The following is a 55976-nucleotide window of genomic DNA, read 5'->3' on the forward strand; positions in this document are numbered from 1 at the left end:
GCATTAAGGGCAGCATCAAGTTGTGGCTCACCTTAGCAGTACGGCTGTTGGACAATTTACTCCTGCGGGCAGAACAGGTGGCCTGTGCGATGCAGGTGCGGGGCTTTCAAGAACCGGGAACCTACGATAATCCCTGGCACCATCTGCGACTGCAGCGGCGAGATTGGTTGGCTCTGGGGGGCATGGGGTTATTTTGGTTGGTTCGTTTGGGTTGGTTGGGGGTGACACACCATTGATGTTCCCCTGTCAGCCGTGGCTATGGTGCTGTTTGCCGCTGCGGCGTCGCACGGGTCGCGCCGTTTTTCAGCAGTTATTTTTGGCGGAGCCGATTGCCGTCCTCCTCGAAAGTCCAGCCCAAGCCCCCACCTCCCAAGCGCGCTACTCCATTTGTGCGGGTTCCCCCCGCGGCGATCGCCAGTGGCCACTCTCCTTGGGTCAAGTCCTGCCGACGCTACAAAGCTTTCCCCAATGTGAAGCGGTTCCTGAAGCGGTGCGCCATCTGCCCTTTACTGGTGGCTGGTTGGGATGGCTGGGGTATGAGTTGGCGTGGGAAATTGAAGCCCTCCCCCCTCTAAAACCTGATCCTCTCCCTTTTCCAGTGGCCTTTTGGTATGAACCCGCAGCCTTTGCCGTCTTGGATCATCAGGAAGATCTGCTCTACTTGGCGGCTTCGACCCCTAGCCAACTGGCAGCGCTGCAAGAAGCGCTTGCGGAAACACCCCCTGAGCCATCTCTCTGGGTGCCCGATCGCCCCGGCAGCATTGAACTAGCCGCTGGCTGGCAACCCGATACCTACCAAGCAGCGGTGCGGCAGATTCTCCGCCATATTCGTGCTGGCGATATTTTTCAAGCCAATCTGTCGGCCCGCTTTTGCCATTACGGGCGCGTTGATCCTTGGCAACAATACCTGCGGCTGCAGCAGATTAACCCCTCTCCCTTTGCCAGTTTTTGGCAAACCCCTTGGGGCTACATTGTCAGTTGCTCACCGGAACGCTTGGTGCAAGTGCAGGGAGATAGGGTGCAAACCCGACCCATTGCTGGTACCCGTCCGCGCGGCCAAACCCCAGCGGGCGATCGCGCCCAGGCCGAGGAACTTCTCAGCAATACCAAGGAACAGGCAGAACACATGATGCTCGTGGATTTAGAGCGCAATGACTTGGGGCGAGTGTGCCAGTGGGGCAGTGTGGTGGTGGATGAACTCCTAACGCTGGAGTACTACAGCCATGTGATTCACTTGGTGAGCAATGTTCGCGGCACGTTGCAGCCGGGGCTGTCTCCTGTGGATGTGATCCGTGCCCTCTTTCCCGGCGGCACGATTACTGGCTGTCCCAAGGTGCGCTGCATGGCGATTTTGGCGGCTCTGGAACCCTTTCCCCGCAATTTGTTCTACGGTTCCTGTGGCTACTGGGATCAGCGGGGGCATTTGGACTTGAATATCCTCATCCGTACCTTGTTGGTGGCAGGCGATCGCCAGACGACCTGGGGACAGGTGGGCGCCGGTATTGTGGCCGACAGTGATCCACAGCGGGAATGGCAAGAATCCCTGAGCAAAGCCCAAGCCCTGCTCCTTGCCCTCGGAACACCTATGCCCATCAGCCCCCGTTCCTAGGCTCCCTCCATCAGAGCGTGCCATTCAATTACCACAGCCGCAGGCACAGCAATCTCAATCCCCTGCTCCTCTAGGGGCGGACGCAGTACCAAAGGTTCACTCTTGGGCAATTGCGAGGCGAGGGGCAACAGGTCAAACTGTCCCACATTGGCAACGGAGTCTGCCTTGGGAAAGTCATCTACGGCTGTGAGGGTTTGACCGCTCGATGTGATCAGCACCAAGGGATCGGGATGGCGAAAGTGGTACTGCTCGGGAAACCCCACCAAGCGTAATTGCAACTGGTCACGACGGGAAAAGAGAATCACCTGCCACGTGAAGCCACGATTATCGCGCAACTGATGCCGCGACTGCACCACCACTTGATTGGGAGCCTCTTCAATGGTGCGCATCATGGCAGGGCTACTGGGGGACACCGCTAGCCACAGGGGAATGACGAGCAGGATCACAAGTAACAAACGCTGCCAACGTTTCATTGAAGTTCCTCCCTAGGGTGAGGTTTGGAGTGCCTGTTGAATTTGCGGAATCGTCACAGCGTACATGCCCCGCAGATCACCAACACGGAAGCCATAGGCGCGATCGCTGGGATATTTTTCTTGAATAAAGGCAGGCCGCCGATTTTTCGCCCCATGACAGGCAAGGCAACTGGCTTGGACATCAATGCGACGGAAGTAGTGCACCCCTTCAGCATCCGTTTGCCAAAAGGCTTGGAGTTGACGATTGTTATCAAAGCGATTGAGGGCTTGCACTTCCAGCGCTGTGCGCGGGGCATGGTTGGGGTTGCGGTACTTGAGGGCTACCTGACGCAGTTGCCAGCCATTGGCAGCAGCAATTTCCTTCGCTTTCTTGCCCACGGGGGCACAAACAGCCTTAAAGGTGTCAAGGGTGGGTTCCGTGGGACTTCCTTCTAAAGTAGAGGCAAGGCCAATGCGCATTTGATCCAACTGTTCAATGGCGGTTACGGCTTTCCCCAGTTCATCGGGATTCACACTGGCCAATGTGGCTGAGGAACTGTTGAGCCATAGACAAACCATCAACAGACCCATGAGAAAGAGGCGCGCCATAAAAATTACTCCTTGTCAGTGTTGTTAACGGTTGCATATCAAACTTTTGCGAACGGTTGCTGCTCGGAAACTAGGGGGGGGTGAAGGGGACGCACAAGGGAGAGGCCAAAGAAGAGCCGCAGTCCCCACTGTTCAAACCAAGGAACACTTAGCCCCCATCGCATTTTCAGCAGGAAGTAGCGCTCAAAGACAGCCTTGACCCAACTCACCCACAATCCTTGAATAGCGTAGGCCAAGCGGCGCTTCTGCCCGAGGGTCTCAGGAATCACAGGAGCGGCAATATAGGCAATACCCGTGTCACCAAAGTCGGCAAAACAGAGGGCATCGAGGGTCGGCACTACAGGGTCAGCGGCTAATTCCCCAAGGGCAACAGCAATATTGTGGCTGACGGCGATCGCCATCTCCTCGGTCATTTGACCCGTCTTGGGCAAGCCCATAGGCACAGGGGTGACTTCTATCGGCGGCAGGTGAACACTAATACCGACCCCATAGATTTCAGGATAGTCGGGGTGCTGAAGGGTGGGCAGCAGGGGCAAAAATCCCTTTTCATTGCCAAGACCCGAGGCACGCACAAAGGCTGGCCCGCGAAAAGGTGGCAAAATCATGCTGTAGCCAAAGGGGATTACCCGTCCATCCCGCAACAAAATCCGATGCGGCTCAATGGCCGTGATCTCGGCATTCGTGATGGTTTCAATGCCCCGCTGTGCAATCAGGTCTAGGGTGAGTTGATCACTGTTAGCCAAGCCGCCAATCCCCAGATGGCCAATGTAGGGTTCAGGAGTAATGAATGTAATCTTGACGCGATCGCGCAACCGATGACGCCGCAGGGCATACTCCGCCAAAAACAGAAATTCATAGGCAGGCCCAAAGCAACTGGCTCCCGGCGCCGCACCCACAACTAAATCCTTGGGGTCTTTGAGGAATGCTTGCCATGCTCGATGGGCGGCAACTGCGTGGGCGGGGGTACACACGGAATAACTGTGAACGCCAAGGCCGGGAATCAAATCGAGGGCGAGTTCTGCCCCTGTGGCAATCACTAAATAGTCGTAGTCAAGGGTTTGCTCAGGCAAATAGACTTTCTTAGCTTTAGGGTCAATCTGCTGAACTTTGCCTTGCACCCATTGCAACCCATGGCGACGGCTCACGATCCCTAGGGGCACTTGCAGGCGTTCGAGGGAATGGTGTCCAAGGGCAACTGCCACTAGTCCCGGAATAAATGTAAAGCGATTCACATCGGAGACCAAGACCACTTGATGGCGATCGCCCAAACGGTGCCTTAATTCGTAGGCTGTGGACAACCCGCCGATGCCTGCCCCAAGGACAACCACCCGTGCCATAACCGTATCCTCTGTAAATTTATCTAATTAACTATATGATAGTATAAGAAGATACAATTGGCTACAGCCGTCTGTGCTAGAGAGAACCCCAGAGTCGCGCTGTATTGATCCTGTGGCCTTGTCGCGGCAGCCGTTGGGACTATACTGGAAAGAACACGACCTGTTGGAAGCCGATCGGATGAACAGTTGCGTCCTCTTTGCAGAAGTGATTCAAGCGCCAGAACTGCGCTACACCCAAGAAAATCAGATGGCGGTGGCCACAATGGTGGTGCAGTTTGCTAGCCTGCGCAGTGAAGAGCCACCCATGAGTTTGCGAACAGTGGCTTGGGGCAATTTGGGGCAAAAAATGCAGGCAGAATGCAAAGTGGGCGATCGCCTGATCCTCGAAGGCCGGCTAAAAATGGACACCATTGACCGCCCCGAAGGTTTCAAAGAAAAACGTGCCGAGTTGGTAGTGAGCCGCTTCTACACCGTTGACGGCAACATTGTGGATCATCCCGCCCAGCCCGCAGCAACCCCAATGGCCACACCCGCAGCCACGGCACCTATGACACCGAAAGTGGCGCCCCCACCCCCCGAACCCGAAGATATTAACCTAGATGAGGTGCCCTTCTAGGGATTGACGCTGATTCGGCTAGCGTTTAGCACGAACACATCATCTCACCCACGTCAGTTTGGGATGAGGAGAACTAGAGAGCCATGGGAGGCTTCTTAGTTTGATGGGCAGAGGTCACAAATGAGATTCACGCAGCAATTCACAGGGCAAGGATTCCCTTCGCATCCCTGTCCGTAGTCAGCCCAACTCAGACCCACCCCTAATCCCTCCCTAGAGGGGGAGTTTTGGGAGCGTTGTCCTTAATCTAGGTTGCGATCGCCTCAAGGACTGCCTCAACATTGTGGCGCACCTCTTCATCTCGAAACCGCAAGAATCGAACCCCTAAGGCTTCAAGCCTTTGCTGACGGTAGCGGTCTTGCTCTTGAGCTTCTTCGCTATCGTGGGATGAGCCATCAACTTCGATCGCTAGCTTCAGCTTTTTGCAGTAGAAGTCAACAACGTATTCATCGATAGGACGTTGGCGATCGAAATCATAGCTATTCATCTGCTTGCCCTTGAGATGCTGCCAGAGAATCACCTCCGATCGCGTCATTCTTTTTCGTATAGCCATTTCGAAAGGAGATGAGATATTTTCAAGAGGGATAGGCTATACTCAAAGCGTCATGAATGTTACTCAAGAATATGAGCTATAGCTTGGACTGACGAGAGCGGGTTGTCTCCTACATCAAGCAAGGTGGCAAAATCAGTGAAGCGACTCAAATCTTTCAGGTGAGCCGCGCCACCATCCATCGCTGGCTAAAGCGAGACGACTTAGCGCCCACGGTTGTCCCCCGTCGTCCTTGGAAGCTGGATTGAGCGGCCTTAGCAGCCGATGTTGCTGCCCATCCCGATGACCGTTTATCGACCGTGCCCAGCGATCGAGTGGAGTCTGAGTATGGGTGGTCAGCGCGAGGCCAACGAATTGATGGAGAGTGAGTGGGGAGGCGTCAGAAAAGAGAGAGTTGAGTCGCAGGACGGTATAGATACCAGAAAGACTTCATCGCCCCAATGCTGTTTTCAGGATATTTGAATGCGTTAGGGTTTGTGAGTTGGTTGAGTCAGTACTGTTTGCCGACGTTAAAGAGACCGTCGTTGTTGATGATGGATAATGCACCGATTCATCCCCAAGGGGGGATGCAGGCAGTGGTGAAAGCGGCGGGTGACGAGGTGTTATTTTTACCGAAATACTCTCTTGATTTGAATGTGATTGAGCACGACTTCAGTGCGCTGAAGCGAGCGCGGATGTATGCAGGGTTAAACTGTTCTATGGATGAGGTGATTCGCAAGTATTGTGCTAGATGATATCTCATTCTCTATTGGAATAGCTATAAAAGTCGGTTTCATACAGCGTACTCATGGCTGGTGCGCCTCCATCTAGAAATGCAGGCAGGTTATCGCGTTTTTAGGGTGTGCAGAACCTGCTCAATATCAACGATAAAGATCGGGGGTAGCTCCTGATCTTCTTGACTACTGACCATGAGGGAACTGACGTTGTGAATGCTCCCCCAGTGGAGATAGTTGCTGGGAATGGGATGAATGGCATCCCGTGGAATGCGCTCAATCACGGGGGGGTCTGTGAGGGGCAGGCCAAGCCATTCCCCTTCTAAGCGAGGCTGGAGAATGAGCAAAAATTTCAGCTTCTGGGTTTCTGAGGTTGAGAGGGGATCATCAAAGAGACAGCAGCCAATATCAATGACTAGAATTTCGTGATTCTCATAGGTGACAAGGCCAATCCCCCGCTGGTGGGGGTCGCCATGAATGGGAGGTAAAGGAATGACCCGATAGGCCTGTGCCATGGGCACGGCAAACTGCTCTTGACGCACGATAAAGGTCAGGAACTGCTCTAAAACAACGGGTTGGCTTTGGCGGCGACGGCGGCTTTTAAGCATGGCGGATCAACTGATCAAGGGTGGCCAAGAGGTCACTTTCGCGGAAGGGTTTGCTAAAGTAGGCGGCTGCCCCTAGGCGTTCTGCAAGCTGGCGATGTTTTTGACCCGTGCGGGAGGTCAGCATCATGACGGGGGTGTTTTGGCACTGGGGAATGCGGCGAATTTGAGTGAGGACGCCAAATCCATCGAGGCGGGGCATTTCAATGTCGCAGATAACAGCGTTGACGTGTAGCCCCCCTTGGAGTTTATCAATGGCTTCCTGACCATCTTTGGCCTGCTCAACCCGATAGCCGGCTTTTTCGAGGGTACTGGCGAGAAAACGCCGCACGTTCACTGAATCATCAACCACAAGGACGGTGTCTTGGCTAGGGGCAACGGGGCTAGCCACAGGGGCATGAGAACTCTCTTGTTCTGACCAATCAAAGAGGGCAAGGGGATCGAGTAGGGGGACAATGCGGCCATTCCCTAAAATTGTGCAGCCACTAAAGCCTTGGGGGAGGGCTAATTCGCCTTCGACTTGGCGAATGGTGACTTCCTGCTCGCTCCAATAGCGATCGACCCGCAGGGCAAGGGCACTGTCCCCTTGACTGATAATCATCAGGGTTGGCTCGTTAATTGTGGGTGCGCCCTCCATTTCCACGGGACGATAGGGGCGCTGAAAGTGGAAAATCTGGGTGAGGTCAATTAAAGGAATGAGATAGCCTTCCCAGTCAATTAGGGTTGAGCCAAGGGTTTCGATGGGCGGGTAGCGATCGGCCAGCACCATTTCCTCGATTTCTTCGGTGGGTACCGCCAAGAGCATGCCAGCGGCCTCCACCAAGAGCACCCGTACCACTGAGAGGGTGTAGGGAATTGTAATTATAAATCGCGTGCCTTGGCCGGGGGTACTGTGGATCTGGATGTCCCCACGAATTTGCCGCAGATTGGTGCGCACTACATCCATGCCAACACCGCGCCCGGAGAGGCTGGTCACCTGTGAGGCCGTTGAAAAGCCCGGCTCAAAAATCAGTTGCCAAAGGTCGCGATCGCTCGCGGTTTCCAACCAGTCCCGGGCTAAGCCCAATCGCCGTGCCGTTTGCCGAATTTTCTCTGGATTTAGGCCTCGGCCATCATCCGCCACAGTAATGACGGTTTGGTTGCCGCGATAGGCCGCCTTTAGGGTAATGGTTCCCGCTGCGGGCTTACCAAGGGCTTGGCGTTCCTCTGCGGGTTCTATTCCGTGATCAAAGGCATTGCGGACAAGGTGCAAGAGGGGATCCGCCAACACACTCAACACCGTGCGGTCAATGAGAACGTGGCTGCCCTCAATCTCTAAGTTGACATTTTTACCATGCTCGCGACTCAATTCGCGGATTAGGCGAGGATAGCGGTTGGCCAGATCCGCAAAGGGGCGCATCCGCACTTGGGTAAACCGAGCTTGAAGTTGCTTGGCGGTGCGGTTGAGATCACGGCCAGTGCGTTCAGTGTCCTCTAGGCTCAATTCCAAATCGCTGGTGATTTCCTGTACTTGGACAATGGTTTCCATCACCTCTTGGGAGAGCAGATGCACATCGGTATAGCGATCGAACTCGAGAACATCGAAGCCATGCTGATTTTGGGGATTAAAGTGATGGGGGGCACTGACACGGTCATACTCTGCGCGCAGACGAAAGTTGGCACGCTCAAGGGCACGCACTTTTTGCTTGAGACCCACTAGCAGATCATGGAGGCGCTCCCGTTGTAAATCCAGACCATTACACTCAATGAGCAATTCCCCCATCAGATCACTCAGTTGATCCAACTGATGCCCCGGCACCCGCACGGTCATTTCCTTGGGTTCTTGGGGCTGGGGAGTTACTGGGGTGGTCTCAGCCTCTGGCGCAGGGGAAGGGGCTGCTGTAGGGGTGGGTGGGGGGGACAATAAATCACCCAAGGAGAAGGCCCCCACTTCAGCACTGGCAAAGTCCTCGACCCCTAATTCTTGATTGAGGTTGGCCAGCGATAAATCAATAATGGTTTGATCCTCGTCATCGGTTTCCGGGATTTCCAAGCGGGTGGGCAGAGCCTCCAGTTGACCAGTAATCACGAGGGCTTGACAGCGGCGCCATTGCTGCACAATGTGGGCACCCGCTTCGCTGACATCACAGTTGGGTTGCTCCAGATAGGCACTGACGGAGGCACAAAACTCAGCAAATTGAGGCAGTTCGAGCATTTGTCCGAGGCCTTCCAGTTCTTGGGCGGCGATCGCCAGCTCCTCCTTGAGGCAGGGTTGGCCGGAGGTTTGCAGAACAGTTTCCAAGCGTTGTAGGCAGGCTTCCACCTCGGTTTCAAAGAGCACCACCCGCATCTGCTGGCCATCATCACCACTGAGGAGCGCCAGATCATCCTCCGCCGTGGGATCTCCCAGCCGTCCCTGCAACTCATCCAAAATTGGCTCGACTTGGGTGCGCCACCAGCCCTCATTGGGTTCAACTCCTTGGCGATGGAGGGTAATGACTGCTTGCAGTTGATCCACTGCTTTGAGCAGGAGGTGTTGCACTTCAACATCGTCGCAGGGGCGCGATTTCAAGACCTTGAAGAAATCCTCAAGGCGATGCGCCAGTTCACTGAGGGACATAAAGCCCATCATCGCTGCCCCCCCTTTAATGGAGTGAGCTGCCCGCAGTACAGCATCAATCACCCCCGGCTGGTGGGAGAGTTCCAGTATCCCTGCTTCAATGGTTTGCAGGTAGTCCTGAGCCTCCTCGAGGAACTGGAGACGAATCGTTTCCTCAACGCCGGGTTCGGGCATGGTTATCCCTCAGCAGTCACCTTAAAGATGTTGACGGAGTTTTGGAGTTCCTGAGCAATGTCCACGGTGGCTTGCAAAGACTCAGAAATCTGCTTGGACGTAGCAGACATCCCCTCAGAGACCTTAGCAAAGTCTTTCATGAGGGTATTGACGGTGTTGGAGGTGCGGGCTTGGGAGACAGTAGCTTGGGAAATGGACTGCACCAGTTCGTCAATGTGCTGCGACACCTGCACAATTTCTTGGAGATTTTGCTTGGCCACCTCCACAAGGCGGGTGCCTTCAACCACCTGAGCCGTACCTGTTTCCATGGCACTCACCACCTCGTGGGTTTCCATCTGAATCGTTTCTACGATTTGCTCAATTTCGCGGGTGGCCGCTGCCGATCGCGCCGCTAGTTCACCCACCTCTTCGGCAACCACAGCAAAGCCGCGGCCTTCTTCACCGGCACGGGCAGCCTCAATACTGGCATTGATGGCCAAGAGGTTGGTTTGTAGAGCAATCTGGTTAATCAGCGAAATCACCTTGGAAATCTGTTGCGAGGATTCGCCCAAGCGTTTCACCTTTTTGGCGGTTTCGGCCACGGTTTCCCGCAGGTGGAGAATGCTATCAACGGTGGCATCCATGGTTTCACCACCGGTCACGGCTCGCTCTGAAGCTTTGCGAGCCACTTCTGCCGCTTCGTTGGCGCTGTTGGCCACGGATTCAATGGAGGTGGACATCGCCTCAACCGCTTCCAGCATCCGCTTCACCTTCTTGGCTTGCCGCAGCGATTCTTCTGCTAACTCTGTCATGGCTGTCTCATCCGCCAAGAGGGCGGTGTTCACTTTTTCCGTGGTGGCTTTCACTTGGACAACCACGTCCCGCAGACTCTCAATGAGGGAGTTGAAGATGTCGGCAACGGTACCAATTTCATCGGCGGTGATGTCGGCCCGTACCGTCAGATCCCCTTGGGAGGCCGCCTCGACTTCGGTGAGCAGGTTAATCAACTGCATTTGAATGCGTTCCGTACGCTGCTGTTGCTCTTGGGCAAGGCGTTCTGCTTCTTTTTGGGCAGCGGTGGTCTGCTCAAGGAATTTGCTGCGCTCAAGCACCAGTCCGGCTTGGTTGGCCAACTGGAGGAAAGCATCAATTTCGGGCTGCTGCCACTGACGCGGCTCACTGCACTGGTGGGCAATTAAAAGCGCGACCAGTTTTTTCTCCACCAACACGGGAACGACTAAGTTGGCTCGCACCTTCAGGGGAGCAAGTTGTTTGAGGTGGCACTCCGTCAGACCAGCATTGAGAATGTCTGCTGTGGCTTGCACGCGCCCTTTGGTGTAGGCATCAACCCAATTTTGACGGAAGCAGGGATCGTCAATCACCTGTTCGAGGGCTTGGGGCCAGCCGACGGCTACAGACTCGGCAACGACTTTGCCGACATAGTTCTCGTCAAATTCATAGAAGATCACGCGATCGCACCCCAAAAGATGGCGCCCCTCATTGACCAGATTATCGAGAATTTGCTGGCGATCGCTCTGCTGGGTCAAACGAAAGACACTATCACGTAACTGTTGGGCGCGTTGGGCAGCCAGTCGAGCTTCTATCAGGGATTGTTCCAACTGTTCTGCCATCTGGTTAATCGTGCGGCTGAGGGTTGCCAGTTCATCATCCCCCTCCACCGGCAGACGGGTTTGGAGATCCCCTTCACCAATTTTCGTCACCGCCTTGGTGGCTCGCAGCAGGGGTTGAATCCCGCGATCGCTGAGGTAGATGGCGACCGCCCCCGCCACAATTGCCGTCACCACCACCCCCGAAAGGAGTGTCCATGTCAGGTTTCGTAGGGGTTTAAGGGCATAGTCTTGGTCGGTGCCGAGGACAATGGAGGCAAAGGGTTGGGAAACAGTAGTGTAGCTGAGAATTTGGGACTCGCCATCAGAGCGGCGCCGTTCTGTCAGCGTACTTGCTGAGGTATTGTCCCTAGACTGAGCCAGTTTGGGAAAGACTTCCTCTAGGGGTTTACCCTGCAATGCTGGAATAGAGGCAGCAAAGATCGTTCCCCCCGGCTCTACGAGGTAAAAACTCTGCTGCTGAGTGCGATCATAGGTTTTCAGAAATTGCTGAATACTGCTTTTGGGTACCCGCAACCGCAGCACCGCTATAATTTGCTGGTTTTGAGGATTAATCAGCGGTACCGCTAAAAACATCCCCAAGGGGCGTTCTGGCAGTGACAGCGTTGGCTCAACGGTTAAAACCGCGCCCCGCGTTTGGATCGCGAGCTTAAAGTACTCTTGATTTTGGAGAATATTGTTGGCGAGACGATTTCCCGCTGAGGATTGAGCAATAACCGTTCCTTGGCCATTGTTGGCAATGATCGCGGCGCTGTCGTAGGCCACGTAAGCATCAAGGAACTGATCGAGAACGGCTTGCAGTTGGGCGCGATCGCGCTGCTGAATTTCACTGCTATAACGATTATTCAAAACCGAAGCCAAGACGCGCGCATCCCCTCGGCGATCGCGCAGATAGTTATCAAATTGGAGCGCAGCGCTACTGGCTTCCTGCTGCTGGAGCTGCAAGACCTGCTCCATCAGTTGTTGACGCGCCACTTCATTTGCCGCCAAGCCCACACCAATCATCGGCAGTGTTGCAAGGGCAACGGCACTGGTAATCAGTTTCGGACGTAAGCCCCAAAATTTGCGGGGTGGGGGGGGTGGGGATGCAGGTTGCTCAGGGGATTTGCCGTTGGTTGTGGCTTTTTTCTCCTCTAGGGGAGGGAGTTGGTAGTTCAATACCGACGGTGGCAAAGGAGGAATATCAAGGGAGGGTTTGGCAGTGGTCATTGTTGGCACATCCTAACAGCATTAACAGCAGTGCTATCCGACATCAACAGCAAGAACACTTGAGCAAGACCTTTCGGCGATCGCTGCCCCATCAAGGATAAAGAACAACTCCTCTCCTAAGCGACAACAGCCTTTGAGGTAGGGAACCAGCGCCGCGCTCACTGTACCCACAGGCGATTGAATGGCTCCCTCGGGAAGACGGACGATCCCCCGTACCTCCTTGAGCGCCAATCCTAGGTATCCCTTGGGGGTGTGCAGCAACGCGATCGTCAACACCGAAATATCCGCATCCAGTGGCTCCAAGTTGAGCAAGTGGGCTAAATCCAGTACCCAAACAATGCGGTTCCGAAAGTTCAGCAGTCCCATCACCACGGCGGCCATATTGGGAATCACCGTGAGCTGTTGTGGTGGGATCACCAACACCTGCTGAATCTCAGTCATCGGCAGCAATGCCGTGAATTGGTCGTGGATAACCAAACGCAAATAGGGCGCCCCTTGGGGGCGATCGCGTAGCGTACCCTTTGGGGAATCGCCCCGCCCTTCACCATGATTCAACCAAGGTGCTGCCCCAAGCATCGCTACACCACCACCGACTTCAGTGCCCGCAGGAGATCCTCACGGCTGAAGGGCTTCGTGACATAGGCATCTGCCCCCTGCTTCATTGCCCAAAGGCGGTCTAGCTCTTGGTTTTTCGACGTGCAGACAACAATGGGGAGCTTTTCGGTTTCCGGATTTTTCTTGAGACTGCGGCAGAGTTCAAAGCCGCTCATCCCCGGCATCACCACATCCGTCACCACCACATCGGGCTTGTACTGCGTGACTTTTTCTAGAGCCTCCTTGGCATCGGTGGCCGCAATGACGGTATAGCCAGAGTCCTTAAGAAACGAGGTAATCAGTGCCATTTCCGAGGGGGTATCTTCCACCACTAAAACCGTCGTCATGTCATCTCCCAAATGTCAATTCAAATAATCGATTACTGTCAATATACTGCCCACAGGTTGCCTGTACTACGTCAAGTACTGAAACACCATTTTGAGAAGTTCCGCCTGAGTAAAGGGCTTGGTCATATAGTCCGTCGCTCCCACGAGGCGGGCTTTGGCGCGGTCAATGAGACCCGTGTTACCCGTCACCATAATGATCGGCACTGACTTAAAGCGTTCATGGTTGCGAACGACTTTACAAAACTTATAACCATCAATGTTGGGCATCCCCACGTCCAGCAGGATCAGATCTGGATTGAGGCGCATCACCTCCATCAGGGCTTTTACAGAATCATTGAGGGCAATGACTTCAAAGGCATCATCCGCCAAAAACCGCTTAATTTCATTGAGCATGGTCGGACTATCGTCAATGCAGATGATCCGATAGGTACGGTTTGGCACTTTTGAGGTAAAAAAGCCACTGCCCAAATCGCCACTCTCCTCTGTAACGGTAGGCGTGGTTTCCTGCCACAAACTGGCATCAAAACTGGGCAGCAAATCAAAGGGGTGTTGCGGCTCACGAACGACTACGGCTCCTTTATCAATCAAGGGTAAGAGGCTACGCACCAAGGCAATTTCATTTTGGTTCATGAGCACGGCCAAGTGGCGGAAGCTAAACCCCCGCAACATCGACCCCAAGCGTTGCTGCTGCTCTGGGGTTAAATTGACTTGCGCACCACTAAAGAAGTAGGGGCGCTGAAAAGGCGAGACAATTTTGTGGCCAAGGCTGAGCCACTGCTGAATTCGGGATTTGCACTGCTGAATCAGTCGGGTGGCGTCAAAGCGGCTGACAATTGGCACTTCAACATAGGGCACAAGTTGATGGTGACCGCTCTTGAGATATAAAAACGACTCTAGGACTTCAACGATTAGCCCCTCGACTAGGCGGCTGAAGTGCTCTGGGGTAATGATGTCTTGAGTAAGCAACCAGCGCAGACTCTCATATTCATAGATCGGGGTGGGGGTGTTGGCCTGTTCCCATTGCTGTCGGACTTGGGCACGTAACTCGCGATCGAGGGCAGGAACACTTTGGCTGAGTTGCCGCAAATGGCGCTCAAAGCGATCGCCCGGTTCAATCGTGTGGGTAGCATAGACAATACTTCCCTGATCAAAGTAGAGAAACCACTGCTGCCCTTGAACGCTCACCCTGAAGCAACCTGTGCCTCCTGAAGTGCTGAGTTGCTGGAGTAATCGTTCCGGCTGAAGCGTTTCTGTAAACTGTGGTGTTCCCCCGCCACTAAAACCGCGATCTGATGTCATCATATTTAGCCTCCGAGCTGCTACCCCCACCGAAGTTTCGTCCTACTCCGGCAGCAACCAGCGATATTTGACAATAAAACCAATTGAGATATGGAGCTATCCTTAAGTAAGAGGTGTGCTTAAGAATACCGATGTGTTGATTATATTAAGCAGTGTTGGGGAAAAGATGAAAGAAAACTTCAGAAAAGTTAATGACTTTTACAAAGGATAGTAAAGCAGACCCGTTGTCTCAAAAATAATGATGCCTCTCCTCTCTGAACCATAATTATCTATGACCTCTGCACTTGAAGAAAAGCTACGGACGGCATTCTCACCAGAACAAGCGCACCTACTGGCGGAAGTGATCCGTGAGGCCTATGACGACTTGGTGAAGGCCAAAGACTTTAACGAACTAAAGGCGATTGTCGCGGATCTGGCGCAAGCCCAGAAGCGCACGGAAGAACGGGTGGATCAACTGACTCTCACTGTTGCAGAACTCGCTCAAGCGCAGAAGCGGACGGAAGAACGGGTAGAAGAACTGGCGGCAGCTCAGAAACGAACAGAGGAACGAGTGGATCAACTGGCGGCAGCCCAAGAGCGCACCGAGAGAGCGGTCAAACAACTCGCACGCCAAGTCGGCGGCCTTAGTGAAGCCTTGGGTGGGTCGCTGGAAGACCTCGCCCTTGAGGTGGTGCCCGAGATTCTGGAATATCGCTGGGGCATGGAAATTGAGTTCTGTGACCGCGACACCCTCCCCCTGCGCAATGGGGAGTATGAATTTGATTTAGTGATTCGGGGTCAGGTGGCAGGGCGACCAATCTTGGTACTCGGGGAAGTGAAAAGCAACATCACCGAATCAGAGGTGGAGCGATTTTTGAATCTTGTCGCTCAGGTGGAAGCGCCCGAGGAGATTCGCCCCCTCTTTTTTGGCTATCGCGTTGAGCGTGCAGCTAAAGCGTTGATTCGCGATCGCGACGCGGTAATGGTCACCACACGCGGCAAGTACTTTCCCTAGAATGGGAATATGGCTAATCAGCACTAGCAATGACCTCTGCACTCGAAGAAAAACTACGGACAGCGTTCTCGCCAGAACAAGCGCACCTACTGGCGGAAGTGATCCGTGAGGCCTATGACGACTTGGTGAAGGCCAAAGACTTTAACGAACTAAAGGCGATTGTCGCGGATCTGGCGCAAGCCCAGAAGCGGACGGAAGAACGGGTGGATCAACTGACTGTCACTGTTGCAGAACTGGCCGAAGCCCAGAAGCGCACGGAAGAACGGGTGGATCAACTGACTGTCACTGTTGCAGAACTCGCTGAAGCACAAAAGCGCACCGAAGAACGAGTAGATCAACTGGCGGCAGCCCAAGAGCGCACCGAGAGAGCAGTGAAACAACTTGCACGCCAAGTCGGCGGCCTTAGTGAAGCCCTGGGTGGGTCGCTGGAAGACCTTGCCCTTGAGGTGGTGCCCGAGATTCTGGAATATCGCTGGGGCATGGAAATTGAGTTCTGTGACCGCGACACCCTCCCCCTGCGCAATGGGGAGTATGAATTTGATTTAGTGATTCGGGGTCAGGTGGCAGGGCGACCAATCTTGGTCCTCGGGGAAGTGAAAAGTAACATCACCGAATCAGAGGTGGAGCGATTTTTGAATCTTGTCGCTCAGGTGGAAGCGCCTGAGGAGATTCGTCCCCTCTTTTTTGGCTATCGCGTTGAGCGGGCAGCTAAAGCGTTGATTCGCGATCGCGACGCGGTAATGGTCACCACCCGCGGTAAATACTTCCCGTAAAAAAATCCCCCTCCACAGGGGAGAGGGATCTAGGGTGAGGGCAAATTCACCCGCTCTAGAACGTGAAGGTGGTACGAATCACGCCTTGCAGAATCGGCTGACCAGAAATAACCCCACCACCATTAGTATTGTTGGGGTTGATAATCGCTGTGAAGATAGGCGTGATGCTGATGTTGTCACTGATGGGGAATTTGTAAAAGGCCTCAATGTTGACCTGATTGGCATTGTTAATGAAACCAAAACTAGGTGCACTGTTGATAAACGGCGCACCCGCCGCTGCCGCCAGTACTGAACCTGGCACCAGCAAGTCCTTGTAGCCAATACCCGCCATAAAGTTATAGGCCATCATGCCAGCGGCAGGGGCACCAAGAACTGAAAATGGCAGTGGCGAAACATTGGGGAAGTAGCCATTGGGAATCCCTGCTACCCCTGCACGGCCAAAGATGCCCAAGCGACCCAGATTGAGCTCAAAGTTGATGCCCCCCGCTTGCGCCTCAATGCCATAGGTTTTGGAGTAGGTACCTTGAAGCTTCACCGCATAACTGTTGCGACCATTGCCAAAGGTGTTGGCATACTCCAACTCCAAGGAAGCTTGGTAGGGATCACCCGCAAACCCACCCCCCGGACTTGGAGGGACAATGACAGAATTAGCTCGTCCTGGCTCTGCCGCAAGATACAATGCCCGCACAGTAAAAGGACCTTCATTGGGGTTCCACTGAATAGCAACCCCTGCACCCCCTAGGTAGTTCATGGCGTAGGGCACAATGAAGGGGTTGTTGAGGAAGAAGTAAGTGCCAAAGTCACTAGCAGGAGAGTTCGCCCAGCTATTGGTGTCAATGATATCGCTCGGATAGAACCGTGTCCCTGCAGTAATGGTGATATCTTGGGTGGGCTTAAACGTATAGGCTAGGCGGTATAGCTCCACATTCGGACCAAAGTTCGACCAGTAGTACTGGCTGGGGCTAGCATAAGGAAAAGGTGCTGTGAAAATATCAGTTGTACCCGCTGGATCTAAAGTTGAACTAGTTTGTAACCCAATACCGTAAGTACTAATGGCATCGCGACCGCCATTGCCCGTAGACAGCGTGGTTTGCAGCAAGTCAGTGCCGGTAAAGCTGGTATTCAGGTTCAGCAGAACGGCAGAAATAACGGTGGGATTCGTGCGACCAGGGGCAAGGCCAAATGGACTAGGTGTAACCGAAGGATTTGGACTACTGGGGCGACCACCGTACTGCACCGACATCACCGCCGTACCCGTGAGCTTGGTCGTTGTCGAGAACTGAGTGGCTTCAAGGGCAGCGGTGCGGGCTTCGAGGTTGTCCACGCGACCGCGCAGGGTGGCGAGTTCAGCAGCGAACTCATCCATGAGTCTCTGAAGCGTAGCGAGGTCTTCTTTGGTGGCAAAGCGATCGCTAATCACATCGAGGCAGGCGTTCAATGCTGCTGCCATTTCATAACGGGTGGCGGCACGGTTGCCCCGGAAGGTGCCATCAGGATAACCCGCGATACAGCCATACTTTTCAACCAAGGAGGCGAGGGCTTGGTAGGCCCAGTCGGTGGGACGCACGTCAGACAGCTGCGAGACAGAGGTCACCTGCCCCATGGATTCTTCGTTGGCCAGAAGCTGATTAACAGAGGTAATGGTGCTAGAAGCGTCTGCAATGGTGTTGGGAGCAAGTGCTTCAGAAACTGCGAGATTTTGTGGTTCAGCAGCAATTAGGTTTTCGAAGTTGGCGGGTTCATTGGCGGTAGCAATGTTAGCCCCTGCAACCACACCCAGTAGGCTTAAGCTACCTGCTAACAGGTACGTCTTTTTCACGATGTTACTCCTCACTCACGAGCGTCTAGGTCCGGCAGAGCGATCAATTCATTCTGCTGTCCCCTAGTACTTAGCTTACACAATATGGCTTAAATGTGTTGCAAGCTGATTATGCAAGTTCTGATAGATTCTAAGTGCTTTCCCTTGGATTTGTCAAATAGGTTGTTGTGATTTGTTGACACTGGAATTTCATCCGTCTGGCTGGCGTGGTACGAGCTGCACACAAGGAGCCTTCCTGATAGAGGTCGCGGCAACTAGAGAAGTTCTGTCCGGTCGGTACAATAGAAAGTACAGCCAAGATTTCATAGATGCAATGACCTCTGTCCTTGAAGAAAAGCTGCGGGCGGCGTTTCCCCCCGAACAAGCGCATCTGCTTGCAGAAGTAATCCATGAAGCCTACAACGATTTGGTGAAAGCAAGAGACTTCAATGAGCTGAAGTCCATCGTAGGCGAATTAGCTCAAGCCCAAAAACGCACTGAGGAGCAAGTTGAAGAACTCGCCCAAGCCCAAAAACGCACTGAAGAACGAGTTGAAGAACTCGCCCAAGCCCAAAAACGCACTGAAGAACGAGTTGAAGAACTCGCCCAAGCTCAAAAACGCACTGAAGAACGAGTTGAAGAACTCGCCCAAGCCCAAAAACGCACTGAAGAACGAGTTGAAGAACTCGCCCAAGCTCAAAAACGCACTGAAGAACGAGTTGAAGAACTCGCCCAAGCCCAAAAACGCACTGAAGAACGAGTGGATCAGCTAGCTGTTGCTGTTGCAGAACTGGCGGAAGCGCAAAAGCACACCGAACGAGCCGTCAAACAACTTGCACGCCAAGTGGGCGGCCTCAGTGAAGCCCTGGGTGGGTCGCTGGAAGACCTCGCCCTTGAGGTGGTGCCCGAGATTCTGGAATATCGCTGGGGCATGGAAATCGAATTTTGTGAGCGGGATACCCTACCCCTACGCAACGGCAGTTATGAGTTTGACTTGGTCATCCGGGGTCAAGTTCATGGAGAGCCGATTCTAGTGCTGGGGGAAGTCAAAAGCAATATCACCGAATCTGAGGTGGAGCGGTTTTTGAATCTGGTCGCTCAAGTGGAAGCGACTGAGGAAATTCGCCCTCTGTTTTTTGGCTATCGCGTTGAGCGGGCAGCCAAGGCGTTGATTCGCGATCGCGGTGCGGTAATGGTCACCACAAGGGGCAAATACTTTCCTGAGTGAATGAAGTACCCATCACGCTTCTTGGGTTGGCGCGGCATCTGCGGCATGGTAGGAGCTACGTACAAGAGGCCCCGATCGCACGTGGGAAAAGCCGAGTTCGCGGGCAATCTTGCCCAGGGTGTTAAATTCTTCAGGTGTCCAATACTTGACCACAGGTAAATGATTCAACGAGGGGGGCAGATATTGTCCCAAGGTCAGGCGATCGCACCCCACGGCTCGCAAATCTTTTAGAGTTTGAATCACCTCTGCCTCGGTTTCTCCCAAGCCCAACATCAAGCCCGACTTGGTGGGAAGGTGGGGATTCAGTTCTTTGACCGTCGCTAAGACCCGCAGGGAACTCTCATAGGTGGCTCCGCGGCGCACCGGGCCTTGCAAGCGGCGCACAGTTTCAAGGTTGTGGTTGTAGCAGGCAGGCTGTGCCGCCACAATTTGGGCAATGCAGTCCCGTTGGGAGACTCGACCCCGATCCATGCGAAAGTCGGGGGTGAGGACTTCAATTTCCGTGCCGGGGCAACGTTGGCGAATCGCCTGCATGGTGACCACAAATTGACCCGCCCCTTGATCGGGTAAGTCATCGCGAGCCACAGAGGTTAAAACCACATAGCGCAATCCTAAGCTGGCAACAGCGGCGGCAATTTTTGCTGGTTCCTCTGGATCAACCGCAGCAGGAGCGTGGCCTTTCTCCACTTGGCAAAAGGCGCAGGCACGGGTACAGGTGGCACCCAAGAGTAAAAAAGTGGCGGTTTTTTGGGCATAGCATTCACCGCGATTGGGACAGCGCCCCTCTTCACAGATGGTGTGGATGCCATAGTGGCGCACGAGGCGTTGAACGGTGGAGAGTTCACTGGCTTTGCCAAGAGGTTTGCGCAGCCACGGCGGCAGAGGTTGGCAGATGGTCATAGAGTGGGGTTAATCCTGAAAATAGGGGAGAGGCGAGCTAGATACAAAACTTGATTAACTATCGAGTCTATTTATTAAGTAACTGTAAATCATCGCTGGGGGTGTGCCTAGGGGGCGATCGCTTCTATGGCAGGATCAATAGCGACGTTACCGCAGGTATGCCACAGAACCTATGAGTGATCAGCCACGCCCAACGGTCATTATTACGGGTGCATCCTCTGGAGTCGGATTGTATGCCACCAAAGCCTTAGCCAATCGGGGCTGGCACGTTGTTATGGCCTGCCGCAATCTTGAAAAAGCAGAGCAAGCCGCCAAAGACTTGCAGATTCCGCCGCAGGCCTACACGATTTTGCATTTGGACTTGTCCTCGTTGGCCAGTGTGCGCGGCTTTGTGGAGTCATTTCGGGCATTGAATCGCCCCTTGCGTGCCCTTGTCTGCAATGCTGCTGTCTATTATCCCCTGCTCAAGGAACCGATCTACAGTGTGGATGGCTATGAAATCAGTGTGGCCACCAATCATTTGGGGCACTTTCTTTTGGCCAACCTCCTCCTCGATGATTTGAAGAAGTCTCCCGAAAGCGATAAGCGCTTGGTGATTCTCGGCACGGTGACGGCCAACCGCAAAGAACTCGGCGGTAAAATTCCCATTCCTGCTCCCCCCGATTTGGGCAACCTCGAAGGCTTTGAAAAGGGCTTCAAGAAACCCATTGCCATGATTAACGGCAAGCCCTTCAAGTCGGGCAAGGCCTACAAAGACAGCAAGCTCTGCAATATGCTGACAACACGGGAACTGCATCGCCGCTTCCATGATTCGACGGGGATTGTCTTTAGCTCCTTGTATCCGGGCTGTGTGGCGGATACCCCCCTGTTTCGCCACCACTTTCCCCTCTTCCAGAAGCTCTTCCCCCTCTTCCAGAAAAACATCACTGGGGGCTATGTCAGTCAAGAACTAGCGGGTGAGCGCGTCGCAATGGTGGTGGCCGATCCAGAGTTTCGCCAGTCGGGGGTGCACTGGAGCTGGGGTAACCGCCAAAAAGAGGGCCGCAAAGCCTTTGTCCAAGAACTCTCGGCAGAGGGTAGTGATGAGCAAAAAGCCCGCCGTCTTTGGGAGTTAAGTGAAAAACTCGTCGGTTTGGCCTAACTGATGCAGCGGTGGTTGCCCCTCGGCGTTAGTCTTGCCCTTGTCATCGAAACGGGGGCGATCGCTCGCCCAGCACCAGAAACAGTGGTGAGCCAGTTTTATCAGTGGTGGGTGCGAAACCAAGATCAAGGCCGCCAACGGCTTAGTCAGCAGCGAGCAGTGTTTACACCCGATCTATACCAGCAGTTGATGCAAGCCTTTCGCAGACAGCCACGGGATGGCGTTTGGCTAGACTTTGATCCCTTTTCCTTTACCCAAGTGAGTACTCAAGGGGTGCAAGTGCGCAATGTCCGGCGATCGCCCAATAATCCCCAAGTGGCGGAAGTGGATATTGAGGTTATGGCAGGTCTGCGGGGGCGATCGGGAACGCCTGTGCCGATTAAAGTACTCCTTCGCCAAGGGAGCGATCGCTGGCAAATTGATAACCTGATCTACTTGAACACGTGGGATAACCTGCGCTGTCTGCTGCGGGACATCAATCGCTAGCGAACCTTAACGTCTTCTTCCATTCCTCTGGCTGAGCTTGCCGCTATGGTGGAAGTGATCCTTGCCATTGCAGGACGGATGTATGTCACAGCAAGATTTTGGCGTCATTGGCCTCGCTGTCATGGGGGAAAACCTTGCCCTCAATGTGGAGCGAAATGGATTCTCCGTGGCGGTTTATAATCGCACCCCCGCCCGCACTGAAGCTTTCATGGCCGAACGAGCCACCGGCCGTCGCTTCAAGGCCACCTATAGTCTTGAGGAGTTTGTTGCTTCCCTGTCGCGTCCCCGCCGCATTTTGGCGATGGTCAAAGCCGGCAAACCCGTGGATGACCTGATCCAGCAACTCAAGCCACTCCTTGAACCGGGAGACATCCTCATTGATGGTGGCAACTCCCTCTACACGGATACCGAACGCCGCGTTGCTGAAATGGAGGCAGCAGGACTCTGCTTCTTTGGTATGGGGGTCAGCGGTGGTGAAGAAGGTGCCCTCAATGGCCCAAGTCTCATGCCCGGCGGTAGTCGTGAGGCCTACCAAGCCCTCGAACCCATTCTCACTAAAATTGCAGCCCAAGTGGATGATGGCCCCTGTGTCACCTACATTGGGCCGGGGGGGTCGGGGCACTTTGTCAAGATGGTGCACAATGGCATTGAGTATGGTGATATGCAACTCATTGCCGAAGCCTATGACCTGCTGAAAAATCTCCTCGGCCTCAATCACCAGCAACTTCATGAGGTCTTCAAACGCTGGAATGAGACCCCCGAACTCAACTCATTTTTGATTGAAATTACTAGCCAGATTTTCACCTATATTGACCCAGAAACCCATTTGCCCCTTGTGGATGTGATTGTGGATGCGGCAGGTCAAAAGGGAACCGGTCGCTGGACGGTGGAAAGTGCCCTTGAAATGGGGGTGGCCATTCCAACGATTACCGCTGCCGTGAATGCCCGCATCATGTCCTCCATCAAAGCCGAACGGATGGCGGCTGCCCAAGTCCTCCCCGGCCCTGTGGCTCACTTTAGCGGCAATACTGAAGAATTCATCGGCAAAATCCGCGATGCCCTCTACTGCTCGAAAATCTGCTCCTATGCCCAAGGGATGGCGCTGATTGCCAAAGGCTCCCAAGAACTCTTTGATAATCAACTAAACCTTGGCGAAATTGCCCGCATCTGGAAGGGGGGCTGCATTATTCGCGCTGGCTTCCTGAATAAGATCAAGCAGGCCTACAGCGAAAATCCCCAACTGGCCAATTTGCTGCTGGCGCCGGAGTTTCGGCAAACCATCCTCGATAAACAGGCGGCGTGGCGGGAGGTATTGGTGGAGGCGACCCGTGCTGGGATTGCTGTGCCCGCCTTTGGCGCGTCCTTGGAGTACTTCGATAGCTATCGGCGCGATCGCCTGCCGCAAAATCTCACCCAAGCACAGCGGGATTTCTTTGGTGCCCATACCTACGAGCGGATCGATAAACCGGGAACCTTCCATACGGAGTGGGTACCGATTCAGGAGGCAGGAAAAGCATCCGTTTAAGAGGTAGGCAGTAGCGTTGGAGGCGTTGTTCCCCAAGGGGGCAATTCTTTAGCCTATCTTAAGAATTAGGCGAGTGATTTGCTTGCCCGCGATCATCCTGCACTTTGGGGAGGCCAAGAAGCCTTGCATCCGTTTTTACGACTGCTGCACCACAGCCAACGCTACCAACGCCAAGTGGGGCTTGCCTCCCTCTACTCTATCCTCAATAAAATTTTTGATCTCGCTCCCCCCGTTCTGATTGGGATTGCTGTGGATCTGGTGGTGAAGCGGCAGGATTCCCTCTTCGCCCGCTGGGGGCTGGTGACCTTTGAGCAGCAACTGTTGGCCTTGGCCGGCCTATCATTTGTGATCTGGAGCTTGGAGTCCCTCTTTGAGTATGCCTATGCCCGCAGTTGGCGAAACTTAGCGCAGCAGATTCAACACGACCTGCGCCTTGAGACCTATGCCCATGTCCAAGAGATGGATTTGGCGTTTTTTGAAGAACGCAGCAGTGGGGTGTTGCTCTCGATTCTCAATGATGACATTAACCAACTAGAGCGCTTTTTGGATGGTGGTGCCAATGAGGTGTTGCAAGTCACAACCACTGTCTTAGTCATTGGTGGGATTTTCTTTTATTTGGCGCCCAATGTGGCGATCTGGGGGATGCTGCCGATGCCCTTTATTCTCTGGGGATCCGTCATCTTTCAGCGGCGACTCGCCCCTCGCTATGCCGATGTGCGGGAAAAGGCGGGACGCCTCAATGAACGCTTGGCTAACAATATCTCAGGTATTCAAACGATTAAGAGCTTTACTGCCGAGGCTTACGAATTGGAGCGCCTGCGCTGGGATAGTGAAGCCTACCAACAGAGTAATCGCCGCGCCATTCGCCTCAGTGCGGCCTATATTCCCCTGATTCGCTTTGTGATCCTCTTTGGCTTTACGGGAACGTTGGTGCTGGGGGGCTTTGCCGCTTTTCAGGGGCGCTTGGATGTGGGCGCCTACAGCACGATGGTCTATCTGATTCAACGGTTGCTCTGGCCCTTGACCCGTTTGGGGGAAACACTGGATCAGTATCAGCGAGCCATGGCCTCAACGCAGCGGGTGCTGAATTTGCTGGAAACGCCGATCGCGATTTGTACGGGCGATCGCCCCCTTGATCCGCGCCATGTCAAAGGGGAAGTGCGCTTTGAATCCGTCAGCTTTGCCTATGCTGGGCGTGCCCCCGTGCTGAAAAATGTTAGTTTACACGTCCCTGCGGGTCAGACGATCGCCATTGTCGGCTCCACGGGATCCGGCAAAAGTACCCTTGTGAAATTGTTACTGCGGTTCTATGAGATGCAAGAAGGGCGCATTCTCATTGATGGGGTGGATATTCGCGAGTATCGGCTGCGGGACTTGCGCCGTGCCATTGGTTGGGTGAGTCAGGATGTCTTTCTCTTCCACGGCACCGTCTTTGAAAACATTGCCTATGGCAGCCCCCAAGCCACCCCAGCAGACGTTGTGCATGCTGCAAAATTGGCGGAAGCCCATGACTTTATCGAGCAACTGCCCCAAGGGTACGACACGGTGGTGGGGGAGCGGGGGCAAAAACTCTCCGGCGGTCAGCGGCAGCGGCTGGCGATCGCCCGCGCCCTGCTCAAAGATCCACCGATTCTAGTGCTCGATGAAGCCACCTCCGCCGTGGATAACGAAACCGAAGCCGCCATCCAGCGATCGCTAGCCCACATTACGGCACATCGCACGACGATCGCCATTGCCCACCGCCTCTCCACCATTCGCCATGCCGACTGCATCTATGTCCTTGAACACGGTGAAATTGTCGAACAGGGAACCCACAAAGCACTCTTGGCGCAGCAGGGCGTCTATTACGGCCTCTGGCAAGTCCAAGCCGGCCAGCTCCTCCCTGAAGGTTAGGGTGTGAGATTATAGCGTGCCCGCTCCGCCGCTGTTTTCTCGCGATCCAGTTTCAAGATCAGCACCGCCAAGGGGGGCAAGCACAGATCAAGGGAGTAGCGACGGTGGTGGTAGGGCCATTCATCCGCCCATTTACCGCCCAAGTTACCCATATTGCTGCCGCCATACTCGCGGGCATCACTATTAAAGAGTTCACTATAGAAGCCATGCTCTGGGACACCAATGCGGTAGTGGCTATGGGGCTGCGGTGTAAAGTTACAGACGACAACCACAAAATCTTGGTAGTCCTTATCCCAGCGGATAAAGGACACAACGCTATGGCGGTTATCACTACAGTCAATCCACTCAAAGCCCTCCGGTTTGAAATCTTGGGTATAGAGGGCAGGTTGTGAACGGTAGAGGCGATTGAGATCCTCAAAGAAGCGTTTGGTTTGCTGGTGGGGTTCGTATTGCAGCAGGTGCCACTCTAAATCACTCCAGACATTCCACTCGCTCCATTGGGCAAACTCCATCCCCATGAACATTGTTTTCTTACCGGGGTGAGTGAACATGTAGGCAAATAAACAGCGTAGATTCGCAAATTTCTGCCAGCGATCGCCCGGCATTTTGCCAATGATGTGACTCTTGCCGTGCACCACCTCATCATGGGAGAGCGCCAGCATGAAGTTCTCGCTGTGGTGATACCACATACTGAAGGTGACATTGTTTTGGTGGAACTGGCGGAACCAGGGATCCATGCTGAAGTAGTCCAGAATATCGTGCATCCAACCCATATTCCACTTCAGGTTGAAGCCCAGTCCGCCCATGTAGGTCGGCCAAGAGACCATTGGCCAAGCGGTGGATTCCTCAGCGATCGAAAGAATCCCCGGAAAGTAGCTAAAGATCACGTGGTTGACTTGGCGCAGAAAGTTAGCTGCCTCTAAATTTTCCCGTCCGCCGTATTCATTGGGTACCCACTCACCCTCCTTGCGGGCATAGTCAAGATAGAGCATCGAGGCCACGGCATCCACGCGAATACCGTCAATGTGGTACTTGTCAAACCAAAAGAGGGCATTGGCCACCAGAAAATTGCGCACTTCGTGGCGACCATAGTTAAAGACAAGGGTGCCCCATTCCTTGTGTTCGCCCTTGCGCGGATCCGCGTGTTCGTAGAGGTGGGTGCCATCAAAGAAGGCGAGGCCGTGGCCATCCTTGGGAAAGTGCCCCGGTACCCAATCCACAATCACACCAATACCGTTTTGGTGGCACTGATCCACGAAATACATAAAGTCTTGGGGACTGCCATAGCGAGAGGTGGGGGCGTAGTAGCCAGTGACTTGATAACCCCAAGAGCCATCGAAGGGATGCTCAGCAACGGGCAAGAGTTCAATGTGGGTGTAGCCCAATTCCTTGACGTAGGGAATGAGTTTGGCCGCCAATTCGCGATAGGTGAGAAAGCGTGCCCAGGGCTTGAGTTCTGCCACCTGTACGGGTTCTTGGGGTTGGCCATCAGCACCAATGGGCGGATCCTCCATTGAGGCGTGGAGCCACGATCCTAAATGCACCTCAAAGACGGAAATCGGTTGGGTGAGGGGGTCAGTGTGGCGCCGTTTTTCCAACCAGTCGTTATCGCCCCATTCGTAGCTATTGAGGTCGGTGACAATAGAGGCGGTCTTGGGACGCGGTTCTTGGTAAAAGCCGTAGGGATCTGATTTTTCGTAGATGTGGCCGTCTTGATTCTTAATTTCGTACTTATAGTGCTCGCCCACACCCAAGCCGGGGATAAAGAGTTCCCAGATGCCATTGCCACGTCGTGCCATTTGGTGTTTGCGGCCATCCCAGTGGTTAAAGTTGCCAATGACAGAGACATTGCGGGCATTGGGTGCCCAGACGGCAAAATACACCCCTGCAACGCCATCGACTGTGAGCAGGTGTGCCCCGAGTTTTTCATAGATGCGGTGGTGATTGCCCTCGGCAAACAGATGAATATCAAAATCCGTCAGCTTTGAGGAGCGGAAGGCATAGGGGTCGTAGATCACCCGCTCGTGACCATTTTCATAAATTTTCAGTTGATAATTATTCAGTTCCGGCAGAGGAATGCGGCATTCAAAAAAGTGGGGGTGGTGAACCGGCGTCATCGGATATTCTTGCCGCTGCTCTGGACAGAGGACACTCACCCGTTCGGCATTGGGTAAATAGGCGCGTACCGCCCACACGGATTGGCCATTCTCACTGATCTGGTGACAGCCCAAAATTTCAAAGGGATCGTGGTGCTGGTTGGAAACAATGCGGTCAATCTGTTCGGGCGAAACGGTCATATTTTTATACTTTCGTAAAATATAGGGACAATACTATAGAAAAGTTAACAGTTAGAATGCTCCCCTTGACAAGGGCACAAACGCTATTTCTCTGGTTTCTCTTGATCGGCGGCGTGGGCTAAGAGTCCTTGGAGTAGCTCTCGCAATAGGCTCGGTCCTTGGTAAATCCAACCGGTGTAGAGTTGCACCAGTGTTGCACCGGCTGCTAGTTTTTCGATCACATCCTCTGGCGTGAAAATCCCCCCCACCCCAATAATCGGCAGAGTGCCTTGGGTCTCTTTGTGGATAAAGCGAATCACGGCGGTAGCGCGATCGCGCAAAGGGGCACCACTGAGACCTCCCGCCTCGGCCGCCGGCGATCGCCCCGTCTGCGGAATCATCTGGGTTTTTAGCCCCTCCCGTGCCACGGTGGTATTGGTGGCCACAATGCCGGCGAGTTCATAGGTTTGAATCAGATCAAGAATTGCCGCAATCTGCTCCCAACTCAAATCGGGGGCAATTTTCAGAAGCAGGGGCTTGTGGGAGTGATTGGCGGTTTGTAGCGTCTCCAAAATGGGTTCTAGTTGTTCCTTGGCTTGCAGATCCCGTAACCCCGGTGTGTTGGGAGAACTCACATTAATCACGAAATAATCGCCAAGGGGATACAGGCGGCGAAAACTGGCTAAGTAATCCTCTTTTGCAGCTTCCAAAGGGGTGATTTTTGACTTGCCCAAATTGATACCGATGGGAATCGTTGGCGGGGGCGATCGCTCCAAAAGGGCGGCCATGGCCTCTGCGCCGGCATTATTAAACCCCATGCGATTAATTGCTGCGCGATCGGCTGTTAGGCGAAAGAGGCGCGGACGCGGATTGCCCGGCTGCGGATACCAAGTGACCGTGCCTAACTCTGCAAAGCCAAAGCCAAAGGCCGACCAGACACTGGGGGCGACGCCATTCTTATCAAACCCTGCCGCCAAACCAATGGGATTGGGAAAGCGTAGTCCCCACATTTGCCGCTCTAAACGGGGATCTGAAAGGGCATAGCGTTGCTGAAGTTGCTGCCGCAGCCAAGTGCTCAGGGCACGATCCTGATTAAGCCACCCACAGAGGGAGATAAACTGCTGGTGCAGAAATTCGGGATCCGCCTGCAACCCAGAAAAAAGAAGTGGCCGCAGCAGGTGCCGATAAGGATCAATGGCCATTCAGACTGCCATTCCCCCACCTAAAGGGTTGAATGGTCAACCCTATGACCCTAGTCCAGATAGCCCATGAGGACGGGTGAATCATCAATGATATTAGAAGCCACAGGCCGTTCCCCAGCGGAATAATAGGTTTCAGCAATGTGCAGGCCACTGGTGGTAATCGGACGAATGCCCATCCAATTCACTGTTTCGACAATTTCAAAGTCATCCGCTGCCACGGGGCGCACCCCCATGATGTTCAGGGTTTCAACCACGCGGAAATTGGTGGCCACGATGGGGCGAATACCGGCGGAGTTGATGCTGTCGTAGATTTGCAGGCCACTGCTGAGCACAGGACGCTCGCCGGCATCTTTGATCATGTGCACCACTTGCACGGGACTGGCTTCAATGGGACGCAAGCCGGCACTATTAAAGGTTTGCCATACCACGATGTCGCTGGCTGTGGTTGTGCCTGCGGGGGCAAGAGCGGTTTTTTCGGCAAGGGAAACCATTTGACCGCTATTTTCTTTGGCGGGCGGGTTGCTGCGACGGGCGGGACGGCTAGCTTTGGCCGTGGGTTCTTCGGGAGGTGGGGTTTGAGGCGTTTCAGTCATGGCGATCGCTCCTAATGCAATAATTCAATCCTACAGGTGAATTCGTATGCAAGCATTCTATATCTCTAGTCCTTGATCATAGCAGCCCAAGAGGAGTGCCAGCGGTTTGAGAGATCCCTTTCGGTGCAGGAATGGTTGGCTTTTCAAGCGTGCAGCAGAGGCATCATGTCGCTGGGTGCCCCTTGGCCAATCACTTTGCCACGATCCAGAACAATGGCACCGTCCGCTTGCGCCAGTTCATCGAGACGGTGGGTGACCCACAGTGCGGTGATCCCTTGGCTGTTGACCAGTTGGCGTACGTAGCCCAAGAGTTCCCGCTGACTATCGGGGTCAAGGAGAGCCGTGGGCTCATCGAGCAATAGCACCCGACAATGGCGAGCGATCGCCCCGGCAATGGCTACCCGCTGTTTTTGGCCGCCACTGAGGGCATAGATGGGACGGCGTTCTAGCCCCTGTAAATTCACAGCTTGTAGGGCTGCACTGACGCGCTCGCGCACCTGCCAATAGTTGAGGGATTCACCATTGAGACTAAAGGCAATATCCGCACCGACACTGGGCATCACGAGTTGGTGATCGGGGTTCTGGAAGACAAAGCCAAGGGGTTGCTCCACATAGACTTCACCGCTTTGGGGCTGCAAGAGACCCCCCAAAATACGCACCAGCGTTGACTTACCACTGCCATTGCGGCCGAGGAGCATCCACAGTTGCCCCCGCGGGATGTCTAGGGAGACCCGATCCAGCACTAAAACCTCTGGCGACCAGCCAAAGGAGACCTCTTTGAGATGAATTGCTGGGGGGATTGCCGCCATGGGTTTTTGGACAATGCTCATGTTTTTCGGTAGGGTGAGGATGACCCCCAATTGGGTTGTAGTGCACCAAGTAAGGGAGCGGCTATGCAAGAGGGATTATACATTGTCCTCATCAGTATTCATGGTTTGATTCGGGGCAATCGCCTTGAACTAGGACGAGATGCCGATACGGGAGGACAAACGCGCTATGTGGTGGAACTGGCAAAAACCCTTGCAGCCCATCCTCGGGTGGCGCAGGTGGATTTGGTCACTCGTCTGATTCCCGATGCCAAGGTCAGTCCCGACTATGCCCAGCCCATTGAGCGAATTGGCGATCGCGCCCGCATTGTCCGTCTGGCCTGTGGTCCTCGCCGCTATTTGCGCAAGGAGGTGCTTTGGCCCTATTTAGACGTATTTGCCGATGAACTGTTGCGCCATCTCCGCCAAAGTGGCCGCATGCCCGATGTGATCCACAGTCACTATGCCGATGCCGGTTATGTGGGCTGCCGTGTTGCCGGTTGGTTGGGGGTTCCCCTTGTGCACACTGGGCATTCCCTCGGCCGGGTCAAGCGACAGCGACTCCTTGCCCAGGGTAGTAAGCCCGATGCCATTGAGGAGCAGTTTCACTTTACGACTCGCATTGAAGCCGAGGAGCAAACCCTTGCCAGTGCCGCACTCATTATTGCCAGTACCCATCAGGAGGTCGAAGAGCAGTATCGCCTCTACGATCAATACGATCCGGCACGGATGGCCGTCATTCCGCCGGGGGTAGATACCCGCCGTTTCTATCCAGCGCCTGTGCCAGCGGATTTGCCGTTTCGCAAGGAATTGCGTCGCTTTTTAGTCGAACCGGAAAAGCCCTTTATCTTTTGCCTCTCCCGGCCAGTACCGCGCAAGAACGTGGCTGCGTTGCTCAATGTCTATGGCACTGATCCCTTTTTACAGGAGCGAGCGAATCTGGTCTTAGTGCTCGGCAATCGCACCGATATTAGCAAGATGGAGGCCAGCCCTCGCCAAGTGTTGACCGAACTCTTTTTGCTGGTCGATCGCTATGACCTCTATGGCAAAGTCGCCTATCCGAAAACCCACACCAGCGATGAAGTCCCCGATCTTTACCGTTTAGCCGCCCAGCAACGGGGGGTCTTTATCAACCCTGCACTGACCGAACCCTTTGGCCTGACGCTCATTGAAGCGGCTGCCTGTGGATTACCGATTTTGGCCACAGCGGATGGTGGGCCGCAGGAGATTCTCCGTCACTGTCGCAATGGGTTGCTCTTTGATGCCCTTGATCTAGAAGCCATTCGCAGTGCCCTGCATCAAGCCTTTCAGAGTGACAGCCAGTGGCAGACTTGGGCAGACAATGGCCTGAAGGGGGTACAAGCCCACTACTCTTGGCGCAGTCATGTGGAGATGTATCTGCACGCCCTTGCTCAACTGGCGGAAAAATCAGTCTTGCCCGTGTTGAGTGTGCAACGCCAACCGGCTCAGTACCAGAGTAATAAACTGCCAACGACGCTGACACGGAACCGCCTGCTCACCCTCGAACGCCTGTTGATTAGTGATATTGACAATACCTTGATTGGCGATCGCCCTGCCCTTGAGCGACTCTTAACGCTTCTGCAACGCCGTCCTGAAATGGGCTTTGGGGTGGCAACGGGGCGTCATCTCGAAATTACCCTAGAGGTCCTCCATGAATGGGGCGTGCCGATTCCCGATGTTTTAATTACGTCCGTGGGCAGTGAAATTCACTATGGCCCTCACTTGGTTCCCGACACCAGTTGGCAGCAGCACATTAGCTATCGCTGGGAACCCCAACGGGTCAGAGACACCCTCGCCGATGTGGCAGGCCTGACGCTGCAACCCCCAGAAAATCAACGCTCCCACAAAATTAGCTACAACGTGGACACTGCGGTTCTCCCCAGCATTACCCCGGTCTTGCGTTTACTGCGACAGCAAAAGCTCCATTGTCGTCCCATTTTTTCCCATAATCAGTTTTTGGATATTTTGCCCCTGCGTGCCTCCAAAGGCGATGCTCTGCGCTATCTTGCCCTCAAGTGGGGCTATCCTCTGGACAAACTGTTGGTGGCTGGGGACTCTGGCAATGACGAGCAAATGCTGACGGGGAATACCCTTGCTGTTGTTGTGGGCAATCACAGTCCGGAATTGGAAAAGTTGCGCGATCGCCCCCATATTTACTTTGCCCAAGGTCACTATGCCCAAGGGATTCTCGAAGCGATTGAACACTATGGCTTCTAACAAAAAGCCTGCGATAACGTCAAACTAGAAATGCCCTTGGCGCGGTAATTGGCAAGAATCTGAGCCAGTGCCTCCACTGTCGGTTGTCGCGTGGGATTGAGTTGGGGATTGCTCTGCATTGCTGGGTTGAACTCCGTGCCATCGTGCATCAGCCAGTGACTCCCACCCTAGCACGCTAGAGCGCTTGGGTTCTTTGAATTAGCCATTCGCCACCAACATTGACTAAAGTAAAGCGTAGCGTTTGATAAAAATCTTGACCAGAGTTCATTACGTAGTGAAGATTTGCATCAACAACGGCTCTACCTGAAGTTAAACCGACAACTTCAGTACTATAAACATCAACGTACTGCACTTTAGTCCACCAATCGATGTATGAACCATAGCCGTTGGGGTGCGCTGAGGCATCATTTTGGAAAGAACTGGTCAATCGATACCACGCTGCCTCGTAATTGCCAGCGTTAATCAGAGCATAGTAATTTTCAACAAAAAGGCTGGGATCAGGGAGCAGTTCCGGGTCAAGTAGGACGCGTTCGCTAGCACTTGCAGGGGGTGTGGGCGTAGAAACAGTTTCTGGAGTTGGCAACGGAGATTCAATAGGTAGCGATTGGTCAGGAGTTTCTGCGACTTCGGTAGGGGAATTGGCTAGGGAGGGAGGGCGGGGTTCTAGGCGGTTCGACAGCAAAATTACAGCCATCGCTGCCAACATACTCCCAAAGGCAATCACAAGTGAGCCGAGAATGAGCCACGGTGCGAATGATGACTGAGCTGTGGGTACTGGTTGAGTCCCAGAGAAGGGTTGTCCTGTAGGCGTGGTAGAGAGGGGTAGGGGTGTGACAACCGGTTCATGGACAATACTGCCTGCCTCAATCATCCGCCAATGTTGATCCTGCCGTTCAACCCGTGCTGGCCTCAGCAATTGCCCTGACTTTTCACTGGGGTGCTGGGGCAACGTTCGCCGAAATAGGTAAGGATCGAATTCCCCCTTGTGCAAGGGAATAAGCCAGGACTGTTGATTGACATCTGTGATTACTAAATAGCTGGGATGAGCAGCACACTCAGTAAAAATGGCACCCTCCCTTTGAGAACCTGCAGGACGAACCGGTGTTCCATAGTTTTGCAGCTCTAACCAATCGCTATGCAAACGACTGTTGTACTTCTCAAGCAGCCAGTTGACCGACGGCGCTAAGTGAGGTGGTGGAGACTCCTCAGTAACCACTGTTGTTTCTAGCACCTGCGTCTCTAACGCTTTTCTTGTTTCTGTCTTTGCATCCGCTAGGGCAAGTTCTACTTCTTTGGCCGATTGATAGCGATCGCTGGGTGCAACAGCCAGCATCTTTGCCAAAACATCGCGAAACGTTGGTGTGATTTGGACATACTTTTGCCAATTCCAAGTGTGATGGTAGTTATCAAACAATTCCTTGGGATCTTTGCCCGTGAGTAAGACAATACAGGTCACTGCTAGGGCGTACAGATCGGAACTCGGAAAAACCTGCTCACCTCTGACTTGTTCTGGTGCGGCATAATGCGCTGTATAAATTTTTGTATGCCCCTTCGCAACTTCGGTAACACGGGAAATCTCCTTGACTGCACCAAAGTCAATGAGGTAAAGGCGACGCTGCCCCGGAAATTTACTGTTCTTTGCCGATTGGCGAATAATGTTTGCTGGCTTAATGTCTCGATGAATGGCTCCTTGATCATGAATGTACTGCAAAACAGGTAGGAGCTCTTTCAAGACCTCACGAACTTCCTCTTCACTCAGATAACCGCGATGGGCAAGTTCACACTCAAGCGTATCGCCATCAATAAATTCTTGAACCAGATAAAAATAGTTTTGTTCTGCTTCGCCTGTGCTGCTGCTCACCCGCTCCTGAAAGAAGGCAAATAAGGTAGGAATTTGGGGATGTTCCCCCAACTTTTCTAGGAGTCGTGCTTCTCGCTTGAATAAACTTTCTGCTTTTTGCAAGAGGGCTGGATTTGAGGTTTCCACTTGGAGCTGTTTGATCACACATTGGCGCTTGGCGGGCGTATCCAAATCCCGCCCTAGGTAAGTAATACCAAAGCCCCCTTGTCCCAACAACTGTTGGGCAACATAGCGCCCCCGCAAAATCAAGGGCATGCCGCAGTTGGCGCAGTACTTTTGGCTAATGGTATCCACCAACACATCCCCCTCTAGTTCAGGCAGGTCATTGTGGGGATAGGAACACTGGGGGCGGGTGCAGTAGATAAGCATGATTTTACATCAAGAAGCACCAATTTATTCACGATTAAAACTGATCCAACACTTGGGTGACAACCTCAGGACCCACAGAAATGCCGTCAATCCCCAAATCAATTAACCACGGCAGCCAATGGGGATAGCGAGCGGGGGCTTCGCCGCATAGATGGCATCTTAAGTGATGGGCTTTGGCCTGTTGAATCAATTGGGCGATCGCCTTTTTCACAGCGGGATGGTCTTCATTGAAGTCTGGCAGTGTGGTTTCGCGATCAATGCCCAACAGCAGTTGGGTCAGATCATTGGTGCCAATCGTAATGCCAGCAACGCCAAGGTTGGCCAGATCAGACAGTAAAAATAGAACAGCAGGCACTTCGGCCATCACCCACAGTTCCACACCCGCCTTGGCTGTCAAACCATGCTGTGCAAGAGTCTTTTGACAATAGACCACTTCACTGACACTGCGGACAAAGGGAAGGATAATGCGCAGCGGGCAGGCTTCTAAGCGGTGGGCGATCGCCAGTGCTGACAGTTCCAAATGAAATAGCTCTGGACAATGGGGATAGCGACTCACCCCTCGCAGTCCCCAATCCGTTGCGGGTTCAAACTGATGTCCCCCCAAGAGTTGGCGATAGTCGGCTGGCCGTAAATCCAATGTGCGATAAAAGAGGGGACGGGGGGCGATCGCCCGCATAAATTCACAGAGGTGCTGTACCCAGCGATCGCGCAATTCCTCTGCTTCTCCATGTTCTAACCAATGACAGGGATGGCGATGATCCAAAAAGGCCAACAACATCAACTCTGAGCGCAATAGACCAATGCCATCACAGGGGAGCGATCGCAATACCCGCAGGGCACTGACTTGACTGACATTTACCATGACCTGCAACGGCAACCGCTTGACCGTCGGGAGTGAGGGCGTTTGCGGCGAGGGGGTCGCCACCACGGGCAATGGCTCTGGGGGCAGTTGATAGATAGACCCCCGATGACCATCTAGAAACAGCGTCATTCCTGAACTAATCTGCTGAGTCGCATTTACCACACCGACCACCGCTGGCCGTCCCAATTCCCGCGCCAGAATGGCACCATGACTGGTTAAGCCCCCCTGCTCACAAATCACACCAACCGCAGCACTCACGAGGGGCAACCAGTGGGGCGGAATACTTTTGCTCACCAAGATCTGCCCAGCAACAGCCGCAGGAGCACAGGGGTCTGTAACCACAAGGGCAGGGGCGATCGCCTGCCCCGGCGCAGCGGGTAGCCCTTCAGCTATGAGGGTGCGCTCCACGGCCTGCGGCAAGGGCGCCAGCGGCAGAGGCTCTGGCAAACACTGTCCCCACCAAACCTGTGTCTGACTGCGATGCCAAACCCAGAGATGGGACGCCGACCCGCGACAGGCCTGCTGCAAGTATTGTTCCTCTGCGGGCGTCAGCTCAATTCCCCTTGGGGGCAAAGGAATGCCGTGATGGGGGAGCGTCACACCGCTGGCGATCGCCTGGAATGTTGGATCACTCCCTGTCCACCAGCCTGAGGCAACAATGGTACTCAGAGGGTAGAGTAAAATCACTACTTTGAGCCGACAAAAATCCCATCCCTGCTGCCAATAGGTATAGAGATTCTTGGCTTCAACAAGAGCCGCAAAGGCCGCTTCGAGCGCCTGATGACACAGGGGTAAACTGGGATGATGTAACACGGTTCCACGGCCTAGCCCCCAAGGTAAGTCCACCGCTTCCTGCCAAAGATAGGTGGTGAGAACAAGATGACTCTCTCCCCCCTGTTGTTGCCAAAAGTGATGACAAGCAGCAAAAATTGTTTCTAATTCCCCCACATCCAAAGGGGGTAATTCATGGGTCATTTCCAGTGCCAGTGCCCTGAAATCCGCCGCATTGGGGGGCACCTCTTGCCAGCGATCGCAGGCCGCTTGCCACAGGGGAATGACGCCAGAGCGTAACTGTTGCCAGACACTGGTGGAAATCAGCCAGACAGGATGGGGCGGTGGCAAGATTTTTTGCGCCTCTTGCAGGGCAACCAATGTTGGGGAAAGGGCTTCCGCTGGGTACTGTTGTAGGGATTCCAGAAGGAGTGATGTCACAAATGCGTTTCCTTAATCGTCCTTGGGGGTTTGGGAGCGGACGATCCGACCTAGGGAGAACTCACTTCCGTGTGCTGACGGCGACGAATGTTGAGGACATCAGTGATTTTTCTAATTTGCGCCAAGAGATGATCCAACTGCTTTGCATTCACAATATCAATACACAAATCAATAATCGCTGTGCGTCCCGGATCTGTGTGGACATTGGCTCGTCGCACATTAATTTGATTATCAGTTAAACGGGTCAAAATATCCTTAAGAATACCAACGCGATCAATCACCTCAATTTGCACATCCACAGGGTAGGTTTGGGGACGGCGTTGATTGACTTTTGTGTTCCAACTCACGGGAATCAGGCGATCGCTCGACACCGACTCTAGGTTGCTACAGCCCTGACGATGAATTGAAATACCCCGACTCCCCAGCGTCACCACGCCAATAATCGGTTCATCGGGCACAGGACAACAGCAGCCAGCAATGTGATAAACCAAGCCCTCCACTCCAAGAATCGGGGAATCACTGGGTTTCGTGCTGGCGGGTACACGGTTAACAGGGGCAGATTCTGAAGGCAGTTCCGGTGGGGTTGTCTCTGGACGCGCTAGGGTAATTGCCCGCAGCCGATTCACCACCAGATTCAGCGTAATTTCGCCATAGCCCAAGGCGGCCACTAAATCATCGACACTTTGGTAGTTGCTGCGCTCTGCCACCTGTTGCATCTGCGGTGACTTCAGAAGGGCTTCTAGACCCGCTTTGCCCAGTTCCTTCTCCAGTAATTCCCGTCCCCGCTGCAGGTTTTCATCGCGGCGCGATCGCTTGTACCACTGCCGAATACGATTGCGTGCCGTTGTGGTTTTAACAAAGTTCAACCAGTCCAAACTGGGGTGGGCAGTTTTCTGGGTGATGATCTCAACAATGTCGCCATTGCGCAGTGGTGTATCCAAGGGCACTATCCGACCATTCACCCGTGCCCCAGCACAGTGATTCCCGACATCGGTGTGAATATGGTAGGCAAAGTCGAGGGGCGTCGCCCCCTGTTGCAGGGCAAGGACGTCCCCTTGGGGCGTAAAGACATAGACCTCCTTATCAAAGAGATCATCGCGAATGCTATCGAGATATTCTTGGGCATCCTTGAGGTCATTTTGCCAATCCAGTAGTTGTCGTAGCCAAGTGAATTTTTGATCGTGGGCACTCCACTGTTGCGGCAAGGAATGACCTGTTTCTTTATACTTCCAGTGGGCGGCAATCCCATACTCAGAGACATGGTGCATGGCCAATGTGCGAATTTGCACCTCCAAGGGGCGCCCCCCAAGACCAATAACCACCGTGTGCAGCGATTGATACTGGTTGGGTTTGGGCAAGCTGATGTAGTCCTTGAACCGCCCTGGCACAGAAAGGAAACAGTCATGGACGACCGCAAGGGCACGATAGCACTCATCCTTTGTGGCCACCAGAATGCGAATGCCCGCCACATCATAGATTTCATGGAATTCTTTTTGCTGCCGCATCATTTTTTGATAGATGCTATAGAGGTGTTTGGGACGGCCACTAATTTCTAAGTATCCAAAGCCCATTCCCGATAAGCGGTCATAGAGAATTTGAATCGCCTGCTGCAGTTGTGCCTCGCGATTAGCGCGTTTTTCCGCCACCAGTTCCTGAATGCGGCGGTAGGCTTCTGGCTCTAAATACTTAAAGGCTAAATCCTCTAGCTCCCACTTGATCCGCCAAATCCCCAAGCGATTGGCCAAGGGGGCAAAGACATCACGGGTTTCTTGGGCAATGGCACGGCGGCGATCTTCCGGTAGATACTCTAGGGTGCGCATATTATGCAGGCGATCGGCCAGCTTGACAACGATGACCCGAATATCCTGTGCCATCGCCAAAAACATGCGTCGGAAACTTTCCGCTTGCCGCTCCGTCTTACTGGAGAAGTTAAACTTCGAGAGCTTAGTGACCCCCTCCACCAGTCGCCGCACCTCGGCACCAAAATTGGCTTCTAGCTCCTCTGCCGTAACAGCGGTATCCTCAATCACATCGTGGAGAAACCCCGCGGCCAAAAGAGCAGGCCCGCCGCCTAGATCCCGCAGAATACTCGCCACTGCCACAGGATGGGCAATGTAGGGTTCCCCAGACGCCCGTCGCTGTCCTTGGTGTAAGTCGTAAGCAAATTGAAACGCTCGACAGACCAAATCATCCCCATTCTCAGGCTCTGGATTTCGCAGGCACGTCGCTAACCAATCGGGTAATTCAATATCAGTCGGCAAGCTAGGTGCAAAAGCGTTCATAGCAGCAGGCGATCGGGAAAGCAGCACAGTGAATTCGAGTACGTACATTCTAGTTCAATTTCATGCCTATCGCGCGCATCCTGATCGTAAAGACGTTCCTAAACCCTCTCAAGTTTTACAGCTAGGGATTGTTCAATTTTGATCTCCTTTAACATAAAAATTAAGGACTTTAATCAGCAAGGGGGAAGCGTATCGTGGGGGTCTCACTCACACCAATGACACGGCACTACATTCTGCGTTTACTCAATCAAGGAAGCGATATTTTTGCCCTCGCCGGTCAAAGTTTAGAGAAAGCAGTGGGCGATCGCGGGAACGATATTCTAAATCGCCTAGAATCCCTTGCCCCCTCAGAATTAGCAGCTGTAGAGATGATTGTGCGCCTCCACCGCTCCCTCAGCAACGAGGGGAATGAGGAGCCTCACCGACAGATGCAATTAAAAAGCCTTGAGGAAAAACTATGGCGGATTTTGGGTATGGACTGCCCCTCTGAGAGTCCTCAAGCTGCGCCTAGGGAGTCAGTCATCCCTGTCAAAGAGCAGCCATCTTTAACGGTGGCTCAAGCCCTCGATCACTTGAACCGCGTCAGTGAATTAGCCCAAAAATACCTTGGCAAAGTCATCGTCGCGAATTACTGGCGAGCCTGCCGCCCTTCTAGTAGTTGGTTTGCTGATTTTGTTGTTACCGATGATGGCTACATCACCTACCACGGGTCGTTAGGGACTGGGAAGACTCTTGTGAACCCAACTCAACAGCAGCAGTTGGAAACATGGTTAGTGAGTTTTGTGGATCAATGTCGCCGTATTCTCCCCCTCTTTAGACAGGATCTGCAAAAGGCAAGACTCTCGGGTTCGTCCCTAGAACCTGAATCAGAGATTACTGCTGTTGCAGATAAGCGCTAGCCCCCAGTGTTTGCAGTTTTTGATTCTTGGCGGTCACAGCGGCGGCCAACTCTTGACGATAGGCAATCACTTGCTCCAGCAGCTCTGGATCGTGACTGGCCAATAGTTGAACGGCCAATAGACCTGCATTTTGAGCATTGCCAATGGCAACCGTCGCCACGGGAATTCCAGCTGGCATCTGCACAATGGAGTAGAGGGAGTCCAGCCCCTGCAAATGGCGGCTCGGTACAGGTACGCCAATCACGGGTAGGGGGGTTAAGGAAGCAATCATGCCGGGCAAGTGAGCAGCGCCACCGGCACCCGCAATAATGACTTTCAGACCCCGCTGATGGGCATTTTGGGCAAACTCGACCATGGCAAGAGGCGTGCGGTGAGCTGAGAGAATCGCCACTTCATGGGGAATGCCAAAGCGTTCACAGATGGCGATCGCCCCCTGCATGGTTGGCAAATCCGAATCACTGCCCATGACAATGGCAACCAGCGGCATCTCTGACATCCCTCTTTCCTACTCCCTCAGCAAACGGTGCAACCTCATCCTACAGCCCTTTTCACAGGAGCGAGATATTATTTCTCTATGATTACTGCTGCTGCGATTAAGCAATTTGCCCATCAGTTGGGGTTCCATCGGGTGGGGATTGTGGATTTGCGCACCTATACCGATGACCATCCTTCTGGGGTAGCTGCCCTACAACGCTGGTTAGCCCAAGGCTTCCAAGGGGAGATGGCGTGGATGGCCAACCCGCGGCGACAGGAGATTCAAGCCGTCCTGCCGGGAGCGCAATCAGTGATTTCCGTTGCCCTCAATTACTATCAGCCTGATCCAGAGCCACCCCCCAAGGTGAAAATTGCCCGCTATGGGTGGGGACGGGATTACCACCGGGTTCTGGGAAAACGCTTGCAAGCCCTAGGCCAATGGCTGCAGTCGCAGGTACCTGAGATGGACTACCGTTGGTATGTGGATACAGGCCCGGTACAGGACAAAGTGTGGGCGGAGCAGGCGGGAATTGGCTGGATTGGCAAGCACAGTAATATCATTTCGCGGCAGTATGGCTCCTGGATTTTTTTGGGAGAGTTAATTACCACGTTGGAGTTGCCGGGCGATCGCCCCCACACCAATCACTGCGGCACCTGTACCCGTTGCTTGGCCGCCTGTCCCACCGGCGCCATTGTTGAACCCTATGTGGTGGATGCCAACCGCTGCATTGCCTACCACACGATCGAAAGCCGTGCCCCGGAAATTCCCCCCGCCATTGCTGCTCATTTAGAAGGCTGGGTTGCCGGCTGTGACATTTGCCAAGAGGTGTGTCCTTGGAATCAACGCTTTGCTCAACCCACGGATGTGGCCGACTTTGCCCCGCGATCGCCCCTCTTGAAGACTTCTCCAGAGGAACTCGCCACCCTCAGCGATGTAGCATGGGATGAACTCACCCGTGGTTCTGCCCTACGGCGAATTAAACTCGCCCAATGGCGCCGCAATGCCCAAGCGGTGCTGTCTGCCAATCGGTATGATGAAAAATGATTCAATGCGGAGGCTCACCTATGGTTCGACGACGCTCCACCCCTTGGATTCATCGTTGGTCACGGTGGTTGATTGGCGGGGTTGCCCTCGCTGGCATGGTGGTGACCGCTTACCTGACGATCGCCAAGCTGACCAATCAAGAGGTCACTTGTCCCACCGATGGCTGTGACATTGTCCTCAATAGTCCTTGGGCAACCGTGTTTGGTATTCCCCTCTCCCTCATTGGCTTTGTCGCCTACACGGGAATGCTGTCGTTGGCGGCCCTGCCCCTGTTGTTGAACCAGCCGCAGCAAAAAGAACTCCGCCGCAATGCTGAAAACACCACTTGGCTTTTGCTCTTTCTGGGGGCAACGGCCATGGCCAGCTTCAGCAGTTACCTCATGTATATCTTGGTTACAGAGATTAAGGCCACTTGTCCCTATTGCATTGCCTCAGCCGTCTTTAGCTTTACATTTTTAATCTTGACGATTATTGGTCGTGAATGGAGCGATCGCGGCCAACTCTTTTTCAATGGCGTGATTACTGTTGTGATTACGCTGGTGGCCGTCTTTGGCATCTATAATGCCCGCATGGCTAACCCTGAGGGTCCTGGCATCCCCATCGTCAATACCTCAGGTGCGGCGGAAATGGCCCTTGCTCGCCATCTCACCCAAGTGGGAGCGGTTATGTATGGTGCCTATTGGTGTAGCCACTGCCACGATCAAAAGGAACTCTTTGGTAAGCAGGCAGTACGGGAACTCAACTATGTTGAATGTGACCCCAATGGTGCCAATCCCCAAGTGGAACGCTGCCGTGCCAAGGGAATTCAGGGCTATCCCACATGGGAAATCAACGATCAGCTTTACTCCGGCACGCGATCGCTAAGCGAACTCAGTCAACTCAGCCAATACACAGGCCCGATGAACTTCAAGAACCAATAGGGGCAAGGAACGGCAGTGATAGAATGAAGCCAACCGGGCACTACGCAGGTTTTTTATGCTTTCTATTGATACAGTCGCCGAACCCGCCAAGGCTCCTTTTGCCACACCACCTGCCCTTGCCAACATTTTAGTGGTTGAAGATGAAGACCTGATTCGGGAAACCCTTGTCCTTGCTTTGCAGGAGGAAGGCTACCATACCCTTGTGGCCAGTGATGGTTATGAGGCTCTCAATCTCATTAATACCTATCTCTTGACGGATACTAATCCTGAAAAGGCAGAGGTGAATTTGATCATCCTAGATGTCATGCTGCCGGGCATCAATGGATTAGACCTATGCCGCTTAATTCGCCGTGAAGGCTGTACAGTTCCCATTCTCATGATCAGTGCCAAAGGCAGTGAAATTGATCGAGTGGTTGGCCTTGAAATTGGTGCCGATGACTACTTGGCCAAGCCCTTTGGCATGCGGGAGATGCTGGCGCGCTGTCGTGCCCTATTACGGCGGACGCAAATTCAACAGGCTACGGTGCCAACGGTTCTGCGCTTTCGCGATCTCTGCCTCTATCCCCAAGAATGCCGCGTAACCCTGCGGGGCGAGGAAATCAATCTCTCCCCCAAAGAATACAAACTGCTTGAGCTATTTATGCGCCACCCCCGCCGTGTTTGGCCACGGGAGCAGTTATTGGATCAGGTGTGGGGGCATGACTTTATTGGTGATAGCAAAACCGTTGATGTCCACATCCGCTGGCTGCGGGAGAAAATTGAAACCGACCCTAGCCATCCCCAGTACATTCTTACGGTGCGCGGTTTTGGTTATCGTTTTGGTTGAGCCTCAGTAAAACAATCCCCATCAAAGCTGCCGGTAAAAAGAGCAGTAAAGTAATTAGCCCCAAATTTGGCGGCAGGGGATAGAGGGGGGCAATAAATTTAATCCCTAGGGAAATCAACAGTGACACAAGGAAAATCACCGATAACCACGTCAGTTCTGACAGCCAAGGTGTCATGTTATTTCTCCCTCCCTAGGGCAGTTTCAAGGGCAGTGGCCATGATGGCAGTAGGTGCGGGTTGGCCAATCCAGTACTCCAAGGCTGCGGCTCCCTGATGGAGAAGCATGGCAAGGCCGTCGAAGGTTTGCAGTCCCCGTGCCATCGCTAATTGCAAAAGAAGGGTGGGGCGAGGTTTGTAGATGAGGTCATAGACAATGGCGGTGGCGGGCAATTTTGCCAAATCCTCGGCTGTGAGGGGGGTGGCGCTAGTATGGGGACTCATGCCAATGGGGGTGGTATTGACCACAAGGCTAACGTTCTCCAAACAAGTGGCCCGCTCTGACCATGGGAGGGGATGGAGCGTGATCTGTGGCCAACTGGCAACAAAGGCCTCTAGCCGTTCCCCTTGGCGACCACTGATATAGATCTGCCGACAGCCCAAGTCATAACAGGCAGTGACCACGGCTCGCGCGGCACCCCCATAGCCCAAGACTAAAACGGCAATCTCTGACCACGGGTAGGACTGTTGCCGCAGTGGTGCCAAGAAACCATGCACATCAGTATTGGTACCCACCCAACCCTTTTCACTGCGATAGACAGTGTTGACTGCCCCCACCTGCTGTGCGAGGTCGCTGACATCCGCCAAATAGGGAAGGATGGTTTCTTTGTGGGGAATGGTGACATTAAAGCCAACGACATTCAGGGCATCGAGGCCAGCGATCGCCACCCCCAACTGCTGTGACTTCACCCCAAAGGGCACATAGACATAGTTCAACCCCAAATGCTCCAGCGCGGCATTGTGCATTGCCGGTGAGAGGGTGTGGGCAATCGGGTCGCCAATCACCCCCAGAAGCTGGGTGTGGCCAGAGATCTTCGGCATCCGCTCCTAGACTGCCTCGTGATCTTTTTCGCTGGTGCGGATGCGAATGACCTGCTCAACGGGCGTCACAAAAATTTTGCCGTCGCCAATTTCCCCCGTGCGGGCAGCCTCAATAATTTTCGCCACGACCATGTCTACTTGACTGTCTTCAACGACAATCTCAACTTTTAACTTTTGTAAAAATTCCACCGTGTATTCTGAACCACGGTACCGTTCCGTTTGCCCCTTTTGCCGCCCAAAGCCGCGTACTTCGGAGACGGTCATGCCGACAATACCCGCATTGACAAGGGCGATCTTGACTTCATCCAGCTTGAAGGGACGAATAATGGCTTCTACCTTTTTCAATGTCAAACTCCTTCTTTATGGCAACGGGCTAATCTTTATTTAGCATTGGCAAAAGAGTATAGCGTGTAGCAATAACTACATTATCTCCAATCCTCGGGCGATCGCCCAATGGCAAGGTCTCGCGCTGGCTCCAGAAAATAAGCTCTAATAGGGAAGGAGATTAAGAGGGGATCAAGCATGGGGTGGCAGCGACCCGATGGCCGTCAACCACAGGAATTGCGATCGCACCAGTTTCAGCGGCATTTCACCCAATTTGCCTTAGGATCGGTACTCGCCCAAGCGGGGCAAACGCAAGTGTTGTGCACTGTTAGTCTCAAGGAAGGCGTACCCAAGTTTTTAGAAGGCACAGGCCAAGGCTGGCTGACAGCGGAGTACCGCATGCTACCCAGTGCAACGCGGCCACGGCAAGAGCGAGAATTTCTCAAACTCTCTGGGCGCACCCAAGAAATTCAACGCCTGATTGGTCGCAGCTTACGCTCGGCCTTGAACCTATCCCTATTGGGAGAGCGCACACTGATTGTGGATGCCGATGTGCTCCAAGCCGATGCTGGCACGCGATCGCTAGCGATTACAGGGGGCTACATTGCCCTTGTGGATGCCCTTAGTGCCCTACTTCAGCAAGGGGTACTCAGTGAATCTCCCCTGTGTCATCAGGTGGCCGCAGTCTCCGTGGGGCTGATTGATGGTGACCCCTATTTGGATTTGAGCTACGCTGAGGATGTGGCGGCCAGTGTGGACTTCAATGTCGTGATGACGGCCAATGGTCAGTTCATTGAGGTTCAAGGTACAGCAGAGATCGGTTCCTTTGATCGGCCAACCCTCGATCGCCTTCTCGATGTCGCCAGCCAAGGGATTCAAGAACTCATTGAGATTCAACAGCACGTCTTAGCCGCAAGCTATGAGTGAGCAGGCCATTTACCTCGGACACATCGTCAAGTCCAACTCCCACTGCGATTATGTGGCGCAACTGGTGGATCGCTTGGATGTGCCCCACCCCCCCGCCCCAGAAGACTATGGGTTTGGTCGCTTTGTCAAGCTAGAGGATGAGCAGCGCCACTGGGCGGTTGGCGTCATTTACAATTCCCAACTATTCAATCCCCAGTTTCCTCCAATCAGCCCCCGCCTCACCACCAATGCCGACACCTTTCTCAGTCCAGATTTGGTCAGTGAAACCCGTACACTGCTGTGGATTGCCCTCATTGGTCATTTGGTGACTACTGAGGATCGCCTCTATGGCCAGCAGGGGATACCAAGGCTCGTGGTACCAGTAAATACCCCTGTTTGGCAGCTGACAAGCGCAGAGGTGCTTGCCTTCCATCGCAGTGCCCAAGGCCAAGCTCAGTTTCGCTACTATGCCCATTTGTTGCGCTCAACGGGAAATTATGCTGCACCCTTGTTGGGGCAAATTCTGGAAACCATTACGCCACTGTTCAGTGGAACTGAACGGCGATCGCTCGAAATTATCAACAAAGAGTTGGCTTGGCGGCATACCTTAGGGAGTTTGCGCTAAGACTGGACACAGAAATTGGGGTTTTGCAAATAAACTTCATGAAAAATCCTATGCAATGGTGACAAATTAGCGATACATCTGCTAAGGTCATTAAGTGTGTGAGGAGCGAACCAGTTAAGGGCACCGAGACGAAACACGGCCAGTCGTCGGTGCTCTTTCTGATTTTGAGGCTATGCTGGCACGGGTTTGGAGTGCTGCCGTTCTAGGAATTGACGCGATTCCCGTCGGCGTCGAAGTAGATGTTTCTGGCGGCTTACCGGGGATTGTGGTGGTGGGCCTGCCTGATGCGGGTGTGCAAGAGGCACGGGAGCGCGTTAAGGCGGCGATTCGCAATGCCGGTTTTAGCTTCCCAATGCGGCGCATTGTGGTTAATCTCACCCCCGCCGATTTACGTAAGGAAGGCCCCAGCTTTGATCTCCCTATTAGCATTGGCATCCTAGCCGCTTCAGGACAGGTTTCAACGGATTTACTCGGCGATCATCTCTTTCTCGGCGAAGTGTCCCTCGATGGCACGTTACAACCCGTGGCCGGGGTACTGGCGATCGCCGTTGCGGCGCAAGCCCAAGGCATGACCGGTCTCGTGGTGTCCATGGCCAATGTGACGGAAGCAGCGGTGGTGCAGGGGCTCAAGGTCTATGGTTGCCACACCCTCGCCGAAGTCGCAGCCTTTTTGAATGACCCCAGCTCGCGATCGCCAGCAGCCAATTCTCTGAGTTACCATGCTCCACCCTCTCCCCGTTTTAGCCTCGACCTCAAGGACGTGAAGGGGCAGTATCAAGCGCGGCGTGCCCTCGAAATTGCGGCTGCGGGCGGGCACAATCTCATCTTTGTCGGGCCACCGGGGAGTGGTAAAACGATGTTGGCGCGGCGGTTACCCACAATCTTGCCGCCCTTGACCTTTGAGGAAGCCCTTGAAGTCACCAAAATTCACTCCGTGGCTGGACTGCTCAAAGAACGCGGCCAATTGCTCCAAGAACCCCCTTTTCGGAGTCCTCACCACTCTGCCTCTGGCCCTGCCCTTGTGGGGGGTGGCAGTTATCCGCGCCCCGGCGAAATCTCCCTTGCCCATCGGGGGGTGCTCTTTCTTGATGAATTAACGGAATTCAAGCGGGATGTGTTGGAGTTTTTGCGGCAGCCCCTTGAGGATGGCCAAGTCACCATTGCCCGCACCCGCCAATCCGTCGTTTTCCCGGCGCAATTTACCCTCGTGGCCAGCACCAATCCCTGCCCCTGTGGTTACTATGGCGATCCAGTGCAACCCTGTACCTGCTCGCCGCGCCAGCGAGAACAGTATTGGGCAAAGCTCTCTGGCCCCCTGCTGGATCGCATTGATCTGCAAGTGAGTGTCAGCCGCCTCAAGCCCGAAGAAATGACCCGCCAAACCCTAGGGGAAGATTCAGCCACGGTACGGCAGCGGGTCTTGGCGGCACGCCAACGCGCCCAACAGCGATTCGCTCAAGAACCCACTCTCCACTGCAACGCCCAAATGCAAAGCCGCCATCTGCGCCAGTGGTGTCGTTTGGATGAGGCTTCGACTAATCTCTTAGAACGGGCGATCGCCCAACTGGGACTCTCGGCACGCGCCACAGACCGTATCCTAAAAGTAGCCCGTACCATTGCTGATCTGGCCGACTGTGAAACGATTGCCGCTGCTCACGTGGCCGAAGCGATTCAATACCGCATGCTCGATCGCCTGCAATAGACGCGGCTGGTTTGCGCTGCTGCTGGGTTGCTTAGCTCTCCTGCTTATCGGCTGTACAACGGCAACCCAATCTACGAAGCCCATTCAACTCGTGTTTTGGCATGGGGTCAACCCACCCGCCAACCGCGTGATCCTCCAGCGTCTTGTGGATCGCTTCAACGCCCGCCATCCCCAGATTCATGTCCAAGCTCTCTACGTTGGCCAACCCGACCAGCAGTTACCGAAAATTCTGGCCGCAGTGGTGGGCAATGCCGCACCAGATCTGCTCTGGTATAACCCCACGATCACGGGGCAGTTTGTTGATCTGGGTGCTTTGCGTCCCCTTGATGACTGGTGGCAAGCTTCCCCCTACCGCGATCAAGTTAGTCCTGCCCTGATACCAACAATGCGCTACGGCAACCATTACTGGTCTATTCCCTTTGCCACCAACAACCTTGGAATTTTTTATCGTCCCAGTTTATTGGCTGCCGCTGGTGTGAAAACACTACCCAGCACATGGCAGGAATTAGAGCAGGTCAGCCAAACCCTAAAGGCACAGGGCATCACCCCGCTACTCCTTGCCCTTGGCCAAGGGGAATTTGCCGTCTTTACTTGGTTGCCCTTTTTTTGGAGTGCGGGTGGCAGTCTCGGAGACACACCAGAAAGCGCCCACATTGACACACCCCCCGCGATCGCGGCTCTTGACTTTTGGCAACGTCTGCGGCAGGAGGGCTTAGCGACACTCTCTGCCCCGGAACGTGGTTATGAACTGGATCAATTGATTCGTGGCGAGGTGGCGATGCAAATTACAGGGCCTTGGACGTTGGCGCAACTCCAACAGTCGGGGGTGGATTTTGGCGTTCTACCCATGCCTGCCCTCAAAACCGCCGCAACCGCACTGGGGGGCGAAAATCTCTTTGTCTTTCGCTCAACACCGCAACGGGAAGAGGCTGCTCTAGCCTTTTTGGACTACGTTCTCAGTGAAGAATTTCAAACGGAGTGGGCTTTGGGCACAGGGTATTTGCCCGTGAATGAACGGGTGCGTACCAACGATCGCTATCAGGCCTTTGTGGCACAGCAACCCGCGCTTCGTGTTTTTCTAGATCAGATGGCCGCTGCTCAGGCACGTCCCAACTTCCGTGGTTATACCCGCTTTTCCCAAACCCTTGGGCGAGCGATCGAAAGCGTTCTCCTTGGCAAATCAACCCCGCAAGCCGCAGCAGAAACCGCAGAGCAACGTTGGCAACTGATGCGCCCGCGTTAGAAGAGACTGCCCGCCGCCTTGACCATATTGGCTGGGTTAAAGGCATCCATGGCAGCAGTGGCCTCATAACCACAGTGCACCATGCAGTCACGGCACTTGGGATTGCCACTTTTGTGGCCATACTTCTCCCACTCCGTATTTTCAATCAGTTCCTTCCAAGTCTTGTAATGCCCTTCATTGAGGAGATAGCAGGGTTTCTGCCAACCCAACACACTATAGCTGGGCATGCCCCAAGGGGTACACTCATAGTCCTTTTCACCCACAAGGAAATCAAGGAACAGGGGATTGTGGTTAAAGTTCCACTTCTTCTGACCCGCACGGTAAGGGGCAAGGATTTCACGGAAGAGGGCACGGGTTTGCTCCCGCTTGAGGAAGTGCTCCTGATCCGGTGCCCACTCATAGGCGTAGCCCGGCGAGATCATCATGCCATCCACCCCTAGGGAACTCACGAAATCAAAGAATTCCTGCATTTCCTTAGGATCCACCCCTTCAAAAATTGTCGTATTGGTGGTGACACGGAAGCCCTTGGCTTTAGCCGCTTTAATCGCTTTCACCGCAATATCAAAGACCCCTTTGCGATCCACGCATTTGTCGTGCCACTCCCGCAGACCATCGAGGTGAACGCTGAAGCTAAAGTAGGGGGAGGGCTTGAATTTGTGGAGATTTTCCTCTAGGAGAATACCGTTGGTGCACAGATAAACAAACTTCCGCCGTGCCACCAAGCCACTGACAATTTCATCAATTTGCGGGTGCAGCAGGGGTTCCCCACCGGGAATGGCAACAATCGGTGCACCACATTCTTCAACGGCGCGGAAGCATTCCTCTGGGGTGAGATATTTGCGCAGGACTTCAAGGGGATGCTGAATTTTACCGCAGCCCGAGCAGGCTAGATTACAGCGAAAGAGAGGCTCAAGCATCAAGGTGAGGGGAAAGCGCTTTTTGCCCTGTAGGCGTTGTGAGATGATATAGGTCGCGACTTCCACTGCCTGCTTGATGTGGACTCCCATGGGCAATTCTCCTCAATGTGGCTAATTTTCTAGCCAAGACGCTTAATAGATGTTTATAGTTGTAGCAGCTTTGTGGGCGATCGCCAAAGTGTCCTATCAGGTTTGCAAAGTGGCACACTATGCTCGTGCTCACGAAGCTAGCGGCAGCGACAGTGAAAATTTTTGCAAAATCCCCTAGCCAATCTTGACAGAGATACCTATAATCAGAGACCATTAGAGGTACTGTAGAAAAATCCCTTTTGCTTAACCTCCATAACCTAAGAGACCAAAGGTTAAGCATAGACTTTCATCAAGGCTGGCATGGGGTGACATCTTTTCCTTCTGCAAGTCGTGCAGAGCTTTTTAGGTATCACCAGAGTTGCGTTCCGCGTTCCAATGCCAACCCACCTCTACAGGAACCCTTTTCCCAACCATCTTAAAGCCAAACTTGCACACGTCCCTTACAGGGGCAAGAGTGGCTCAACACTGTGCTAGATGCCTTTAGCCCATTCATGCTGACGTTTATTTTGTTAAGAAATTCTAAGGATAATGAATGCCTAAGCAAATTATTATTGCCGAGGAACATCGGCTAGCGGCGGTCTTTGCCGAAGATCAAATTCAAGAATTAATCGTGGCCACGGGCACCCATCAGGTGGGGGACATCTACCTTGGGGTGGTTGAAAATGTCCTACCGGGCATTGATGCTGCCTTTGTCAACTTGGGGGATGCCTCCCGTAATGGCTTTATCCATGTCACTGACCTTGGCCCATTGCGCCTGAAGCGAACGGCTGGAGCAATCACGGAATTGCTCGCACCGCAGCAAAAAGTGCTGGTTCAGGTCATGAAGGAACCCACGGGCACCAAGGGGCCACGGCTGACCGGAAATATTTCGTTGCCCGGACGCTATCTTGTACTGATGCCCTATGGTCGGGGGGTGAATCTATCGCGACGGATTACCAATGAAGCGGAACGGCATCGGCTACGTGCCCTAGGCATTTTGGTCAAACCTGCTGGCATGGGGCTACTAGTGCGCACAGAGGCCGAGGGTGTCTCCGAAGAGGCCATTCTTGAGGATTTGGAACTCCTGCAACGGCAGTGGGAAACGATCCAACAGCAGGCGGCCTCCAGCCGTCCTCCCCAGCTTCTGGGGCGCGATGATGACTTTATCCAAAAAGTCTTGCGGGATGTCTATAGCAGTGATGTCAACCGCATTGTGGTGGATACGCCCGATGGGGTCAAACGGGTCAAACAGCACCTGAAAAACTGGAATGTCAATAAGCCGGTGGGGGTTCTCATTGACTATCACCAAGAACCCATTCCCATTTTGGATTACTTTCGGGTGAATGCTGCCATTCGTGAGGCCCTGAAACCCCGTGTGGATTTGCCCTCCGGTGGCTATATCATCATTCAACCGACAGAGGCACTGACGGTCATTGATGTGAACTCCGGTTCATTCACCAGTTCAGCCACCTCGCGGGAAACAGTGCTGTGGACAAACTGCGAAGCGGCTACGGAGATTGCTCGCCAACTGCGACTGCGCAATATTGCTGGCGTGATCATTGTGGATTTTATTGACATGGATTCCCGCCGCGACCAGTTGCAACTGCTGGAGCACTTTAGTAAAGCCCTGCGTGCTGATAAAGCTCGCCCCCAAATTGCTCAACTCTCAGAACTGGGGCTGGTGGAATTGACCCGCAAACGCCAAGGGCAAAATATCTATGAACTTTTTGGCCGTCCCTGTAGTGCCTGTGGGGGCTTGGGTCACTTGGTGCATTTACCCGGTGAACCGGAGGATAGCCCCGGCGAAATTGTCGAGCGATCGCCCATGCCGCGTCCACCGGAGCCACGCCGCAGTTTAGAATCCCGCACTGAACCCAATGGCTTTGCCAGTAGCAGCCTAGAGACCCAACTCATTAACCACCCTGACTATCAAGCGGTGGGGGGTATTCGCCCGCGTGCTTCCCGCAGTAGTCATCCACCAGCCCCACGCAGTCCTCGCCGTACCTCCGAAAATGGCAATGGCCGCAAGGTGATTACCATGCCTACAGAAACGGCGCCGCCGCCAGTGGTCAAAGTGGAGAGCCGTCCGCCGCGCCCTGCCCGTCCTAGCCGCTCTGAACCAGCGGAGGTGATTACCGTAACAATGACGGATCAAGAGCAGGCAGTCTATGCGGAAATGGGAATTTCACCCCTTGTGCTGCACTCTGAAGAGGTGAAGAATCCGCGGGGAACGATTGTGATGGTGGCACGCCCCGGCCAAGACCCCCTACCCCTGCCCCAGAAAACCGCGCGACCCGTCAGTGAGGGAATGCCTGAGGATATCCCAGAGACTGCTGATGAGCCGCCCTCCTCTGTGGTTAGCACGATTAATGTCGAGCCGATTGCGGCCACCACGCTGCTCAATACCAGTGAGTCAGAAGTCACGACCGAGTCTGAATCCGGCGGGGAAGCATCCACTCCAGAGGCCTCCGTGCCCGCAGGTCGGCGGCGGCGGCGACGGGTCACCACTAGCGAGCAGCTCTCCCTCGATGCCAATACTTAGGCTCAGCAATGTTGGGGGATCTAGACCCTGCCCTCATCCAAGAGTGGCTCAAGGCTGCATCGGCAGAACTTCCTCAGGGGGAACCCCTTCAACGGCTACCGCGGGTGGGGTCTGAAGCCTTTGCCTTTGCCCTTGTTACCCCAAAGCACCAGTTTACCCTTGGGCGTTCCAATTTGCGCTTTCCCTTAATGAGCGCAATTAAGCCCTTCTTGCTGCTGTATGCCTTAACGCTGTGGCAGGAGCAGGTGTGGACGTGGGTGGGACAGCGCCCCTCAGATTACCCCTATAACTCTGTGTTGCAGTTAACCCTTGATCAGGGGTGGCCGCGCAATCCCATGATTAATAGTGGAGCGATCGCCCTTGCTAGCCAATTGGCTCATGTTGGCGGTGTTGCGGTCTTTCAGACTTGGCTCAATGAGTGTGCGGGTACGCAGTTGCAGGTGGATCAAGAGGTGTTAGCAGCCGTTTATCGCCATCCCAACTGGCAAAATCGCACCCTTGCCCACTTTTTAGTGGAGTCTGGACGCATTGCCGATGCCGGGGTTGCCCTTGAGATCTACAATCAGGTGTGCTGTTTCCAAGGAACGATTGAGGAAGTGGCGCGCTTGGGTCTCCTGTTGGCACTGCCCCATGACAAGGTGAGCGATCGCCATCGTCAGCAGGTGAATGTGCTTATGCTCACCTGTGGCCTCTACGAGGACTCCCCCCGCTATGCCCTAGAGATTGGCTTGCCTGTGAAATCGGGTGTCAGCGGTGTGATTTTGGCCATTGTGCCGCGACAGGGGGCGATCGCCTGCTACAGCCCACCCCTTGATCCCAGTGGCAACTCGATTTTAGGTCTATACCTGCTCCAGCGCATCAGCCGCCACTTCGGCCTCAGTCCCTTGAGCTAACTGCACCACCAAGCGGCGATCCGGTTCCTCTCCATAACTAAAGGTTTCAAGGCGATCGCTCTCTACCTTAATGAGGCTATGAACAACACGCCGCTCTGCCGCTGACAGGGAGCGAATTTCAACGGGTTTACCGGTGTCGAGGACTTGGGCAGCCACCTGATGGGCAATCTCCTGCAACTGGCGATAACGGGCGCGGCGATAGCCCGCCAATTCTAGGGTAAAAGCCGTTTGCTCCTGCCGCGATCGCCCCAAATTCAACGTGGCATTGAGCAGATATTGCAACGCATCGAGAGCTTGGGCATTGTTGGCCAGCAGGGATTCAATTTGCGCAGCACTCAGGGACTGGCGATCGATCTCTAGCCAGTGCCCCGGCACCACACCTGCCAACGGAGACTCGACCACAGAAACGGTTGTCTTAAAGCCTGCTAGAGCAAGTGCCTGTTCCAGCCACGCACACCCCGCAGCAATTGGATCAGCGGTCATGCCTCCCCTCAACTTGATGGATGACGCTTGGCTTTAGTGGCCTTGGCACTTTTAGCCCCCTTGCCCTCAAAGGGAAGAGCCGCCCGATTTTTAATGGCTTCAGCCCGCTCCTGCTCCTCCACGAGTTTCTGCAGGTTCTCTGGCAGCGGCTCCTGTTGAAGAATAAAGGTCTGCACCGTCTGGAAGATGTTGGCGATTAGCATATAGAGCAGCACCCCTGCCGGCAATGGGAAAAAGAGAAACATCCCAGAGAAGATGATCGGTGTCAATTGATTCACGGTTTGCTGCTGCGGGTTATTGCTGCTGCCTTGGCCAGAGAGCAACTGGTTGACGTAGAGACTGACGCCAAAGCCAAGGATCATGATCAGGATATCCCAGTGGATCGCGCCCCAATTAAACTGGCGTGTGCCATCGGGCAGCGTGATGAAGAGTTCCCCTTGATCAATGGCACCCACATGGCCAAGGGCAGAGATAAAGAGGAAACCTTTATCCGCCGCAATCCCCGGAATCGTTCCCTGAACCGTTACATCACCGGCTTGCAGGGCTTGCAGATGCCCCTCACTGTCAATGGTTGCCCGCTCTTGACCGCGAATAATTTGCCACTTGGGTTGCAGGTGACTATTGGGATAGGCGGCGGCCAGTTCACTAAAGGGTTTCCCCTCCTTGGTTTGGAATTGGAGATCCACCGTTTGACCCACTGGAATCTTGGTACCGCTGGGAACCACCGCCTGAATGGGGAAGTGGATGCCCTCATCAACGTAGATATTTTGCGGCTTAGTGGCAAAGGGCTGGGCTAAGACAGTTTGATCAGGAGGAACAATTTGCAGGTTGAGCTGGTAATTCACATCAGCAAAGGGTGATCCGCGGAGCGTGGCAAAGAGAGCAAAGAGAATCGGTAACTGCAATAGCAGAGGAAAACACCCCGCCAAGGGATTACCAAACTCCCTATAGACCTCTGCCATTGCCTTTTGCTGTTCGGCAGGATTATCCTTGTATTTCTGTTGGATTTCCTGCATCCGTTTTTGCATGATCGGCTGCACCACTTTCATGCGCCGCATATTGCGAATGGATCCCGCACTGAGGGGATAGACGGCAAAGCGCACCACCAGTGTCAGCGCCACAATCGCAAGGCCATAGCTGGGCACAATCCCATAGAAAAAGTCAAGGATTGGCAGCATGACATTGTTGGAGAGGAAACCGATACCAAAATCCATGGAATCCTGCAATTAGGGGTGAACAGTTAACAGAACTATCTTAGGTCTTAAGAACCAATCGCGCCACTGACACTTTTGGCAGCGGGACTCAATTTGGCAGAAATATAGTCATAAATTTCACGGAAGCGGGGGACAGCGCGCATTTCTAAGCGGCTACCATCTTTGAGGGTGACGACCATATCACCGTAGGCGCCCCAGCCGCGAGGAACGGTGACGACTTTGGTGATTTCGCTATAAATGACATCGGAGCGATCGCGCCCCATCCAGCCGCCAATCACCGTAATCCGCCGATTTGTAATGCGGTAGCGCAGCCAAAGGGCACGGACAATGGCACCAACGGTAAGGGGCAGACAAATCACCGTTAGCCCCAACAGTAAGTTGATCACTAAGTCACCCCAATGGGGACCGCCTTCGTAGAAAACGTCTTCGGAAATTCCCGGCATCGTCAGTACCCCTGCTTTGGCCATTAACTGCGTCAATTCAGCGCGACAGTCCTCGTCACTCACTTTTAGTGCCGCCTGACGCACTACCACAATCATATCCCACCCTGCGGCGATCTGCGGTAAGAGTGGGTGGATCACCCGTCGCCATTGCCGCTTCAAACGGTTGCGATCAACGGCTCGCTTACTCACCTTTTTACTGACCACAATGCCCAGCCGTGGTGCCGCCTTGACGGCTTGGGGCGCCAGCCAAAGAACGGCCAGTTTGCCGTGGTGGGCAGTTTTGTGTTGATAGACGCGGTCAAAATCATGGCGATCGCGCAGGCGATGTTGAGGAGGCAACACTAGACGGCCAGCCGTGCCCGCCCTTTACGCCGCCGTGCCTTAATCACGTTCTGACCCGATTTGGTACGCATGCGCGCCCGGAACCCAGAGGTGCGTTTACGTTTGCGGACAGTGCCGCCCAGTGTACGTTGCGTCATAGCTGTTGCAGTTATGATGGTTGATCAGAAAAAACACTGCCCCAAGGGGCACGCCCTAGTCAGTCGTTAGAGCGATCTACAATCGTATCACTTCCCGTGAGGCAGCGGTAGCCCTGCAGGGCTATTGCCGTCTTGGTCGTGTTGCCTATCATTGCTCACATCCTACGGACGAGGTTTGC

Annotated in this window: 50 protein-coding genes and 2 pseudogenes (1 of these 52 running past the window's edge); 22 read left to right on the forward strand and 30 right to left on the reverse strand. The window is 53.9% G+C overall.

What is annotated here, in order from left to right:
• Both QYC28_RS12880 and QYC28_RS12885 read left to right on the forward strand, forming a co-directional pair.
• On the forward strand, positions 1-236 hold the end of the coding sequence (locus tag QYC28_RS12880) for an energy-coupling factor transporter transmembrane protein EcfT (protein ID WP_149821460.1). The gene continues 667 nt to the left of window position 1, outside the view; only the last 236 of its 903 coding nucleotides appear in the window; the start codon falls outside the window, past its left edge; it ends in the stop codon at positions 234-236.
• Positions 134-1609 (forward strand): anthranilate synthase component I, encoded by a 1476-nt coding sequence (locus QYC28_RS12885; RefSeq protein WP_399375245.1) that lies wholly within the window; start codon positions 134-136, stop codon positions 1607-1609. The genes QYC28_RS12880 and QYC28_RS12885 overlap by 103 nt, the downstream gene beginning before the upstream one ends.
• Here the strand turns inward: QYC28_RS12885 and QYC28_RS12890 are convergent.
• Genes QYC28_RS12890 through QYC28_RS12900 form a run of 3 tightly spaced genes read right to left on the reverse strand, consistent with a single transcriptional unit; the run spans position 1606 to position 4007 of the window.
• The gene (locus tag QYC28_RS12890; protein WP_149821464.1) at positions 1606-2082 is read right to left on the reverse strand and encodes a DUF3122 domain-containing protein; all 477 of its coding nucleotides are present in this window, start codon (positions 2080-2082) and stop codon (positions 1606-1608) included. The two genes, QYC28_RS12885 and QYC28_RS12890, sit on opposite strands and share 4 nt — an antisense overlap.
• A gap of 12 nt (positions 2083-2094) precedes the next feature.
• On the reverse strand, positions 2095-2670 hold the full coding sequence (locus QYC28_RS12895) for a DUF3365 domain-containing protein (RefSeq protein ID WP_149821466.1): 576 nt from the start codon (positions 2668-2670) through the stop codon (positions 2095-2097).
• Between the two features lie 38 nt (positions 2671-2708).
• Positions 2709-4007: an NAD(P)/FAD-dependent oxidoreductase gene (locus tag QYC28_RS12900; RefSeq protein WP_286668786.1), complete on the reverse strand. Its 1299-nt coding sequence runs from the start codon at positions 4005-4007 to the stop codon at positions 2709-2711.
• A gap of 178 nt (positions 4008-4185) precedes the next feature.
• Between QYC28_RS12900 and QYC28_RS12905 the strand changes: the two genes are divergently transcribed.
• Positions 4186-4623 carry a single-stranded DNA-binding protein gene (locus tag QYC28_RS12905; RefSeq protein WP_149821863.1) on the forward strand — a complete coding sequence of 146 codons (438 nt, stop codon included), beginning with the start codon at positions 4186-4188 and terminating at the stop codon, positions 4621-4623.
• Between the two features lie 244 nt (positions 4624-4867).
• Here QYC28_RS12905 and QYC28_RS12910 read toward each other — a convergent pair whose 3' ends face one another.
• Positions 4868-5155 carry an endonuclease domain-containing protein gene (locus tag QYC28_RS12910; protein ID WP_286626002.1) on the reverse strand — a complete coding sequence of 96 codons (288 nt, stop codon included), beginning with the start codon at positions 5153-5155 and terminating at the stop codon, positions 4868-4870.
• 131 nt (positions 5156-5286) lie between these two features.
• Here QYC28_RS12910 and QYC28_RS12915 point away from each other — a divergent pair.
• Positions 5287-5904: pseudogene (locus QYC28_RS12915) on the forward strand (transposase).
• A gap of 89 nt (positions 5905-5993) precedes the next feature.
• Here the strand turns inward: QYC28_RS12915 and QYC28_RS12920 are convergent.
• From QYC28_RS12920 to QYC28_RS12945, 6 genes are all read right to left on the reverse strand, one after another.
• On the reverse strand, positions 5994-6491 hold the full coding sequence (locus QYC28_RS12920) for a chemotaxis protein CheW (protein WP_302679608.1): 498 nt from the start codon (positions 6489-6491) through the stop codon (positions 5994-5996).
• Positions 6484-9261, reverse strand: a complete 2778-nt coding sequence (locus QYC28_RS12925; protein WP_302679609.1) for a hybrid sensor histidine kinase/response regulator — start codon at positions 9259-9261, stop codon at positions 6484-6486. The genes QYC28_RS12920 and QYC28_RS12925 overlap by 8 nt, the downstream gene beginning before the upstream one ends.
• 2 nt (positions 9262-9263) lie before the next feature.
• Positions 9264-12077, reverse strand: a complete 2814-nt coding sequence (locus tag QYC28_RS12930) for a methyl-accepting chemotaxis protein (protein WP_302679611.1) — start codon at positions 12075-12077, stop codon at positions 9264-9266.
• 33 nt (positions 12078-12110) lie between these two features.
• Complete coding sequence (locus QYC28_RS12935) at positions 12111-12653, reverse strand: chemotaxis protein CheW (RefSeq protein WP_149821478.1); 543 nt, start codon at positions 12651-12653, stop codon at positions 12111-12113.
• A gap of 2 nt (positions 12654-12655) precedes the next feature.
• Positions 12656-13018 carry a PleD family two-component system response regulator gene (locus QYC28_RS12940; RefSeq protein WP_149821479.1) on the reverse strand — a complete coding sequence of 121 codons (363 nt, stop codon included), beginning with the start codon at positions 13016-13018 and terminating at the stop codon, positions 12656-12658.
• A 66-nt stretch (positions 13019-13084) separates the two neighbouring features.
• Positions 13085-14320 (reverse strand): response regulator, encoded by a 1236-nt coding sequence (locus QYC28_RS12945; protein WP_302679612.1) that lies wholly within the window; start codon positions 14318-14320, stop codon positions 13085-13087.
• A 268-nt stretch (positions 14321-14588) separates the two neighbouring features.
• Between QYC28_RS12945 and QYC28_RS12950 the strand changes: the two genes are divergently transcribed.
• Together QYC28_RS12950 and QYC28_RS12955 are read left to right on the forward strand one after the other, a co-directional pair.
• Positions 14589-15311 carry a hypothetical protein gene (locus QYC28_RS12950; protein ID WP_302679613.1) on the forward strand — a complete coding sequence of 241 codons (723 nt, stop codon included), beginning with the start codon at positions 14589-14591 and terminating at the stop codon, positions 15309-15311.
• Between the two features lie 29 nt (positions 15312-15340).
• Positions 15341-16084, forward strand: coding sequence for a hypothetical protein (locus QYC28_RS12955; protein WP_286668793.1), 744 nt, complete (start codon positions 15341-15343; stop codon positions 16082-16084).
• Between the two features lie 55 nt (positions 16085-16139).
• Here QYC28_RS12955 and QYC28_RS12960 read toward each other — a convergent pair whose 3' ends face one another.
• Positions 16140-17903 carry an iron uptake porin gene (locus QYC28_RS12960; protein WP_302679614.1) on the reverse strand — a complete coding sequence of 588 codons (1764 nt, stop codon included), beginning with the start codon at positions 17901-17903 and terminating at the stop codon, positions 16140-16142.
• A gap of 313 nt (positions 17904-18216) precedes the next feature.
• On the opposite strand from QYC28_RS12960, the gene QYC28_RS12965 reads away from it, so the two are divergent.
• A complete protein-coding gene (locus QYC28_RS12965) occupies positions 18217-19110 on the forward strand; it encodes a hypothetical protein (RefSeq protein WP_302679615.1) in 894 nt (297 codons plus the stop codon).
• A gap of 12 nt (positions 19111-19122) precedes the next feature.
• Here QYC28_RS12965 and lipA read toward each other — a convergent pair whose 3' ends face one another.
• Positions 19123-20010: a lipoyl synthase gene (lipA, locus tag QYC28_RS12970; RefSeq protein WP_286649732.1), complete on the reverse strand. Its 888-nt coding sequence runs from the start codon at positions 20008-20010 to the stop codon at positions 19123-19125.
• Positions 20011-20182: 172 nt separating this feature from the next.
• On the opposite strand from lipA, the gene QYC28_RS12975 reads away from it, so the two are divergent.
• The 4 genes from QYC28_RS12975 to QYC28_RS12990 all read left to right on the forward strand — a co-directional run bounded on the left by QYC28_RS12975 (position 20183) and on the right by QYC28_RS12990 (position 25055).
• Entirely contained in the window at positions 20183-21151 is a 969-nt protein-coding gene (locus QYC28_RS12975; RefSeq protein ID WP_149821493.1) for a protochlorophyllide reductase, read from the forward strand.
• 3 nt (positions 21152-21154) lie between these two features.
• Complete coding sequence (locus QYC28_RS12980; protein ID WP_149821495.1) at positions 21155-21637, forward strand: DUF3828 domain-containing protein; 483 nt, start codon at positions 21155-21157, stop codon at positions 21635-21637.
• Positions 21638-21719: 82 nt separating this feature from the next.
• A complete protein-coding gene (gndA, locus tag QYC28_RS12985) occupies positions 21720-23162 on the forward strand; it encodes an NADP-dependent phosphogluconate dehydrogenase (protein WP_286626015.1) in 1443 nt (480 codons plus the stop codon).
• 78 nt (positions 23163-23240) lie between these two features.
• The gene (locus tag QYC28_RS12990; RefSeq protein WP_302679616.1) at positions 23241-25055 is read left to right on the forward strand and encodes an ABC transporter ATP-binding protein; all 1815 of its coding nucleotides are present in this window, start codon (positions 23241-23243) and stop codon (positions 25053-25055) included.
• Here the strand turns inward: QYC28_RS12990 and glgB are convergent.
• The 4 genes from glgB to QYC28_RS13010 form a co-directional block, all read right to left on the reverse strand.
• Entirely contained in the window at positions 25052-27352 is a 2301-nt protein-coding gene (gene glgB, locus QYC28_RS12995; protein ID WP_149821502.1) for a 1,4-alpha-glucan branching enzyme, read from the reverse strand. The genes QYC28_RS12990 and glgB overlap by 4 nt on opposite strands.
• Positions 27353-27435: 83 nt before the next feature.
• Positions 27436-28527 carry a quinone-dependent dihydroorotate dehydrogenase gene (locus tag QYC28_RS13000; RefSeq protein ID WP_190278357.1) on the reverse strand — a complete coding sequence of 364 codons (1092 nt, stop codon included), beginning with the start codon at positions 28525-28527 and terminating at the stop codon, positions 27436-27438.
• A 56-nt stretch (positions 28528-28583) separates the two neighbouring features.
• Complete coding sequence (locus QYC28_RS13005) at positions 28584-29126, reverse strand: hypothetical protein (RefSeq protein ID WP_225901596.1); 543 nt, start codon at positions 29124-29126, stop codon at positions 28584-28586.
• Between the two features lie 143 nt (positions 29127-29269).
• A complete protein-coding gene (locus QYC28_RS13010; RefSeq protein ID WP_149821508.1) occupies positions 29270-29956 on the reverse strand; it encodes an energy-coupling factor ABC transporter ATP-binding protein in 687 nt (228 codons plus the stop codon).
• A 63-nt stretch (positions 29957-30019) separates the two neighbouring features.
• Here QYC28_RS13010 and QYC28_RS13015 point away from each other — a divergent pair, with 63 nt between their 5' ends.
• Positions 30020-32170 (forward strand): HAD-IIB family hydrolase, encoded by a 2151-nt coding sequence (locus QYC28_RS13015; protein ID WP_149821510.1) that lies wholly within the window; start codon positions 30020-30022, stop codon positions 32168-32170.
• Here QYC28_RS13015 and QYC28_RS13020 read toward each other — a convergent pair.
• The 4 genes from QYC28_RS13020 to QYC28_RS13035 are packed head-to-tail and all read right to left on the reverse strand — an operon-like array spanning position 32167 to position 38756.
• Positions 32167-32319, reverse strand: a complete 153-nt coding sequence (locus QYC28_RS13020; protein ID WP_190278116.1) for a hypothetical protein — start codon at positions 32317-32319, stop codon at positions 32167-32169. The genes QYC28_RS13015 and QYC28_RS13020 overlap by 4 nt on opposite strands.
• Positions 32320-32345: 26 nt before the next feature.
• Positions 32346-34400, reverse strand: coding sequence for a protein kinase domain-containing protein (locus tag QYC28_RS13025; protein WP_302679617.1), 2055 nt, complete (start codon positions 34398-34400; stop codon positions 32346-32348).
• A gap of 34 nt (positions 34401-34434) precedes the next feature.
• Complete coding sequence (locus QYC28_RS13030) at positions 34435-36474, reverse strand: putative PEP-binding protein (protein ID WP_286626022.1); 2040 nt, start codon at positions 36472-36474, stop codon at positions 34435-34437.
• Between the two features lie 50 nt (positions 36475-36524).
• The gene (locus tag QYC28_RS13035) at positions 36525-38756 is read right to left on the reverse strand and encodes a bifunctional (p)ppGpp synthetase/guanosine-3',5'-bis(diphosphate) 3'-pyrophosphohydrolase (RefSeq protein ID WP_302679619.1); all 2232 of its coding nucleotides are present in this window, start codon (positions 38754-38756) and stop codon (positions 36525-36527) included.
• 194 nt (positions 38757-38950) lie between these two features.
• Between QYC28_RS13035 and QYC28_RS13040 the strand changes: the two genes are divergently transcribed.
• Positions 38951-39655, forward strand: coding sequence for a hypothetical protein (locus QYC28_RS13040; RefSeq protein ID WP_149821516.1), 705 nt, complete (start codon positions 38951-38953; stop codon positions 39653-39655).
• Here the strand turns inward: QYC28_RS13040 and purE are convergent.
• Positions 39630-40151 carry a 5-(carboxyamino)imidazole ribonucleotide mutase gene (gene purE / locus QYC28_RS13045; RefSeq protein WP_286668799.1) on the reverse strand — a complete coding sequence of 174 codons (522 nt, stop codon included), beginning with the start codon at positions 40149-40151 and terminating at the stop codon, positions 39630-39632. The genes QYC28_RS13040 and purE overlap by 26 nt on opposite strands.
• Positions 40152-40229: 78 nt before the next feature.
• Here purE and queG point away from each other — a divergent pair, with 78 nt between their 5' ends.
• From queG to QYC28_RS13060, 3 genes are read left to right on the forward strand one after another with little or no spacing between them, the layout of a single operon-like run.
• Positions 40230-41174: a tRNA epoxyqueuosine(34) reductase QueG gene (queG, locus tag QYC28_RS13050; RefSeq protein ID WP_286649738.1), complete on the forward strand. Its 945-nt coding sequence runs from the start codon at positions 40230-40232 to the stop codon at positions 41172-41174.
• A gap of 20 nt (positions 41175-41194) precedes the next feature.
• On the forward strand, positions 41195-42094 hold the full coding sequence (locus QYC28_RS13055) for a vitamin K epoxide reductase family protein (protein WP_286626026.1): 900 nt from the start codon (positions 41195-41197) through the stop codon (positions 42092-42094).
• A 55-nt stretch (positions 42095-42149) separates the two neighbouring features.
• Positions 42150-42920, forward strand: coding sequence for a winged helix-turn-helix domain-containing protein (locus tag QYC28_RS13060; RefSeq protein WP_149821522.1), 771 nt, complete (start codon positions 42150-42152; stop codon positions 42918-42920).
• Here QYC28_RS13060 and QYC28_RS13065 read toward each other — a convergent pair.
• Genes QYC28_RS13065 through QYC28_RS13075 form a run of 3 tightly spaced genes read right to left on the reverse strand, consistent with a single transcriptional unit; the run spans position 42886 to position 44302 of the window.
• Positions 42886-43095, reverse strand: coding sequence for a hypothetical protein (locus tag QYC28_RS13065; RefSeq protein ID WP_149821524.1), 210 nt, complete (start codon positions 43093-43095; stop codon positions 42886-42888). The two genes, QYC28_RS13060 and QYC28_RS13065, sit on opposite strands and share 35 nt — an antisense overlap.
• A gap of 1 nt (position 43096) precedes the next feature.
• Positions 43097-43957: a shikimate dehydrogenase gene (locus QYC28_RS13070; protein WP_149821526.1), complete on the reverse strand. Its 861-nt coding sequence runs from the start codon at positions 43955-43957 to the stop codon at positions 43097-43099.
• A 6-nt stretch (positions 43958-43963) separates the two neighbouring features.
• On the reverse strand, positions 43964-44302 hold the full coding sequence (locus tag QYC28_RS13075) for a P-II family nitrogen regulator (RefSeq protein WP_149821528.1): 339 nt from the start codon (positions 44300-44302) through the stop codon (positions 43964-43966).
• A 177-nt stretch (positions 44303-44479) separates the two neighbouring features.
• Here QYC28_RS13075 and rph point away from each other — a divergent pair, with 177 nt between their 5' ends.
• The 4 genes from rph to QYC28_RS13095 all read left to right on the forward strand — a co-directional run bounded on the left by rph (position 44480) and on the right by QYC28_RS13095 (position 48757).
• Positions 44480-45208, forward strand: a complete 729-nt coding sequence (gene rph / locus QYC28_RS13080) for a ribonuclease PH (RefSeq protein ID WP_149821531.1) — start codon at positions 44480-44482, stop codon at positions 45206-45208.
• On the forward strand, positions 45201-45812 hold the full coding sequence (locus QYC28_RS13085) for a hypothetical protein (RefSeq protein WP_149821533.1): 612 nt from the start codon (positions 45201-45203) through the stop codon (positions 45810-45812). The genes rph and QYC28_RS13085 overlap by 8 nt, the downstream gene beginning before the upstream one ends.
• A gap of 172 nt (positions 45813-45984) precedes the next feature.
• Positions 45985-47514 carry a YifB family Mg chelatase-like AAA ATPase gene (locus QYC28_RS13090; RefSeq protein WP_302679621.1) on the forward strand — a complete coding sequence of 510 codons (1530 nt, stop codon included), beginning with the start codon at positions 45985-45987 and terminating at the stop codon, positions 47512-47514.
• Between the two features lie 91 nt (positions 47515-47605).
• Complete coding sequence (locus tag QYC28_RS13095; RefSeq protein WP_302679622.1) at positions 47606-48757, forward strand: ABC transporter substrate-binding protein; 1152 nt, start codon at positions 47606-47608, stop codon at positions 48755-48757.
• On the opposite strand, the gene hpnH is transcribed toward QYC28_RS13095, so the two are convergent.
• Positions 48754-49764, reverse strand: coding sequence for an adenosyl-hopene transferase HpnH (gene hpnH, locus QYC28_RS13100; RefSeq protein WP_149821539.1), 1011 nt, complete (start codon positions 49762-49764; stop codon positions 48754-48756). The genes QYC28_RS13095 and hpnH overlap by 4 nt on opposite strands.
• 532 nt (positions 49765-50296) lie before the next feature.
• Between hpnH and QYC28_RS13105 the strand changes: the two genes are divergently transcribed.
• Entirely contained in the window at positions 50297-52285 is a 1989-nt protein-coding gene (locus QYC28_RS13105; protein ID WP_302679623.1) for an Rne/Rng family ribonuclease, read from the forward strand.
• Positions 52286-52293: 8 nt separating this feature from the next.
• Complete coding sequence (locus tag QYC28_RS13110; protein WP_149821543.1) at positions 52294-53178, forward strand: glutaminase; 885 nt, start codon at positions 52294-52296, stop codon at positions 53176-53178.
• On the opposite strand, the gene QYC28_RS13115 is transcribed toward QYC28_RS13110, so the two are convergent.
• From QYC28_RS13115 to rpmH, 5 genes and pseudogenes are all read right to left on the reverse strand, one after another.
• Positions 53125-53661, reverse strand: a complete 537-nt coding sequence (locus QYC28_RS13115; protein ID WP_286626032.1) for a R3H domain-containing nucleic acid-binding protein — start codon at positions 53659-53661, stop codon at positions 53125-53127. The genes QYC28_RS13110 and QYC28_RS13115 overlap by 54 nt on opposite strands.
• A gap of 8 nt (positions 53662-53669) precedes the next feature.
• A complete protein-coding gene (gene yidC / locus QYC28_RS13120) occupies positions 53670-54875 on the reverse strand; it encodes a membrane protein insertase YidC (protein ID WP_149821547.1) in 1206 nt (401 codons plus the stop codon).
• 47 nt (positions 54876-54922) lie between these two features.
• Positions 54923-55318, reverse strand: a complete 396-nt coding sequence (locus QYC28_RS13125) for a PH domain-containing protein (protein ID WP_225901724.1) — start codon at positions 55316-55318, stop codon at positions 54923-54925.
• Positions 55319-55390: 72 nt separating this feature from the next.
• Positions 55391-55660 (reverse strand): annotated as a pseudogene (gene rnpA / locus QYC28_RS13130) (ribonuclease P protein component); the annotation flags it as partial.
• Entirely contained in the window at positions 55660-55797 is a 138-nt protein-coding gene (gene rpmH / locus QYC28_RS13135) for a 50S ribosomal protein L34 (RefSeq protein ID WP_099799755.1), read from the reverse strand. The gene rpmH and the pseudogene rnpA, both read right to left, overlap by 1 nt.
• Positions 55798-55976: the final 179 nt, after the last annotated feature.

It is taken from the genome of Thermosynechococcus sp. HY596, assembly GCF_030518715.1.
Lineage (GTDB): Bacteria > Cyanobacteriota > Cyanobacteriia > Thermosynechococcales > Thermosynechococcaceae > Thermosynechococcus.

Excerpts from the sequence above, each read along its gene's own strand:
- QYC28_RS12890 (WP_149821464.1), bottom strand. The coding sequence starts at position 2,082 with ATGAAACGTTGGCAGCGTTTGTTACTTGTGATCCTGCTCGTCATTCCC.
- QYC28_RS12895 (WP_149821466.1), bottom strand. The coding sequence starts at position 2,670 with ATGGCGCGCCTCTTTCTCATGGGTCTGTTGATGGTTTGTCTATGGCTC.
- QYC28_RS12900 (WP_286668786.1), bottom strand. The coding sequence starts at position 4,007 with ATGGCACGGGTGGTTGTCCTTGGGGCAGGCATCGGCGGGTTGTCCACA.
- QYC28_RS12905 (WP_149821863.1), top strand. The coding sequence starts at position 4,186 with ATGAACAGTTGCGTCCTCTTTGCAGAAGTGATTCAAGCGCCAGAACTG.
- QYC28_RS12910 (WP_286626002.1), bottom strand. The coding sequence starts at position 5,155 with ATGACGCGATCGGAGGTGATTCTCTGGCAGCATCTCAAGGGCAAGCAG.
- QYC28_RS12920 (WP_302679608.1), bottom strand. The coding sequence starts at position 6,491 with ATGCTTAAAAGCCGCCGTCGCCGCCAAAGCCAACCCGTTGTTTTAGAG.
- QYC28_RS12925 (WP_302679609.1), bottom strand. The coding sequence starts at position 9,261 with ATGCCCGAACCCGGCGTTGAGGAAACGATTCGTCTCCAGTTCCTCGAG.
- QYC28_RS12930 (WP_302679611.1), bottom strand. The coding sequence starts at position 12,077 with ATGACCACTGCCAAACCCTCCCTTGATATTCCTCCTTTGCCACCGTCG.
- QYC28_RS12935 (WP_149821478.1), bottom strand. The coding sequence starts at position 12,653 with ATGCTTGGGGCAGCACCTTGGTTGAATCATGGTGAAGGGCGGGGCGAT.
- QYC28_RS12940 (WP_149821479.1), bottom strand. The coding sequence starts at position 13,018 with ATGACGACGGTTTTAGTGGTGGAAGATACCCCCTCGGAAATGGCACTG.
- QYC28_RS12945 (WP_302679612.1), bottom strand. The coding sequence starts at position 14,320 with ATGATGACATCAGATCGCGGTTTTAGTGGCGGGGGAACACCACAGTTT.
- QYC28_RS12950 (WP_302679613.1), top strand. The coding sequence starts at position 14,589 with ATGACCTCTGCACTTGAAGAAAAGCTACGGACGGCATTCTCACCAGAA.
- QYC28_RS12955 (WP_286668793.1), top strand. The coding sequence starts at position 15,341 with ATGACCTCTGCACTCGAAGAAAAACTACGGACAGCGTTCTCGCCAGAA.
- QYC28_RS12965 (WP_302679615.1), top strand. The coding sequence starts at position 18,217 with ATGACCTCTGTCCTTGAAGAAAAGCTGCGGGCGGCGTTTCCCCCCGAA.
- lipA (WP_286649732.1), bottom strand. The coding sequence starts at position 20,010 with ATGACCATCTGCCAACCTCTGCCGCCGTGGCTGCGCAAACCTCTTGGC.
- QYC28_RS12975 (WP_149821493.1), top strand. The coding sequence starts at position 20,183 with ATGAGTGATCAGCCACGCCCAACGGTCATTATTACGGGTGCATCCTCT.
- QYC28_RS12980 (WP_149821495.1), top strand. The coding sequence starts at position 21,155 with ATGCAGCGGTGGTTGCCCCTCGGCGTTAGTCTTGCCCTTGTCATCGAA.
- gndA (WP_286626015.1), top strand. The coding sequence starts at position 21,720 with ATGTCACAGCAAGATTTTGGCGTCATTGGCCTCGCTGTCATGGGGGAA.
- glgB (WP_149821502.1), bottom strand. The coding sequence starts at position 27,352 with ATGACCGTTTCGCCCGAACAGATTGACCGCATTGTTTCCAACCAGCAC.
- QYC28_RS13005 (WP_225901596.1), bottom strand. The coding sequence starts at position 29,126 with ATGACTGAAACGCCTCAAACCCCACCTCCCGAAGAACCCACGGCCAAA.
- QYC28_RS13010 (WP_149821508.1), bottom strand. The coding sequence starts at position 29,956 with ATGAGCATTGTCCAAAAACCCATGGCGGCAATCCCCCCAGCAATTCAT.
- QYC28_RS13015 (WP_149821510.1), top strand. The coding sequence starts at position 30,020 with ATGCAAGAGGGATTATACATTGTCCTCATCAGTATTCATGGTTTGATT.
- QYC28_RS13020 (WP_190278116.1), bottom strand. The coding sequence starts at position 32,319 with ATGCACGATGGCACGGAGTTCAACCCAGCAATGCAGAGCAATCCCCAA.
- QYC28_RS13025 (WP_302679617.1), bottom strand. The coding sequence starts at position 34,400 with ATGCTTATCTACTGCACCCGCCCCCAGTGTTCCTATCCCCACAATGAC.
- QYC28_RS13035 (WP_302679619.1), bottom strand. The coding sequence starts at position 38,756 with ATGAACGCTTTTGCACCTAGCTTGCCGACTGATATTGAATTACCCGAT.
- purE (WP_286668799.1), bottom strand. The coding sequence starts at position 40,151 with ATGTCAGAGATGCCGCTGGTTGCCATTGTCATGGGCAGTGATTCGGAT.
- queG (WP_286649738.1), top strand. The coding sequence starts at position 40,230 with ATGATTACTGCTGCTGCGATTAAGCAATTTGCCCATCAGTTGGGGTTC.
- QYC28_RS13055 (WP_286626026.1), top strand. The coding sequence starts at position 41,195 with ATGGTTCGACGACGCTCCACCCCTTGGATTCATCGTTGGTCACGGTGG.
- QYC28_RS13060 (WP_149821522.1), top strand. The coding sequence starts at position 42,150 with ATGCTTTCTATTGATACAGTCGCCGAACCCGCCAAGGCTCCTTTTGCC.
- QYC28_RS13065 (WP_149821524.1), bottom strand. The coding sequence starts at position 43,095 with ATGACACCTTGGCTGTCAGAACTGACGTGGTTATCGGTGATTTTCCTT.
- QYC28_RS13070 (WP_149821526.1), bottom strand. The coding sequence starts at position 43,957 with ATGCCGAAGATCTCTGGCCACACCCAGCTTCTGGGGGTGATTGGCGAC.
- rph (WP_149821531.1), top strand. The coding sequence starts at position 44,480 with ATGGGGTGGCAGCGACCCGATGGCCGTCAACCACAGGAATTGCGATCG.
- QYC28_RS13085 (WP_149821533.1), top strand. The coding sequence starts at position 45,201 with ATGAGTGAGCAGGCCATTTACCTCGGACACATCGTCAAGTCCAACTCC.
- QYC28_RS13090 (WP_302679621.1), top strand. The coding sequence starts at position 45,985 with ATGCTGGCACGGGTTTGGAGTGCTGCCGTTCTAGGAATTGACGCGATT.
- hpnH (WP_149821539.1), bottom strand. The coding sequence starts at position 49,764 with ATGGGAGTCCACATCAAGCAGGCAGTGGAAGTCGCGACCTATATCATC.
- QYC28_RS13105 (WP_302679623.1), top strand. The coding sequence starts at position 50,297 with ATGCCTAAGCAAATTATTATTGCCGAGGAACATCGGCTAGCGGCGGTC.
- QYC28_RS13110 (WP_149821543.1), top strand. The coding sequence starts at position 52,294 with ATGTTGGGGGATCTAGACCCTGCCCTCATCCAAGAGTGGCTCAAGGCT.
- QYC28_RS13115 (WP_286626032.1), bottom strand. The coding sequence starts at position 53,661 with ATGACCGCTGATCCAATTGCTGCGGGGTGTGCGTGGCTGGAACAGGCA.
- yidC (WP_149821547.1), bottom strand. The coding sequence starts at position 54,875 with ATGGATTTTGGTATCGGTTTCCTCTCCAACAATGTCATGCTGCCAATC.
- QYC28_RS13125 (WP_225901724.1), bottom strand. The coding sequence starts at position 55,318 with ATGCCGGGAATTTCCGAAGACGTTTTCTACGAAGGCGGTCCCCATTGG.
- rpmH (WP_099799755.1), bottom strand. The coding sequence starts at position 55,797 with ATGACGCAACGTACACTGGGCGGCACTGTCCGCAAACGTAAACGCACC.